Origin of the sequence: Sphingobacterium sp. IITKGP-BTPF85 (assembly GCF_001006065.1) — a bacterium.
In the GTDB taxonomy this organism is placed as follows: domain Bacteria; phylum Bacteroidota; class Bacteroidia; order Sphingobacteriales; family Sphingobacteriaceae; genus Sphingobacterium; species Sphingobacterium anhuiense.
The window spans coordinates 1-57,671 of the sequence record NZ_ASZT02000006.1; the positions used below are offsets into that span (position 1 = coordinate 1).

General features: G+C 35.3%; 59 protein-coding genes and 2 pseudogenes. 49 read left to right on the plus strand and 12 right to left on the minus strand.

Translation table 11 applies throughout. The annotated features are described in order from the left end of the window. Positions 1–209 precede the first annotated feature (209 nt). Entirely contained in the window at positions 210–1,505 is a 1,296-nt protein-coding gene (locus L950_RS01910) for a DUF389 domain-containing protein (RefSeq protein ID WP_021191169.1), read from the minus strand. A gap of 207 nt (positions 1,506–1,712) precedes the next feature. Between L950_RS01910 and L950_RS34825 the strand changes: the two genes are divergently transcribed. The 3 genes and pseudogenes from L950_RS34825 to L950_RS01920 all read left to right on the plus strand — a co-directional run bounded on the left by L950_RS34825 (position 1,713) and on the right by L950_RS01920 (position 3,795). Further along, positions 1,713–2,555: a potassium transporter TrkG gene (locus L950_RS34825; protein WP_197086171.1), complete on the plus strand. Its 843-nt coding sequence runs from the start codon at positions 1,713–1,715 to the stop codon at positions 2,553–2,555. A gap of 59 nt (positions 2,556–2,614) precedes the next feature. Next, a pseudogene (locus L950_RS34830) lies at positions 2,615–3,108 on the plus strand (potassium transporter TrkG). Between the two features lie 3 nt (positions 3,109–3,111). Beyond that, complete coding sequence (locus tag L950_RS01920; RefSeq protein WP_021191170.1) at positions 3,112–3,795, plus strand: potassium channel family protein; 684 nt, start codon at positions 3,112–3,114, stop codon at positions 3,793–3,795. Positions 3,796–3,863: 68 nt separating this feature from the next. Here L950_RS01920 and glmM read toward each other — a convergent pair whose 3' ends face one another. Beyond that, positions 3,864–5,246, minus strand: a complete 1,383-nt coding sequence (glmM, locus tag L950_RS01925; RefSeq protein ID WP_021191171.1) for a phosphoglucosamine mutase — start codon at positions 5,244–5,246, stop codon at positions 3,864–3,866. Positions 5,247–5,449: 203 nt separating this feature from the next. Between glmM and L950_RS01930 the strand changes: the two genes are divergently transcribed. Together L950_RS01930 and L950_RS01935 are read left to right on the plus strand one after the other, a co-directional pair. Continuing rightward, positions 5,450–6,034, plus strand: a complete 585-nt coding sequence (locus L950_RS01930; protein ID WP_021191172.1) for a phosphatase PAP2 family protein — start codon at positions 5,450–5,452, stop codon at positions 6,032–6,034. Then, a complete protein-coding gene (locus L950_RS01935; RefSeq protein ID WP_021191173.1) occupies positions 6,031–6,849 on the plus strand; it encodes a ZIP family metal transporter in 819 nt (272 codons plus the stop codon). Before L950_RS01930 ends, L950_RS01935 begins: the two co-directional genes overlap by 4 nt. Here L950_RS01935 and L950_RS01940 read toward each other — a convergent pair. Continuing rightward, a complete protein-coding gene (locus tag L950_RS01940) occupies positions 6,846–7,322 on the minus strand; it encodes a MarR family winged helix-turn-helix transcriptional regulator (RefSeq protein ID WP_021191174.1) in 477 nt (158 codons plus the stop codon). The genes L950_RS01935 and L950_RS01940 overlap by 4 nt on opposite strands. Positions 7,323–7,428: 106 nt before the next feature. On the opposite strand from L950_RS01940, the gene L950_RS01945 reads away from it, so the two are divergent. The 6 genes from L950_RS01945 (at position 7,429) to L950_RS37005 (ending at position 11,642) form a co-directional block, all read left to right on the plus strand. Continuing rightward, the gene (locus L950_RS01945; RefSeq protein ID WP_021191175.1) at positions 7,429–7,668 is read left to right on the plus strand and encodes a ferrous iron transport protein A; all 240 of its coding nucleotides are present in this window, start codon (positions 7,429–7,431) and stop codon (positions 7,666–7,668) included. Then, on the plus strand, positions 7,669–8,325 hold the full coding sequence (locus tag L950_RS31615; RefSeq protein WP_021191176.1) for a FeoB small GTPase domain-containing protein: 657 nt from the start codon (positions 7,669–7,671) through the stop codon (positions 8,323–8,325). Positions 8,326–8,381: 56 nt separating this feature from the next. Next, positions 8,382–9,767, plus strand: coding sequence for a ferrous iron transport protein B (gene feoB / locus L950_RS01950; RefSeq protein WP_231576789.1), 1,386 nt, complete (start codon positions 8,382–8,384; stop codon positions 9,765–9,767). A gap of 6 nt (positions 9,768–9,773) precedes the next feature. Next, positions 9,774–9,941: a FeoB-associated Cys-rich membrane protein gene (locus tag L950_RS27515; RefSeq protein ID WP_021191178.1), complete on the plus strand. Its 168-nt coding sequence runs from the start codon at positions 9,774–9,776 to the stop codon at positions 9,939–9,941. Between the two features lie 274 nt (positions 9,942–10,215). Beyond that, positions 10,216–10,869: an amino acid permease gene (locus L950_RS37000; RefSeq protein WP_410528077.1), complete on the plus strand. Its 654-nt coding sequence runs from the start codon at positions 10,216–10,218 to the stop codon at positions 10,867–10,869. Beyond that, positions 10,866–11,642: an amino acid permease gene (locus L950_RS37005; protein ID WP_410528078.1), complete on the plus strand. Its 777-nt coding sequence runs from the start codon at positions 10,866–10,868 to the stop codon at positions 11,640–11,642. The genes L950_RS37000 and L950_RS37005 overlap by 4 nt, the downstream gene beginning before the upstream one ends. Before the next feature lie 151 nt (positions 11,643–11,793). Here L950_RS37005 and L950_RS34835 read toward each other — a convergent pair whose 3' ends face one another. Genes L950_RS34835 through L950_RS01965 form a run of 3 tightly spaced genes read right to left on the minus strand, consistent with a single transcriptional unit; the run spans position 11,794 to position 13,716 of the window. Next, complete coding sequence (locus L950_RS34835; protein ID WP_262506944.1) at positions 11,794–12,252, minus strand: aminotransferase class IV; 459 nt, start codon at positions 12,250–12,252, stop codon at positions 11,794–11,796. A 14-nt stretch (positions 12,253–12,266) separates the two neighbouring features. Continuing rightward, positions 12,267–12,659: an aminotransferase class IV gene (locus L950_RS34840; RefSeq protein WP_262506945.1), complete on the minus strand. Its 393-nt coding sequence runs from the start codon at positions 12,657–12,659 to the stop codon at positions 12,267–12,269. 13 nt (positions 12,660–12,672) lie between these two features. Next, positions 12,673–13,716: an RluA family pseudouridine synthase gene (locus L950_RS01965; RefSeq protein ID WP_021191179.1), complete on the minus strand. Its 1,044-nt coding sequence runs from the start codon at positions 13,714–13,716 to the stop codon at positions 12,673–12,675. Between the two features lie 55 nt (positions 13,717–13,771). Here L950_RS01965 and L950_RS01970 point away from each other — a divergent pair, with 55 nt between their 5' ends. From L950_RS01970 to L950_RS29220, 11 genes are all read left to right on the plus strand, one after another. Then, the gene (locus L950_RS01970) at positions 13,772–14,677 is read left to right on the plus strand and encodes a 1-aminocyclopropane-1-carboxylate deaminase/D-cysteine desulfhydrase (protein WP_021191180.1); all 906 of its coding nucleotides are present in this window, start codon (positions 13,772–13,774) and stop codon (positions 14,675–14,677) included. Between the two features lie 89 nt (positions 14,678–14,766). Further along, positions 14,767–15,144: an NADPH-dependent FMN reductase gene (locus L950_RS01975; protein ID WP_231576782.1), complete on the plus strand. Its 378-nt coding sequence runs from the start codon at positions 14,767–14,769 to the stop codon at positions 15,142–15,144. 256 nt (positions 15,145–15,400) lie between these two features. After that, positions 15,401–15,979 (plus strand): DJ-1/PfpI family protein, encoded by a 579-nt coding sequence (locus L950_RS01980; protein WP_021191181.1) that lies wholly within the window; start codon positions 15,401–15,403, stop codon positions 15,977–15,979. Between the two features lie 153 nt (positions 15,980–16,132). After that, entirely contained in the window at positions 16,133–16,525 is a 393-nt protein-coding gene (locus L950_RS01985; protein ID WP_021191182.1) for a hypothetical protein, read from the plus strand. Positions 16,526–16,674: 149 nt separating this feature from the next. Further along, a complete protein-coding gene (locus L950_RS01990) occupies positions 16,675–16,911 on the plus strand; it encodes a hypothetical protein (RefSeq protein ID WP_156169483.1) in 237 nt (78 codons plus the stop codon). Between the two features lie 170 nt (positions 16,912–17,081). Next, on the plus strand, positions 17,082–17,306 hold the full coding sequence (locus tag L950_RS01995; RefSeq protein ID WP_021191184.1) for a hypothetical protein: 225 nt from the start codon (positions 17,082–17,084) through the stop codon (positions 17,304–17,306). Positions 17,307–17,335: 29 nt separating this feature from the next. Beyond that, entirely contained in the window at positions 17,336–17,842 is a 507-nt protein-coding gene (locus L950_RS02000; protein WP_021191185.1) for a hypothetical protein, read from the plus strand. Between the two features lie 14 nt (positions 17,843–17,856). Beyond that, on the plus strand, positions 17,857–19,920 hold the full coding sequence (locus L950_RS02005; protein WP_031289028.1) for an MG2 domain-containing protein: 2,064 nt from the start codon (positions 17,857–17,859) through the stop codon (positions 19,918–19,920). Then, positions 19,917–22,481 (plus strand): alpha-2-macroglobulin family protein, encoded by a 2,565-nt coding sequence (locus L950_RS02010; protein ID WP_031289030.1) that lies wholly within the window; start codon positions 19,917–19,919, stop codon positions 22,479–22,481. Before L950_RS02005 ends, L950_RS02010 begins: the two co-directional genes overlap by 4 nt. A 132-nt stretch (positions 22,482–22,613) precedes the next feature. Continuing rightward, on the plus strand, positions 22,614–24,080 hold the full coding sequence (locus tag L950_RS02015) for an RNA degradosome polyphosphate kinase (protein WP_197086172.1): 1,467 nt from the start codon (positions 22,614–22,616) through the stop codon (positions 24,078–24,080). A 52-nt stretch (positions 24,081–24,132) separates the two neighbouring features. Then, positions 24,133–24,681: a phospholipase D-like domain-containing protein gene (locus tag L950_RS29220; protein WP_262506948.1), complete on the plus strand. Its 549-nt coding sequence runs from the start codon at positions 24,133–24,135 to the stop codon at positions 24,679–24,681. Between the two features lie 37 nt (positions 24,682–24,718). Here L950_RS29220 and guaB read toward each other — a convergent pair whose 3' ends face one another. Further along, positions 24,719–26,194 (minus strand): IMP dehydrogenase, encoded by a 1,476-nt coding sequence (gene guaB, locus L950_RS02020; RefSeq protein ID WP_021191186.1) that lies wholly within the window; start codon positions 26,192–26,194, stop codon positions 24,719–24,721. A 239-nt stretch (positions 26,195–26,433) separates the two neighbouring features. Between guaB and L950_RS02025 the strand changes: the two genes are divergently transcribed. The 14 genes and pseudogenes from L950_RS02025 (at position 26,434) to rodA (ending at position 42,919) form a co-directional block, all read left to right on the plus strand. Next, positions 26,434–26,907 (plus strand): hypothetical protein, encoded by a 474-nt coding sequence (locus L950_RS02025; RefSeq protein WP_031289033.1) that lies wholly within the window; start codon positions 26,434–26,436, stop codon positions 26,905–26,907. Positions 26,908–27,146: 239 nt separating this feature from the next. After that, on the plus strand, positions 27,147–29,270 hold the full coding sequence (gene secD, locus L950_RS02030; protein ID WP_316930501.1) for a protein translocase subunit SecD: 2,124 nt from the start codon (positions 27,147–27,149) through the stop codon (positions 29,268–29,270). A gap of 50 nt (positions 29,271–29,320) precedes the next feature. Further along, on the plus strand, positions 29,321–30,112 hold the full coding sequence (gene secF / locus L950_RS36170) for a protein translocase subunit SecF (RefSeq protein ID WP_316930502.1): 792 nt from the start codon (positions 29,321–29,323) through the stop codon (positions 30,110–30,112). A 144-nt stretch (positions 30,113–30,256) separates the two neighbouring features. Continuing rightward, positions 30,257–30,607 (plus strand): MarR family winged helix-turn-helix transcriptional regulator, encoded by a 351-nt coding sequence (locus tag L950_RS02035; RefSeq protein WP_021191188.1) that lies wholly within the window; start codon positions 30,257–30,259, stop codon positions 30,605–30,607. Between the two features lie 91 nt (positions 30,608–30,698). Continuing rightward, positions 30,699–31,703 (plus strand): NAD(P)/FAD-dependent oxidoreductase, encoded by a 1,005-nt coding sequence (locus L950_RS02040; RefSeq protein ID WP_021191189.1) that lies wholly within the window; start codon positions 30,699–30,701, stop codon positions 31,701–31,703. Between the two features lie 3 nt (positions 31,704–31,706). Further along, positions 31,707–32,036: a 2Fe-2S iron-sulfur cluster-binding protein gene (locus L950_RS02045; protein ID WP_021191190.1), complete on the plus strand. Its 330-nt coding sequence runs from the start codon at positions 31,707–31,709 to the stop codon at positions 32,034–32,036. A gap of 264 nt (positions 32,037–32,300) precedes the next feature. Continuing rightward, positions 32,301–33,620 (plus strand): NAD(P)/FAD-dependent oxidoreductase, encoded by a 1,320-nt coding sequence (locus L950_RS02050; RefSeq protein WP_021191191.1) that lies wholly within the window; start codon positions 32,301–32,303, stop codon positions 33,618–33,620. Position 33,621: 1 nt separating this feature from the next. After that, positions 33,622–35,275, plus strand: a pseudogene (locus L950_RS02055) (helix-hairpin-helix domain-containing protein). Between the two features lie 1,059 nt (positions 35,276–36,334). Then, complete coding sequence (locus L950_RS31620; protein WP_231576783.1) at positions 36,335–37,012, plus strand: M1 family metallopeptidase; 678 nt, start codon at positions 36,335–36,337, stop codon at positions 37,010–37,012. A gap of 173 nt (positions 37,013–37,185) precedes the next feature. Continuing rightward, the gene (locus L950_RS02065; RefSeq protein ID WP_021191193.1) at positions 37,186–38,211 is read left to right on the plus strand and encodes a rod shape-determining protein; all 1,026 of its coding nucleotides are present in this window, start codon (positions 37,186–37,188) and stop codon (positions 38,209–38,211) included. 133 nt (positions 38,212–38,344) lie between these two features. Continuing rightward, positions 38,345–39,142 (plus strand): rod shape-determining protein MreC, encoded by a 798-nt coding sequence (mreC, locus tag L950_RS02070; protein WP_231576784.1) that lies wholly within the window; start codon positions 38,345–38,347, stop codon positions 39,140–39,142. After that, the gene (locus L950_RS02075; RefSeq protein ID WP_021191195.1) at positions 39,135–39,500 is read left to right on the plus strand and encodes a hypothetical protein; all 366 of its coding nucleotides are present in this window, start codon (positions 39,135–39,137) and stop codon (positions 39,498–39,500) included. Before mreC ends, L950_RS02075 begins: the two co-directional genes overlap by 8 nt. 184 nt (positions 39,501–39,684) lie before the next feature. Next, positions 39,685–41,661, plus strand: a complete 1,977-nt coding sequence (gene mrdA / locus L950_RS02080; RefSeq protein ID WP_021191196.1) for a penicillin-binding protein 2 — start codon at positions 39,685–39,687, stop codon at positions 41,659–41,661. Next, positions 41,654–42,919 carry a rod shape-determining protein RodA gene (rodA, locus tag L950_RS02085; RefSeq protein WP_021191197.1) on the plus strand — a complete coding sequence of 422 codons (1,266 nt, stop codon included), beginning with the start codon at positions 41,654–41,656 and terminating at the stop codon, positions 42,917–42,919. Before mrdA ends, rodA begins: the two co-directional genes overlap by 8 nt. A 20-nt stretch (positions 42,920–42,939) precedes the next feature. On the opposite strand, the gene L950_RS36180 is transcribed toward rodA, so the two are convergent. Genes L950_RS36180 through L950_RS02100 form a run of 4 tightly spaced genes read right to left on the minus strand, consistent with a single transcriptional unit; the run spans position 42,940 to position 45,267 of the window. Continuing rightward, the gene (locus L950_RS36180; protein WP_316930505.1) at positions 42,940–43,332 is read right to left on the minus strand and encodes a hypothetical protein; all 393 of its coding nucleotides are present in this window, start codon (positions 43,330–43,332) and stop codon (positions 42,940–42,942) included. A 41-nt stretch (positions 43,333–43,373) separates the two neighbouring features. Then, complete coding sequence (locus tag L950_RS36185) at positions 43,374–43,793, minus strand: hypothetical protein (RefSeq protein WP_316930506.1); 420 nt, start codon at positions 43,791–43,793, stop codon at positions 43,374–43,376. Continuing rightward, positions 43,790–44,407, minus strand: coding sequence for a YigZ family protein (locus L950_RS02095; protein WP_021191198.1), 618 nt, complete (start codon positions 44,405–44,407; stop codon positions 43,790–43,792). The genes L950_RS36185 and L950_RS02095 overlap by 4 nt, the downstream gene beginning before the upstream one ends. Further along, positions 44,404–45,267, minus strand: a complete 864-nt coding sequence (locus L950_RS02100) for a hypothetical protein (protein WP_021191199.1) — start codon at positions 45,265–45,267, stop codon at positions 44,404–44,406. Before L950_RS02100 ends, L950_RS02095 begins: the two co-directional genes overlap by 4 nt. A gap of 877 nt (positions 45,268–46,144) precedes the next feature. On the opposite strand from L950_RS02100, the gene L950_RS36190 reads away from it, so the two are divergent. The 7 genes from L950_RS36190 to L950_RS02125 all read left to right on the plus strand — a co-directional run bounded on the left by L950_RS36190 (position 46,145) and on the right by L950_RS02125 (position 51,476). Further along, on the plus strand, positions 46,145–46,675 hold the full coding sequence (locus L950_RS36190) for a prephenate dehydratase domain-containing protein (protein ID WP_316930507.1): 531 nt from the start codon (positions 46,145–46,147) through the stop codon (positions 46,673–46,675). After that, entirely contained in the window at positions 46,675–46,968 is a 294-nt protein-coding gene (locus L950_RS36195; RefSeq protein WP_316930508.1) for a hypothetical protein, read from the plus strand. The genes L950_RS36190 and L950_RS36195 overlap by 1 nt, the downstream gene beginning before the upstream one ends. 133 nt (positions 46,969–47,101) lie before the next feature. Continuing rightward, on the plus strand, positions 47,102–48,208 hold the full coding sequence (locus tag L950_RS02110) for a chorismate mutase (protein WP_021191200.1): 1,107 nt from the start codon (positions 47,102–47,104) through the stop codon (positions 48,206–48,208). Positions 48,209–48,219: 11 nt separating this feature from the next. Continuing rightward, complete coding sequence (locus tag L950_RS36200; protein ID WP_316930509.1) at positions 48,220–48,462, plus strand: hypothetical protein; 243 nt, start codon at positions 48,220–48,222, stop codon at positions 48,460–48,462. After that, a complete protein-coding gene (locus L950_RS02115; protein ID WP_316930510.1) occupies positions 48,450–49,454 on the plus strand; it encodes a 3-phosphoshikimate 1-carboxyvinyltransferase in 1,005 nt (334 codons plus the stop codon). Before L950_RS36200 ends, L950_RS02115 begins: the two co-directional genes overlap by 13 nt. A gap of 68 nt (positions 49,455–49,522) precedes the next feature. Further along, the gene (gene aroC, locus L950_RS02120) at positions 49,523–50,626 is read left to right on the plus strand and encodes a chorismate synthase (protein ID WP_021191201.1); all 1,104 of its coding nucleotides are present in this window, start codon (positions 49,523–49,525) and stop codon (positions 50,624–50,626) included. After that, on the plus strand, positions 50,616–51,476 hold the full coding sequence (locus L950_RS02125; protein ID WP_021191202.1) for an ROK family protein: 861 nt from the start codon (positions 50,616–50,618) through the stop codon (positions 51,474–51,476). The genes aroC and L950_RS02125 overlap by 11 nt, the downstream gene beginning before the upstream one ends. A 20-nt stretch (positions 51,477–51,496) precedes the next feature. On the opposite strand, the gene L950_RS02130 is transcribed toward L950_RS02125, so the two are convergent. Then, complete coding sequence (locus L950_RS02130; protein WP_021191203.1) at positions 51,497–53,911, minus strand: thiamine pyrophosphate-dependent enzyme; 2,415 nt, start codon at positions 53,909–53,911, stop codon at positions 51,497–51,499. Positions 53,912–54,122: 211 nt separating this feature from the next. Between L950_RS02130 and L950_RS25665 the strand changes: the two genes are divergently transcribed. The 6 genes from L950_RS25665 to L950_RS02150 are packed head-to-tail and all read left to right on the plus strand — an operon-like array spanning position 54,123 to position 57,396. Further along, complete coding sequence (locus tag L950_RS25665; protein WP_021191204.1) at positions 54,123–54,860, plus strand: DEAD/DEAH box helicase; 738 nt, start codon at positions 54,123–54,125, stop codon at positions 54,858–54,860. Next, positions 54,853–55,338: a helicase-related protein gene (locus L950_RS37010; protein ID WP_410528079.1), complete on the plus strand. Its 486-nt coding sequence runs from the start codon at positions 54,853–54,855 to the stop codon at positions 55,336–55,338. The genes L950_RS25665 and L950_RS37010 overlap by 8 nt, the downstream gene beginning before the upstream one ends. A 45-nt stretch (positions 55,339–55,383) precedes the next feature. Then, on the plus strand, positions 55,384–56,130 hold the full coding sequence (locus tag L950_RS02140; RefSeq protein ID WP_021191206.1) for a hypothetical protein: 747 nt from the start codon (positions 55,384–55,386) through the stop codon (positions 56,128–56,130). Continuing rightward, on the plus strand, positions 56,130–56,567 hold the full coding sequence (locus tag L950_RS37015) for a DUF1080 domain-containing protein (RefSeq protein WP_262506946.1): 438 nt from the start codon (positions 56,130–56,132) through the stop codon (positions 56,565–56,567). The genes L950_RS02140 and L950_RS37015 overlap by 1 nt, the downstream gene beginning before the upstream one ends. After that, positions 56,492–56,932: a DUF1080 domain-containing protein gene (locus L950_RS34850; RefSeq protein ID WP_262506947.1), complete on the plus strand. Its 441-nt coding sequence runs from the start codon at positions 56,492–56,494 to the stop codon at positions 56,930–56,932. Before L950_RS37015 ends, L950_RS34850 begins: the two co-directional genes overlap by 76 nt. An 11-nt stretch (positions 56,933–56,943) precedes the next feature. Beyond that, positions 56,944–57,396 carry an NUDIX domain-containing protein gene (locus L950_RS02150; protein ID WP_021191207.1) on the plus strand — a complete coding sequence of 151 codons (453 nt, stop codon included), beginning with the start codon at positions 56,944–56,946 and terminating at the stop codon, positions 57,394–57,396. Positions 57,397–57,671 lie beyond the last annotated feature (275 nt).

A 57,671-nucleotide genomic window follows, 5' to 3' on the forward strand; every position in this document is an offset into this window, starting at 1 on the left:
TGAGAAAAATGCGATATTCATTGGGAGTAATTTAAAAGATCAAGGTCAGTATGTATAATGTAAACTGATAAAAAATTAATGGATTTAGGAAATCCAACTATCGATTATTTTAATCCGAATGCTATTGATAGAAATGCTTCGAATTCAATTTTCTTATAGATAGCCAAGAAAAGGAATGGTTATTAATGACATTAAACCATTCCTTCTTGTTATTCCCCTTTTAAAATCTTGATATCAGATCCATCAAGCTTAATATTCAGCCAATCTCTCAGTTTAGAAAGTTCTTTGTTATCTAATTTTTCTTTCCCGCTGTAGAACAAAACCGTTTCCATCTTGGTACTATCAGCAGTATTTACCGTTAATTGCTTTCCAATAGAAAAAGGGGTTAAAGTTGGAAATAATGTTGTGATTTCTTTAATTAACTCCTGATCATCAAACTTATATGTTGTCAGCTCCTTTCTAAGATTTTGAATAGCAATATCTTTTTCAGACACATTTTCTGAACGTCTACTGATTTCTGCCAAGATATCCCGCTTTAAATCAGTACTATCCTGACGAATAAACAATTCTGTATTATCGATATTATATAGCAAGAGTTTACTTTTCAAATCAATCAACTCAGATTTTGAGAATTTCTTATCCAAAAATGCGAGTTCAATTTTTTTAGGTCGTTGGTTGAATTTAGTTTTTTCGTAAATCAGGGTATATCCTTTTTGCACAAGTTCATTTTGGATAAACGTATTCACTTGCTGCGTGAATTTTTTCTCTTGCAATAATGCATATGCTAAGTAAAAACTCGGCACAATCATGACTAGAATTAATAAAGTGATCGTTCTTGTAATGCGCTTTTTCTTTCCTTCATTTAAAAAGCTTACGCTCGGGTATTTCAGAAATTTGACAATAAGAAAAGTTGATATACAGATAAAGAAGCAATTGATCATATAGAGATACATGGCACCTCCGAAATAAGATAGGCTACCAATGGCTAGCCCATATCCTGCGGTACAGAGCGGCGGCATCAATGCCGTAGCAATAGCTACACCCGGGATGGGATTTCCCTTCTCCACTCGAGTGATGGCTATAACTCCAACCATACCTCCAAAAAATGCGATCAGTACGTCATATATATTTGGTGATGTTCGGGCTAATAATTCCGATTGCGCTTCTTTAAAAGGACTTAGTGAAAAATATAAAAAGGAAACGAATAAGCTTACGAGCGTAGCAATAACTAAATTTTTTAAAGATTTTTTTAATAATCCAAAATCGTAAGTTCCCAAAGCAAACCCGGCTCCGACTATAGGCCCCATAAGTGGCGATATTAACATAGCGCCTATAATAACAGCTGTAGAATTGACATTCAAGCCTACAGATGCAATGACAATAGCACAAGCTAATATCCATAAATTAGCACCGCGAAATGAAATATTAGCGATCACATTTTCTAATACTTTTTCCTTTTGATCTTCTCCCTGATGTAGATTTAAAAAATCTTTTAACTTGCTCACAGTATTCCCTTTTTATGTTTTACTTAAATTCTAAAATAGATCTAGGTGATGACAAGATACTATAATATCTAAACATTAGCGATATTTAAATTAACAATACAGTTTAATAAAAAAATTCTCAAGCGTGAATTTTTAATAAAACAGAAAACAATATGCATTTAGCCTAATTTTTTTAAATTTGCTAAGCATTTTCACCAAATTTATGAAATGAAGTATTTACAGTTTAATAGATCCTCAATAAGTCCAACACAACTATTTATTCTTAGTTTCATGTTATTAATATTGATAGGGACAATATTACTTCAACTCCCTATCTCTTTAAATAAAGACCTCTCCGTTGTTGATGCACTATTTACATCAACGAGTGCTGTATGCGTAACGGGTCTGGTTGTTGTAAACACAAATACTCATTTTACTTTATTTGGTCAGACGGTAATCATGATACTTATTCAAGCCGGCGGTCTTGGTATATTAACCTTTTCAAGTTACTTCAGCTATTTCTTCAAGGGGGGCTCCAGTTATGAACACCAGCTGGCAACTAAAGATTATATGAATGCGGAAAAAGTAGGTGAAGTTTTTATCATGTTAAAGCGCATTTTACTTATTACTTTGATCGTAGAAGCATTTGGTGCATTGTTGATCTACTTATCACTTAATGCTCAAGTAATCCCCAATTGGGAAGAACGAATATTTTTCGCAGTCTTTCATGCGATCTCTTCTTTTTGTAATGCTGGTTTTTCAACACTGCCAAATGGCCTGATGGAAGAAACGTATGTAAATAATTATAATTTACAGTTGATCATCATATTATTATTTGTTTTTGGAGGACTAGGGTTTCCGATAGTGATCAATGTGCTTAAATACTTTAAACATATAGCAAATAGATTGATGATGCGGCTGACAAAAAGAAAACAGGATAACTATAAAGCCCGAGTTCTCAATATCAATAGTAAAGTTAATCTGATCACCACATTTTCCCTTATTGTTATTGCAACAATTATACTTTTTTCAAGGAGTATCATAATACCCTTGCTTCACATGAAGGAATAGGCAAATTCATTACTGCTCTTTTTACGGCTACCACTCCACGAACGGCGGGATATAATTCTATTAATTTTCATGAATTGCACTTTTCTTCCACCATACTGATCATCTTATTAATGTGGATCGGAGCCTCACCAAATTCAACAGGTGGTGGTATCAAGACGAGCACTTTTTCATTGGCTATTTTTAACTTTATTTCACTTGCGAAAGGAAAAGAACATATAGAGGTTTTTAAACGCGAGATCTCTGAACGGACCATTCGAAGAGCGTTTGCTGCTATGACACTATCTTTATTGGTCATTGGCTTGGGCGTATTTTTAATAACAACTTTGACCCAAAAATGAGTTTACTTGATATTGCATTTGAATGTTTTTCTGCTTACAGCACAGTAGGTTTAACACTTGGTATTACTGAAGACTTAAGTACAGGGAGTAAATTGGTTATTATCATCATCATGTTTATTGGACGCGTAACAATGCTGTCCATATTGGTATCACTATTCAAAAAAATTAAATTTACTAATTACCGTTATCCAACGGAAGAAATGACTATAATATAAAATATGAAATTTATCGTAATAGGGCTAGGTAGTTTTGGGGCTTCCCTCGCTGAGAAATTAACAGCTCAAGGAAATGAAGTTATGGGCGTGGACAACCGTATGGAAAAAGTAAATATGCTCAAAGACAAGATTACGCATACCATATGTATCGATGCTACAGATGAGGCCGCATTTATGAGCCTTCCCCTGAAAAACACAGATACCGTTATTGTAGCAATAGGTGAAAATGAAGGGGCCAACATTATGGCTACTGCTTTATGTAAAAACCACTTTGTAAAACGGATAATCAGTAGGGCAATCAATTCGCTGCACGAAAAGGTGCTACTGGCTATTGGCGTAAACGAAATTGTACATCCGGAGCAAGAAACTGCTGAACGATGGTCAAAAAAACTTTGCCTGAATGGATTATTAGAATCTTTTGAACTGAATGACAATTATAGCATTATAGAGGCAGTTGTACCCAATAAATATGTTGGGAAAAATCTATTAGAAATTGGATTTAGAGAAAAGTTCAATATTTTAGTTCTTACCATTCTGAAGAAGACAGAACAAAGAAATATTTTCGGTACAAATAGAATGGTTGCCACTGTGCTTCAAGGAATACCGAACCCAAAAACAGTGATCCAAGAGGGCGACATATTAGCACTTTACGGCAGCAATTTAGATCTTAAAGATTTTTTGAAATAACAGATTCTATAAGTATTAACAAAAAAGAGAGCTTAAATATTTAGGCTCTCTTTAGTTTTTGCTAGTAATTACTTAATAATTTCTTCGATCTCAGCTATTATTTTTTGTGCAATTGCTTCTGCGGCTTCAGCTGTAGGACCTTCAGAATAGATACGAATAATCGGCTCTGTATTTGATTTGCGTAAGTGAACCCACTCATTTTCAAAATCAATCTTCAATCCATCAATAGTTGAATGCTCTTCATGCTTATATTTTGCTTCCATTTTTGCTAAAAGATCATCAATGTCCAATTCTGGAGTTAATGTGATTTTATTCTTAGACATAAAATATTGCGGCAATTCGGCTCTATATGCAGATACCTTTTTACCCAACTTTGCTAAATGTGTTAAAAATATTGCTACACCAACAAGTGAATCGCGACCGTAGTGTGATGCCGGGTAAATTACACCGCCATTACCCTCACCACCGATAACGGCATTAACTTCTTTCATTTTTGTCACTACATTCACTTCACCAACTGCGGCTGCAAAATATTGACCTCCATGTTTAACAGTTACATCGCGCAATGCTCTTGTTGAAGATAAATTAGAAACTGTATTTCCTTTTGTATGTTGCAAAATATAATCTGATACTGCTACCAAGGTATATTCTTCACCAAATAAATCACCATCTTCCATCATGAAAACCAAACGGTCAACATCTGGATCTACTGCAATACCTAAGTCAGCTCCATTTTCCAATACTGCCTTAGAAAGATCTGTAAGATTTTCTTTTAGCGGTTCAGGGTTATGTTGAAATTTACCATCAGGCTCACAATGAATTTTATAAATTGTTTCTACTCCTAGTGCTTCTAACAAAGCAGGAATGAACAAACCTCCTGTGCTATTAACGGCATCCACTGCAATTTTGAAATTTGCATTTTTAACAGCTTCTACATCTACCAGATCCAACGCTAAAACATCATCAATATGTTTCTGCATGTAGCTTGTGTCTTTATGAACTGTTCCCAAATCTTCGAATTCTGAAAAATCAAAATCTAAGCTTTCACCTAATGCCAGTACTTGCTTACCTTCGGCGTCATTGATAAATTCACCTTTAGCATTTAATAATTTTAAAGCATTCCATTGACCTGGATTATGAGATGCCGTTAGGATTATGCCGCCACCAGCATTTTCTTTAGGAACCGCAATCTCAACTGTAGGAGTTGTGGATAAGCCTAAATCAATCACATCTACACCAATACTCTGTAAAGTACCAATAACCAAATTACTGACCATTTCACCGGAAACTCGTGCATCACGACCAACAACAATCTTGTTAATTCCAGTCTGATTCACAATGATCTTACCATAAGCTGCCGTGAACTTCACGATATCGATAGGTGTCAACCCTTCTCCAGAACGACCACCAATGGTACCTCTAATACCAGATATTGATTTAATTAAAGTCATGTTAAATTACGTTTATTCCGTAAAAATAAAACAATAGTCCAAATATTTATAATAAAGCGTTTCCTTTTCTGAAATAATTAACATACTTTTGTTGCAACATTGTTTCTTTTACACATATATCCGCATCAAATTGAAATTATTTATACATTTGGATTCAGATCACGAAGAACTGTTATCAAATAATTTCACTTTAATACAGCAACATGATTGACCAAATAGTACATATTGATCAAGAAATTTTTTTAGCCATTAATCAGGGATTAAGTAATCCGGTATTTGACTGGCTACTTCCAATTTTAAGAAATCCATATACTTGGGCTCCTTTATACCTCTTTTTAGTTATTTTCTTTATTAAAACATATGGTAAAACGGGTATCCTGATTGTTGTTATGACATTAGCTACATTCGGAGCTTCTGATGCAGTCTCTTCTCACTTAATCAAGAAATCAGTTAAACGGGTTCGTCCTTGCAATGATATCGTATTTAAAGAAGAGGTCAATATCCGTGTGAGATGTGGTTCAGGATTTAGCTTTACCTCTTCTCATGCCACCAATCATTTTGCTTTAGCATTTTTCTGGATCGCATTATTCAGAAGAAAATGGAAGCATGCGATGTGGTTATGTATCACATGGGCAACATTAATTTCTGTTTCACAGATATACGTGGGTGTTCACTATCCGTTTGATATCTTATGTGGAGCAATTTTAGGGATACTGATCGGTATGGCAACCGGATATATCTTTAAGAAACTAAAACCAGAATTCTTTAATCCCGTTATAGCGAAATGAGCGCAATCATCTTAGTAAGTATTCTTTTTTTCTCTGCATTAGCAAGTGGTTTAGCAGTGTTCTTTGTAAAAAGAAACAATACGAATTTACTTAAATTAATTCTATCATTTAGCGGTGCCTATCTGTTTGCCATCACGGTACTGCATTTAATCCCGCACGTCTATCAGACACGAACTACAGATGCAGAAATTTTAGGAATATATGTATTAGGAGGATTCTTATTCCAACTCGTGCTAGAACAGTTCTCGCAAGGAATCGAACATGGACATCTTCATCATGAAGAAGGCCATCATCATGCTTTTCCTATGGGAATTATGATCAGTTTATGTTTACATGCATTTTTGGAAGGGATGCCTTTAGCTGCTACCCATCAAACAGAGCTGGTTTTTGGAATAGCAATCCACCATATACCGGCTGCATTTGCATTAGGAAGTTTATTGATCAGTACACATCTTTCTAAAAAGAGTATTACGACACTGTTAATTGTTTTTGCTGCGATGACACCTCTGGGATTTTCTTTCAGTAAAGCAATAAGTACCGGTGAAATTGGTAATATTCAACAGTATTTTGATAAAATAATGGCTGTTGTCATCGGTATATTCCTACACATATCGACAACAATATTATTTGAATCTGGCTCAGCAGATCATCATAAATTCAATAAAAAGAAAATGATAGCCGTATTTGTCGGTGTTGCAATTGCTTTGATGAATTTTTTATTTGACGGCCACGATCACAGCCATTCTTCTTCAGAGGATACGCAAGAAATCAATCATGATGGTCATGACCACAGCCATGACCATCATGATCACTAATTAGTTTTAGTTTCAGGTTCTAAACTTCCTCGAAATTTATCCAAGAGTTCATTTAATTGGGTACATTCAGCTTCCGATAGATGATTCGGGAGAATATCACTCAGAAGCATTTCTTGTTCTAGTTCTTCGAGGATTTTAAGCCCTAATTCTGTTATTAATAAGTTGACTGCACGTTTATCTTCATTTGACTTACAGCGATCGACTAGTCCTTTTAGAACCAATCGGTCTATCAACCTCGAAATATCAGGCGTATTCGTCAGCATTCTAGATTTTATCAAATTATTAGTAACCGGTTTCGGAAATTGTCCCCGCAATATCCGTAGCACATTGAATTGACGTAATGTAATTTGCTTTTGTTCTGCCCTCTTCTCCAAAACTGCAGTTACCCAATTACTTGTGTACAATAGGTTAACAGTGGCTCGTTGCCACTCCGTACTAAATTTTTTCACTTGTATGGCTTCATCAATTTTCATAATTTAAATATATCACATATTTATCATAAATGCATAAGAATTACATTAGAATCATTCTAAATCAGATAAAATTCATATATTTGAAAATTACATATTAAGAGAAATAATGCGCGATAAATCTAGTTTAGACAAGCTTAAAAAGGGACAAAAAGCTATAATAGTTGATTTGAATTCGAATGACATTCCCGCTAAATTTTATGAAATGGGATTCCTTCCCGGAACCGAAATTGAAGTCAAACATATTGCCCCTTTAAACGGTCCAATCTGTCTAAATATAATTGCTAGTAACTCATTGATTGCTATCAGAAAGTCTGAAGCCAAAGTAATCATTATCGATCCAAAATAAATGAACAATCCTATTATTGCACTTTTGGGGAATCCAAATGTGGGTAAAACATCGCTGTTTAATCGTATTACGAAACTCAATCAGAAAGTTGGAAATTATCCCGGTATCACCGTTGAGAAACGCGAAGGCTCGTTAACGGCAAACAATAAAACATATAAAATCATTGATTTACCCGGTACTTACACCTTATTTCCAAACTCTTTGGATGAAGAAGTTGTATTCAATATACTTGTCGATCAACAACACAAGCTTAAACCAAATTTAATTGTTGTTGTCGGTGAACCGTCCAACTTAAAGAGATCAATTATTCTCTATCAACAAGCACGAGAACTTGGATTACCTGCCATTTTTGTCATCAATATGATTGATGAAGCAACGACAAAAGGTATTCAAATTGATATTCCAAAATTGGAGTCCCTATTAAAGACTAAAGTTTTTTTAACAAATGCACGTAATGGTGAGGGAATTGACAAATTGATCAAAGCTTTTGATTCAATTCCGCCACTATATATTGGAAACTTTAGTATTCCCGCACAATATGTTACACCTGTTGAGGAAGCAAAAAAACTATTCCCTCTGGAACACGAGTACAATACATGGCAGTATTTAGCAAAAGGTAACGTAGAATTTCTATCGGAGGAAAAAATAATGCTCTAGAAAGTATTAGAAAACAGCATAATTTAACTCCACAGGTATTACAAAAAGAAGAATCCATTCAGCGTAATAAGAATTTAGAACATGCATTAAGTACAATCGTATCAAAAGATATCGATTCGAAAAGTGTTACGAATGGTATTGATAAAATCTTACTACACCCTATTTTAGGTTATCTGATTTTCTTTGGGGTTCTGTTTTTGATATTTCAGGGTATTTATAACTGGTCTGGACCAGCCATGGATTTCATTGATACGCAATTTGCCGATTTAGCGGCTTATGTGCAGAGTGTCTTACCTGCAGGACCACTTCCAGATCTATTATCCAATGGTATTATTAAGGGAATTGGCGGTATCGTTATTTTTGTTCCCCAAATTGTGATCTTATATATTTTTATATCATTGATGGAAGAAACAGGCTATATGAGCCGTGTAGTATTCTTAATGGACCGTTGGTTAAGACCTTTTGGACTTAATGGTAAATCAGTCATTCCATTGATCTCAGGTGTCGCTTGTGCTGTTCCTGCTGTAATGTCTGCACGAAACATTGAAAATAGTAAAGAACGTCTGGTAACGATGTTAGTAACACCGTTTATGACCTGTTCTGCACGATTACCAATTTACATTGTTATCATTGGTTTAGTCATTCCTGATACTAAATTTCTTGGGTTCAATATTCAGGGTATTATCTTATTTGCGCTTTATATTCTGGGCATTTTAGCGGCTCTTGGTTCAGCATGGTTATTGAATAAAATTATTAAGACAAAACATAAATCTTTCTTAATTTTCGAATTACCAACTTATAAATTCCCGGACTGGAAAAATTTATTTTTAAATGTTTGGGACAAATCATCCAGTTTCGTTTTTGGCGCAGGTAAAATCATCTTAGCCATATCTGTCATACTTTGGGCGCTTGGAAGTTTTGGTCCTGGTGATAAATTTAAAAATGCAGAAGAAATTGTAACGCAGAATAATCCGTCGCTATCGCAAGAAGATCTCGATCATGAAATATCTTCTTATAAGGTGGAACACTCCTATTTAGGATATCTGGGCATGGTAATTGAGCCTATTGTAGAACCATTGGGGTATGATTGGAAAATGGGAATTGGTTTGATATCATCATTTGCAGCGCGTGAGGTCTTTGTTGGAACAATGGCTACAGTTTATAGCATTGGTGATGATGCAGATATTGAAGATGATGCTTCTAAAAGAACAATCTTAAGTAAAATGAGAGCTGAGGTAAACAGAAATACAGGTTTACCTGCCTATAATCTTGCTTCAGGTGTTTCCCTTTTACTATTTTATGCTTTCGCAATGCAATGTATGAGTACAATAGCAATTGTAAAAAAAGAAACAGCATCTTGGAAATGGACTTTAATTCAAGTAGGATTTATGACAGGCTTAGCTTATATAGCAGCTTTAATCGCCTATCAGGCATTAAAATAAAATATTATGACGAATTTAACTATTCAATACATCATCGTTGGAGTAATCATTATCGCAGCGGTAATCTACTTTTCAAAAACGATGCGTGCTTCATTCAAAGGTAAAAAAAGTTGTGGTAAAGGTTGTGGCTGTGATATGACGCAACCGAAAGTTCAACAAAAAAATAATCTGTAATCACATTCAAATTAGAGATCATTCTTTAGTATACTGAGGATTAAAAATAAAAACCGTTGTCATGTTCGATGTCAACGGTTTTTGTATTCCATTCGGAGCTGAAATAGAAAAGTTATTTTTGTTGCTAAATAATAAAAAATTACCTTTCAGCTTTCATTACTTGCTATTAGCTCGTATTAACATCAATACAATGCCGAATTATTGATAGATAAAAACTATATTAGTCCTATCTAATGATATCAGCCCGTATATTAACTTTATAAAAAACAATTACGTGGATCAAAATCCAAAACAAAATAACGAATTAAAAAGAGGTCTACAGAATAGACACATTCAACTGATTGCTTTAGGCGGTGCTATTGGAACAGGCCTATTTTTAGGTATCGGTAAGGCTGCTATTTTAGCGGGCCCATCTGTGATATTGGGCTATGCTTTAGCAGGAATCATTGCTTTCTTTATCATGCGCCAATTGGGCGAAATGGTTGTAGAGGAACCCGTCTCTGGGAGCTTTAGCTTTTTTGCCAATAAATACTTAGGATCTTTTGCAGGTTATGCTTCAGGATGGAATTATTGGGTCTTGTACATATTGGTAAGCATGGCAGAGCTAACTGCTATCGGTGTTTATGTGCAGTTTTGGTGGCCTGAAATACCACTCTGGACTTCCAGTCTGTTTTTCTTTTTTATCATTAATGGGCTAAACCTAGCTTCTGTAAAAGTTTACGGAGAGGCCGAGTTCTGGTTTTCTATAGTAAAGGTAGCCGCGATTATAGCCATGATTTTGTTTGGTTCTTATTTGCTTATCAGTGGTACAGGCAGCCCACAATCTTCGATCAGTAATCTTTATAATGACGGGGGATTTTCCCAAAAGGCTGGCTATCCCAAAGCAGTAATGGTACGTACGAAGGTCTACTTGCCGCGATCGCTTTGATTATGTTTTCTTTTGGTGGCTTAGAATTAGTCGGCATCACCGCCGCAGAGGCCGAAAACCCTGAAAAAAATATACCCAAAGCGACAAATCAGGTGATCTATAGAATTCTTATTTTTTATGTTGGCGCCCTTATTGTTTTGTTCTCACTATCGCCTTGGCAACAGATTACGGCAGATACAAGTCCTTTTGTAACGGTGTTTGACTCTTTGAAAAGTTTTCAGTTTACCCTATTTGGTAAAACCATCTACGCAACAAGCTTAATTGCCAATGTCTTAAATCTCATCGTACTAACGGCAGCATTATCCGTTTATAACAGTAGTGTCTACAGCAATAGCCGTATGCTATATGGTTTAGCAAGTCAGGGCAATGCCCCGAAGTTTCTGAACAAATTAAGTAAGAACCATGTTCCTGTCAATGCCATCTTAGTTTCTGCATTATTTGCAGCTATCTGTGTTGTTATTAATAAAATTATGCCCCAGGATGCATTAGAAATATTAATGTCGTTAGTTGTTTCTTCGCTCATTATTAATTGGGTCATGATCACCGTGACACACTTCTACTTTAAAAAGGATAAAGTCCGTAGGGATATAAAAACAAAATTTCCATCTTTTCTCTTTCCGATCAGTAATTACATCTGTATTTTATTTTTAGTAACCGTATTGGTTATCATGTGGATAACAGGAATGAAAGTACCTGTTGAACTAATTCCGATATGGATGGTCCTTCTTTATTTATCTTATCTTTTAGTGAAAAGAAACAAATCCAAACAATAAAAATATAGCGTTCATACTTTTGAATGCTTTACTTGTTTAAAATGTATAGGAATGATTCCCAAATTGATCACCACTCTTTTCAATTGTAATCATCACATAAATAAAAAAGCTTCTAAACAGTAGAACCGTTTAGAAGCTTTTTATTGAATTTCTACTTTAATTTATTCAGGATCATTATAATTCCAGTTTTGCAATTTATTCTGCAATATTCTGGAAATTTTATTGAAATATCTTTTTTGTTTATACCCCATGACCACTGTACCCCTTGAACAGCGTTCGTGAGAAATATTTCTTCTGCTTCTTTCATGATCTGTGGGCTTATCTGAGCTTCTACTACTTTTATTCCTTCATCAATGGCCATATCGATCACAACACGTCTCATAACACCTTCAATACAGCCTTCTGAAAGAGCAGGTGTATATAACGTTTTCTCGTAATGAACAAATATATTTGAACTCAATGCTTCGCATAAAAATCCTTCTTGATTCAATAATAAAACATCATCAAAACCCATCTTTTTCTTGTGAATTCCAGCTAAAACATAAATTTGAGAATTTAGTGATTTAATTTTTGATAAATCACTAAATGGTTTTTTATACTCGGTATACAAATCAACAATTAAACCTACTTTTTATCCTTCAGATTAGGTTCAGGTTTCGCAACCTGAAACACGTACGAAGGTTTATTTGAATGTGGACTGTACAAACCGCCCCCATTTCTAAAAACAGTTAAGCGTATCCGGACAAGCTGACCGACCATATTATTTTTCCGTATCAGTTCCTCTACTTTAGAACGAAAGAAAAATTCATCATAAAGATTTGTATCTTCCAAATGTAAAGCGAGCATCCCTTTTTGCAACCTTTCCATATGGAAAGCTAGGAATCTGATCTCACCATCTTTAAACAGCATCGTTTCAAACAAGCCGTCGCCATAACGTACTGCCCTATTCTCAATAGAGAATATCTCTTGTTCTTCAGGTAAAATATTACCGTTAAAATTGATATATGTTGTTGGCATTTAAGTATAAATATTATTCTTCAGTTGGTTTTGATAAAGCAGCATAATTACGCCATTTCTCCAATCCTAAACGAAAATCTTCTGGTAATGGTACTTCAAATTTAATATTTTCTTTTGATGTTGGATGTACAAAACCAATTACTTCTGCATGAAGAGCTTGTCTAGGTAATATTTTAAAACAATTTTCTACAAATTGTTTATATTTTGTAAATACGGTACCTTTTATAATCTTGTCTCCACCATACATGGCATCATTAAATAATGGATGACCAATAGATTGCATGTGTGCACGAATCTGATGTGTTCTTCCAGTTTCCAACTGACATTCAATTAAAGTCACATAACCTAAACGTTCTATAACCCGGTAATGGGTAACAGACCAGCGCCCATTTGCTTCACTGTCGTACATAGCCATAATACGTCTATCTTTCTGATGACGCCCTATATAACCTGTAATGGTACCATCTTCTTTAATATCACCCCATACCAGCGCAATGTATTTTCTTGTGATACTGTGATCAAAAAATTGCTTCGCCAAGTGAGTCATCGACTTTTCATTCTTGGCAATAACAAGTAATCCAGACGTATCTTTATCAATACGGTGCACTAAACCTGGACGATCAGAGTTTCCGGGTAACTGTGGCAACTGCTGAATATGATGCGTTAAAGCATTTACCAATGTTCCATTATAGTTATTAAAACCAGGATGGACAACCATTCCAGATTCTTTGTTGACGATCAATACATCATTATCTTCATAAATGATATCCAAAGGAATATCTTCGGGATATACTTCGGTATCTCTTGGGGGATCGGGCAAGACAACAGTGATAACATCAAATGGTCTCACTTTGTAGCTTGCCTTTACAGGCTTTTCGTTCACTAATACGGACTCCGCTTCAATAGCTGCCTGAATTTTATTTCGAGATGCATTCTCTACTCTATTCATCAGAAACTTATCGATGCGCAGTAACGCTTGTCCTTTATCTACCTCTATACGCAAATGTTCAAATAACTCTTGATCATCTTGCTCTTGTAACTCTAAATTTTCAGCCATCGTACAAAAATAACCTAATTCATACAAATTCTACTAACTTTGTACATTAAAGTGTATGATATCTTTTAATTTTTATAGTCCCGAACAAAAAATTAGTTTTCCAGACTGGGGAAAAAAAACTATTTATGTCTCTATAAAGCGTGATGACATGATCCATCCGTTTATTTCAGGTAATAAATGGCGGAAATTAAAATTTAATTTGGAGCGTGCATTAGCAGAAAATAAAAACCATTTGGTCACTTTTGGCGGTGCATGGTCTAACCACATTTTGGCAACAGCTTGCGCCGGTGCTACCTTTGGTCTAAAAACAACAGCCTTTTTACGGAGTGACCCTGGAATAAATAATCCGCTCATCGCCATGTGTCGATTATTTGGGATGGAAATTATCTATACTGATCGTACCGAATTTAAAAATAAGCAAGTTCTGTTTGATAAACATTTCAGTAATAACTCAAATGCTTATTTTATAGATGAGGGAGGTCATGGACCGCTTGGTTCTAAAGGATGCGAAGAAATTATAGCATCACTACAGGAATCTTACGATCATATTTTTTGCGCCTGCGGTACTGGGACTACCCTCGCAGGATTACAACACGGTGTGGCGGCATCTGGATTACAAACTGTTGTCCATGGTGTACCTGTCTTAAAAGGAGGAGATTTTATTCATGATGAAGTGCACAAAATATATCCTAGCGATCCTGTTGCAACCCTTCATACTGGATATCATTTTGGAGGATACGCGAAAACTAAACCCGAACTTTTACGGTTCATTGAAAAATTTGTTTCCAATACAGGAATCATGATCGAACCAACTTATACAGGTAAACTCTTTTTTGCGGTTAATGATTTGATTTCTCAAGATTACTTTAAACCTGATGCACGCATTTTGGTTATTCATACCGGAGGGTTAACTGGCTTTCTGGGCATGTATGAACGTTTTAATCTTGATCTAGGTCAATAAATAACTATTTTGGAACCTTTCAAACATTATTTTGACATTTTCATAAAATTAATATTGTACGTTTGAACATCAAATAATAAAAGCTCAAAATGAAAATATTAGCATTTGCTGCTAGTAACAGCAGAAATTCAATTAACAAAACTTTCGTTACTTCAGTTTCTAAATATTATAAAGAAGTAGACGATGTAATCGATATATTAGATTTGAATGATTACGAAATGCCCTTGTATTCTATTGATAGAGAAATAGAGTCTGGCATTCCACAATTAGCATTAGATTTCGCGTCAAAAATTGATGAATCCGATTTTTTATTGATATCGATTGCAGAATACAATGGTTCTTACAATGTTGGTTACAAAAACATCATCGATTGGGTATCCAGAATTGCAGGTCGTAAAACGTTCAATGGAAAACCTGTTTTTCTATTAGCTACTAGCCCAGGACCTATGGTGGATCTACTGTTTTAAATACAGCCGTAAATAGAATCACTTGGGATGGGGCAGAAGTTTTGGACTCATTCTCCTTACCTGAATTTGGAAATAATTTCGAAAGCGGAAAAGGAGTTACAAATATTCAACATAGAAGTAAGTTAGAAGCTAAAGTACGAGCAACTAAACGTGCTTTAAAAGAGAGAACGGCAAAGCTAGTTTAACCATAACTTAACAGAAAAAGTCATAGTCGTCTCTGACTTTTTTGTATCTTGGAGAGATAAAAAACAAATTTATGGCAAAGAAAATATTATTACTTGTTGGCGATTTCGTAGAAGACTACGAAGCAATGGTTCCTTTTCAGGCTATGGGTTCTCTAGGTATTGATGTTGATGCTGTAGCACCAGATCGCAAAAAAGGTGATGTAGTACCTACTGCAGTTCATGATTTCACAGGTGACCAAACCTATAAGGAATTACGTGGACACAATTTTGGAATCAATAAAGATTTTGATACCATTAATGTAGAAGAGTATGATGGTCTGTATATAGCGGGAGGCCGGTCTGCAGAGTATATCCGACTGAACAAACGTGTATTAGAAATAACAAAGTATTTTTTTGACAACAATAAGCCCGTTGCGGCGATCTGTCATGGCATACAAGTTTTAACAGCAGCAAAAGTACTCCAAGGACGTACATTAACGGCGTATGTAGCTGTAGGACCAGACATCGAACTTGCTGGCGGAACATGGAAAAACATCCCCGCAGATCAAGCGATTGTAGATGGAAATTTAGTAACATCACCTGCTTGGCCAGGTCATCAAGCTATTCTTAAGGAGTTTTACAAACTATTAGGAATTACAATAGCAATTTAATTACAATACGTTTAAGGAAGCTATCAAGATCGTGAAATAAGTAAGGATATAAATTTTTTGCTCATGATAGCTTCATTACCATTACAAAAACAACTCGAGTACGCTGAGCTTACTGATACAAATGGAAGCTTACACTCATAATGAATAAGTTTAATGAAAAAAAATAAACGGGTATGGTTAATTATCATACCTATTCTAGCAATTCTAGCCTTCATGTTAAAGGATTCTTTAACACAAAAAAGCATTGAAGATCTACCTGGCGAATTTAAAGAGGTTGCATTTGTAAGAAATGAGCAAAATAAAGGCGGTATCATACGCATATATGCAATTTCTGTTGGCAAACCTGATGAAGCAGATTATAAGGCCTGCATAGATTTACTACCGGTAAATGATTATGGAAGCTCAACTACGGCTTACTTTTTTGATAAAAATACGCCCTATCCTACTTCACTAACTATAGAAGCTCCCCACTATGATGGAAGAAGTTTCAAGCGATTCAAATTTCAAAAAAATCGGGTATGGATAAAAAATAAAAAGGAACAATAAATTCTTTATATTTAAAGAGAATACGCATTGTATTCTCTTTTTTTATTTTCTATAGGTTTTATCATGAAAAAATACTCCTTTTCATATACTCATTATTGTGCTTATCGCATTCATATGCACAAAAGAAAAACAATCTTGCTCCCTTATGGATGCAGATTGACAGTCTGGCTGATAATCAATTTTGGAAAGAGATCTCTCCTATTCTTGCTAAGGTAGAAGCCGAAGCAGTAAAAAGAAATTGGTATGATGAACAGGTCAAAGCTTTTCTATATCGCCAAAAGATAAACATGCAGACTTCAGATGATTCGGATATAAAATTAAAAGTCATTCAAGAATTGATATCAAAATTAAACAGCTCGAGAATAAAACCGCGAAAGCCATTTTAACCATTCAACAGGCCCGTAATTATAACGATTATTTCATCAGTAATTATTACAGCATTAATCAGCGTACTGAAGTACAAAACGATGTTAATAACGATTTTACTTTCTGGACAAGTAAACAATTTGAAGATAAAATCAAATCCTTATATCAAAATGCCTTAATAGAAAAAGACATGCTCTTGCATGAACCAAAAGAAAAATGGAGTAAACTCATTGAATCACCACAGCAGTCCTATCTGCCAACGCTATACGATATTGCAGTTTATGATTATATCGATCTCCTTCAACAAAATCAGCCCTACCAGATCTCTTCAGCTAGAAATCAAAAAGATAGTAATACCAAAATTGTCGATAGCTTATACCACGATCTTATAAAAATCCATGAGGCAAAAATATAGATGCCTATTTATTTAATCAATACCAATTATTGCGTAGCAAAAATAATCCAGATTCTTCCAGATTACAAATTCTTGAAAATTGGATCGCAAAATATAAGCAGTCCCCACTCAAAGAAATTATGATTGTAGATTATATCAACATCTACAAAAACAAGGCAAATATTGTCGCGGTAAATCAACAAGAACAAATAAATATCTTACTAAGAAAAATAGAAACGTATTTACCGCTTGCGGACAGTGCTCATACAAAAACCTATCTATCAACAGTCCGTCAAAATATATTAAAACCAGAAATTCTTCTTGAATCGAAGGAATTTAATACCGCGAATAAAGAGGCATTAATGAAAGTGACACACCGAAATGTCAGTAAGATATTCTATAAAATAATACGTCCAAGAAATATCTTAGATCGTTTTCAATCCGAAATTAACAACGCTAATGATAGTACATTATGGAACATAATCCACACTTTCACCAAAAATAACAACGTTGTAAAGGAAGGCTTTTTGATCTTAAAGATTTTAAAGATCAAGTAAGTCACGAGACAACTTTGCTAATCCCTGCACTTGATGCAGGTTCTTATACCATCGTATATGCTTCCTCTCCATTTGAAAACGAATACAATGAAAAAAACTGCTATGGCTATCTAAAATTAAATTTTAGCAAATACGCAATGTTGCAAGATGATCAAGTTGTACTGATCGTAAACCGGGAAACAGGTGCACAACAATCCAATGCCTCATTGAAATTTTACAACTTACGTCAAGATAAGTTTGAACTACAATCAACTGAAGCGACAAATAAGAATGGTGTTTTTAACAATAAAAATCAAAATAGAAATCTTTTTTTAAGGATTAATGATGAACCTGTATTCATCCCCTTCAATTCATACTATTATCCTCAAGTTGATCATAAAGAAGACGCACATTACGATGCAAAAATATTTACGGATAGATCGATCTATAGACCGGGCCAGATTGTCTATTTCAAAGCAATCGTATATAAGAATTACGAAAAGATTAAATACGCAACTATGGCTGATAAACGCATCGTTGTGGGATTATACGATACAAATAATCAACGTGTTGATGAAAAAACATTGGTCACCAATGATTTTGGATCAATAGCAGGATCATTTATCTTAAATACAGGTAATGTAACAGGTCAGTATTATATACAGATTACTGGTGATGGCATAAACCAAAATTACAGCTTCAGTGTAGAAGAATATAAACGTCCAAAATTTGAAGTTACTTTTGACGAATTTAAAGATAAGAAATCATTAGGTGACTCCATTTCTATAACAGGAAAAGCTATATCTTTTAGCGGTGTTCCTATAGCTAATGCCACGGTGGCATATTCGGTCAACAAAGTTGAAAATAGAATAAGACCTTTCGATGTATATGATAGAATTATCGATCGCACATTTAGCGAGACAATCAAAATAGATACCATACGAACTGATAACGAGGGAAATTTTATCATTAGTTTCAAAAGTGAAATACCACAAGATTTTAACAGCAAGTGGCGAGTTACCCAATCATTCAACATCGATGCCTCAGTAATGGATGCTACTGGTGAAACCAATGAAAGTACCACCCGTTTAACTATCGGAAATATTCCCTTTACTTTACAGATAGATGCACCAGAACAAATTGATGCAAATGATCTGGATTCGATTACAATAAGTGCACAAAACCTATCTGGACAAAAAGTACCTGCAAAAGGTAAATTTATACTAAAAAAACGAATAGAAAATAAACGTCTTATTGTCTCCCCGTCATTCTATATTGCACATGACTTTAGTTATTACAATAGCATTCCTAAGGATGAATTTTTACAGAAGTTCCCCTATGAACCTTACGGAATTGAATATAAAAAAGAAGAGGATTTTACGGTGGCTTACGAGGCAGATTTTGATCTTTCCCAATCAAATAAAATAAAACTTCCAAACAGCAGTAGTTTTGCAGGAAAATATAAATTGGAAGCAATTTCAATTGTTGCGGAAGATACTATTCGTAGTGAGCGGATGATTGAAATCAACAATTCACGGCTACAATCAGATGAAAAATCACCTTTGACCGTTACTGCTGACAAAGCTAATTATCAACTAGCTGACAAGGCTAAAATAAGTCTGGAAACGGATTTTGATTCTCTTCATCTCAACATGACTTCTTCCGAAGATGAAAAAATAGATTTTAAAGTCGTTTCAAAAATGAAAACAACAATTCAAGTTGAAATTCCTAAAACCATCAAGAATAGTTTGGTATTGAATTTCACTGGTGTTAAAAATGGACAGCTTTTCACTAAAACTTTGGTATTGCCAATACAACAATATAGCCCATCGCTAACAATAGAAACAAAAACTTTCAGAAATAAACTGTATCCTGGACAAAAAGAAACTTGGGAATTGGTCATTAAAGGAAAAAAAGGGGAGCAGATAGCATCAGAGCTTTTGGTGAATATGTATGACGCATCTTTAGACAAACTTAAAAATGTGACCAGCAATGATTTTTCATTTCCTCTAAATCCTTATTCATATCCTTCTTATAGAGCCTGGTATTATACCAATAATCTCAGCAGAAGTACTTTCATCCAAATTTTAGCGAATTGAATTTTAACACGGCACTAAATTACGATCGATTTAAGAATTTTGGATTCAATATCAATAATTATGATTTTGGCCGTACCAGAAGAATGTCCCCTACTGGATCACTTAGAATCCGAGGTGCAGTAGCAAAACAGGCGGCTGGAGCAGCCCAAGAAGATCTTATGCTCGCAGATGCAGCATCTCCTGTAATGGAAGAGGTAGTCGTAGTCTCCAGTCAAGCAGAAATCGACAAAAATAAAGGCGAGAATCCAATTCAGATTCGGAAAAATCTACAGGAAACAGCTTTCTTCTTACCTCAACTACGAACAGATAAAGATGGTCATGCGGTGTTCAGCTTTGATTCTCCAGAAAGTTTAACCCGCTGGAAGTTTATGGCAATCGCGCATAGTAAAGAATTAGCTATAGGTACCTACACTAATTTTGTTGAAACACAAAAAGATCTGATGATTGTACCCAATATGCCACGTTTCTTTAGAGAAGCAGATCAAATAACAATCAAAGCAAAGGTCAATAACTTGTCTGCAAATGATTTAAAAACCTCTGTTTCGCTAGAAATGTTTGATGCAATTACCATGGCGCCCCTAGCTCTTAACATTCCAATAAAACAAATTACGGTAATTGCTAAAGGCAGTGAAAATACGAGCTGGGAAATTACGATCCCTAAAAATATTGAAGCAATCACATACCGTATCGTGGCAAAAGGAGGTAACTTCTCTGACGGTGAAGAATCCACTATTCCTGTTCTAAAAAACAGTATGTTAGTCACAGAAACTTTACCTATTGCTGTAAGAGAAGGTCAGTCGAAATCTTTTGAAATGAAAAGTTTACAACAGGGCTCGTCTACTTCCGAACCATACCGCTATACAGTAGAATTAACAAGCAATCCGATCTATCATGCCTTATTTGCGCTACCCTATGTCAATGAGTATCCATATGAATCATCAGAATCAATTTTCAGTAAATTCTATCTAAATTCATTTTCTGCACATCTGGTCAATCAGCACCCAAAAATAAAGCCTGTATTTGAACAATGGAAAGGTAAACAGCAACTTCAATCAAATTTACGTATCAATGAGGAATTGAAAACAATTATGATACAGGAAACACCTTGGTTAAAAGATGCAATTAATGAGGAAGAAACAATGAAGAACATTGCACATCTATTTGATCAGAATACGCTTAAAAATACATTAAAAACAGACGTCGCGAAACTTGCTGCTTTGCAATCATCCGGTGGAGGGTTTTCATGGTATCCTGGAGGTAATGAGAATTTCCAGGTCTCCACCTATATACTTGAGGGCATCAATAAATTAAATGCGAAAGGCATCATTGCTGAATTTGATTTGACAAATATGGTTAAACCGATCATCACGAAAGGCTTCGCATTTTTAGACAATGAGATTTTACATAATTGGTCCCGTTTTCAGCAAGACAATAAGATGAAACCTAATATTGATCAAGGAATCGAATATCTCTTCGTAAGAAGCAGTTATTCGCCTGAAGATAAAAATACGCAACTGGAACCAGCTATTGCATATTTTCTAAAAGAGATAGATAAAAATAAACTAACATATAGTATTAGCACCCAAGCCAAAGTAGCCCTTATTTTAAATCGCTACAACTTAAAGGAAGCTGCTGCACTAGTCATCAAACAATTACAACAAAAATCTATTGAATCTGTTGAAAAAGGTATGTACTGGAATCAAAATCAACCTGGCTGGTCTTGGTACGAAGCACCAATTGAGACACAAGCCCAACTGATAAGAGCATTTGACGAAGTAAGTCAAGATAAAAAAGCAATTGAAAATATGAAGATCTGGTTGATCAAAAATAAACAAGTACGACACTGGAATTCAACTAAAGCGACCGTCGCTGCTGTTGATGCCTTGATCAACTATGGCGAAAACTGGCTAGATGCTCCAGAAGGTCTTACCATAAAAGTCGCTGGTAAACCATTAGATGAAACACAAATATCGAAACAAATCGGTTCTGGTTACAGGAAAGAAAGTTGGATGAAAAAAGAAATTAAACCTGCATTAGGGAAAGTTGAGATCTCAAAAGCAAGTCCTGGCATAGCATTAGGAGGTTTGTATTACCAGTATTTTGAACAATTAGATCAGATACGGTCCGCCTCATCAACCATTAGCTTACAAAAAGAGCTTTATCTCAAGAAAATTGAACAGTTGAAAGAAGTACTAGTCCCTATAACAGCAACAACACCTATTCAACTTGGAGATATTGTGAAAGTACGGATTTTGATAAAAAGTGATAGAAATCTATCATTCGTACACCTCAAAGATATGCGAGCATCTGGGTTTGAGCCAACAAATGTAACATCAACCTATAAATACAAACAAGGTTTTGGTTATTATGAAAGCACCAAAGACGCTGCAACGAATTTTTTTATCGATTATTTACCACAAGGAAGCTACGTATTTGAATATGAGTTAAGAGCAAATAATGCGGGTATATTTTCAAATGGAATAACAACTATTCAAAATCTATATGCGCCAGAAATGTCATCACATTCGACAGGTATTCAGATCAAAATAACGGATAACTAGATCACTTAATAGTATTAAAGAGGTGTTACTACATATATATTTAACAATAATTTAATACTATTAAAATACTACATTAATTAAGTAAATTTACATTTGAGGCTAATCGCATAAATAAGAAGTATTAAAAAAAATATGGCACGAAAATTCATTCCTAGAGATGTCAGCTGGTTAAGTTTTAATAGCAGAGTTCTACAGGAAGCGGCTGATGAAACAGTACCTCTTCCTTCTAAAATAAAATTCTTAGGCATATTTTCTAATAACCTAGACGAATTTTTTAGAGTACGCATACCGGGGCTAAAACGCGCAATAGATATTAAAGACAAAGAGGCTAATACATCCTTTTTTGAAGACCCGCAAATTATACTGGATGAAGTCAATACGATTGTTATAAAACAGCAAAAAAAGTTTGATAATTTTTGGGCGCTTATACAAAAAGAGATGGCGCAACAGCATGTATATATCAAAGATGCAAGTCAGCTCAACCTTAAACAAGAAGAATTTGTTCGCAATTTCTATTCAGAAGATGTCGAGTCTAACGTCATTCCATTATTGCTCGATGATAGTCGCCCTATGCCCTATCTTCGCGATAAAAGTCTTTACTTAGGAATTTCCATGCGCAAACAGGAATGGGAATATGAAACAAAATTTGCCATAATCGAAATTCCAACTACGCTAAATGGTCGTTTTGTAATCTTACCCGCCTCAGCGAAGGAAAAACATATTATTTTACTAGAAGACATCATTAAATTCAATCTTCCTTATATCTTTTCTTATTTTGGATTCGACGAATTTCATGCGCATGTCTTCAAAATAACTAAAGATGCAGAATTTGATATTGATAATGATATCAATACCACATTAGCAGAGAAAATATCAAAAGGGATAAAAAACAGAAGAAAAGGTAAAACAACACGCTTTATCTTTGATAAAGAAATGGACCCTAGGCTAGTCGAATTTTTAATCAAAAAATTACAATTAACGAAAAAAGATAATATCATACCCGGGCAGAAAATCCATAATTTCAAACATTTTATGGACTTCCCTAATGTATTTAAGCAACCAAACCTGCCTATTACAAACCCAGCATTTACACATCCTCAACTGAACAAAACACAAAGGATTACCGATATCATTATCAAAAAAGATATCTTGCTATCATTTCCTTATCACACTTTCCGTCCAGTAATCGATCTGCTCCGCGAAGCGGCAATGGATCCAGATGTTAAGACTATTCAAATCACAGCATATCGCCTCGCATCAAATAGTAAAATCGTCAATGCGTTGATTAATGCGGCACGAAATGGAAAAGATGTAACAGTAATGCTTGAACTACAGGCTCGATTTGATGAAGAGAATAATCTATTTTGGAAAGAGAAACTTGAACTTGAGGGTATTCGGGTTTTAACTGGTGTTCCTAATAAAAAGGTACATGCAAAACTCTGCATCATTAAAAAAAGAGTTGGTGCCAAAACCATTCAATATGGTTTTGTAAGTACAGGGAACATCAATGAAAAAACAGCAAAACTATATGGAGATTACTGTTTATTGACCAGCAATAGAAGTGTCATGGCAGATATAAACAAGTCTTTCATTTCCTAAAAAGCCAAAAAGCAATCCAGCTGAAGTCATTAAAAACTGCAATAGCCTACTCATCTGCCCTACAGATATGCGTAATGGAATTATTCATTATATCGATAAAGAAATTGAGGAGGTTAAAGCTGGAAGAAAAGCGCGTATCATCTTAAAGGTGAACTCGCTCAGTGATCGGATACTGATTAAGAAATTATATGATGCCGCCGAAGCGGGTGTACAGCTTGATCTCATTGTAAGAGGTATCTATTGCGCCACGAATCAAACAAAATTTAAAAAAGCAATCAATGCTATCAGCATCGTTGACGAATTTTTGGAACATGCCCGTGTGATGTATTTTTATGCTGCTGGAAAAGAAGTGACCTATATCTCTTCAGCAGATTGGATGACGAGAAACTTGGATCACCGTATAGAGGCTGCTGTAAAAATTAACAGTAAGAAAATAAGGGATGAAATCAAAGATATGTTGCAGATCCAGCTACGCGATAATGTAAAAGCCCGTATTTTGAACAATGAACTCAATAACCGGTACGTTGAAAATGACAAGGAGTCTTGTCGCTCACAAATTGAAATCTATAATTATCTCAGGAAAAAAACAGACGAGGTATAAAAAAAAGGTCAGCGATTGAATCGCTGACCTTTTTTTATTAACCTCTACTATTGTAGTTAGGAGCTTCTTTTGTAATCGAAATATTATGTGGATGAGATTCACGTAATCCAGCACCTGTAATACGTACAAATTGTGCTTCTTGTAGCTTTTCAATTGTAGCAGCTCCACAATAGCCCATTGATGCCTTCAATCCGCCCATGTATTGATATACAACCTCAGCTAACGTCCCTTTATATGGAACGCGACCAACAATACCCTCAGGAACTAATTTCTTAATATCATCTTCAACGTCTTGGAAGTAACGATCTTTAGATCCTTTTTCCATCGCTTCGATAGATCCCATTCCGCGGTATGATTTAAATTTACGTCCTTCGTAAATGATCGTTTCTCCCGGAGCTTCTTCAACACCTGCAAATAATGATCCGGCCATAATGGTATAAGCACCAGCTGCAATTGCTTTTGCGATATCACCTGTTTGTTTTATACCACCATCAGCGATCAATGGAACACCAGTGCCTTTTAATGCCTTTGCTACTTCATAGATGGCGTACAACTGAGGCACTCCAACACCAGCAATAATACGTGTTGTACAGATTGAACCTGGTCCGATACCTACTTTTACAGCGTCAGCACCGGCTTCTGCTAATGCTTTTGCAGCTGCACCTGTAGCGATATTACCAACAATAACCTGTAAGTCAGGGAATGTTGCTTTCACCAATTTCAATTTATCAATTACACCTTTTGAATGACCGTGCGCAGTATCAATAGTAATCACATCAACACCAGCTTTTACTAAAGCTTCTACACGATCTAAAGTATCTGGAGTGACACCAACTGCACCACCAACCAATAAACGACCGTGCGTATCTTTAGCTGCATTTGGATAATGTTTGTATTTTTGAATATCTTTAAAAGTAATAAGACCTTTTAATATACCTTCATTATCAACAACTGGAAGTTTTTCAATCTTATGATCTTGTAAAATTTCTTCTGCTCGTACTAAATCTGTCCCTTCTGGTGCAGTAACAAGATTGTCTTTCGTCATTAACGAAGAGATCGGTTGACTCATGACTTTTTGGAAACGTAAATCACGGTTCGTTACAATACCAACTAACTTGCCTTTTTCATCTATTACAGGAATGCCGCCAATCTTATGATCTTTCATAATTTTAAAAGCATCTCCTACTGTTGCAGTTTGCAATAAAGTTACAGGATCTTGAATCATACCGCTTTCTGAACGCTTTACTTTACGTACTTCAGCAGCCTGCTCTGCAATCGTCATGTTCTTATGCAACATACCAATACCGCCGGCTTGTGCGATAGCAATAGCTAAATCAGCACCCGTCACCGTGTCCATAGCCGCAGATACTAATGGAATATTTAATTTGATTTTTTTTGTCAGAAAAGTACTTGTATCGACATCACGTGGTAAAACTTCAGAATAAGCTGGAATTAATAATACGTCGTCGTAGGTAAGTCCTTCTGCTACGAATTTTTGTGGATCTAATTGCATGGCAAATATGTATTGGGTTCTCTATTTGCCAGGCAAAATTAAGTATTTTCAGCGAAATATAAAAATTAATTTCACTAATTACATTTAAATGATTATCCTAACATGCAGTTAACAGCTCATTCTCATTAGCTTAATCATGCAACCTTATCAAACAGCCAACATTCCGGCATCGTGCGTAACAACTTTTGGCAGGTTATTTGCATAAGATGTCTAAATTGAATTTATATAAAACACATATTATGAAAAAAGTATTACTATCGGTAGCAGCTGTTGCCATATTAGCTCTAGGAGCACAGGAGGCAAAAGCACAATCACCACAACGCGCTGCAATTGGTGTTGTATTTGACGGTACAGCTGGTGATTTATGGGGTGTTCAGTACAAACAGTCTATGGGAGGTGCAAACAACGGACAGGCACAAATTATGTTCGATGACAATGTGGTTGCTGTAGGAGCAGATTACCAATATGCAAGACCATTTTCTGGTGCTAAAGGATTAGGATGGTATGCAGGTGTTGGTGCACAGTTATCTTTTGTTGACGCAGGTGACAATATTACTCTTGTAGCACTTCGTCCTCAATTAGGTCTAGAATTTAAAATTCCGGCTGCACCTATCGGTTTTCACGCAGATTGGAAACCAGATTGGAGATTAAACCACAATAGTGACTTTGATGCATCTACTTTTTCTTTCGGTATCAAATACACGTTGAGATAAATAAAACAGTACATTTTATAGAAAAAGCCTCCCAAACGGGAGGCTTTTTCTATTAGATTGCATAGCAATATCGTATTCATTGCAATTTAATCGCTTTTTATCATAAGCTTAATCAAATAAAGCTTTTCATTTTACAAAATTTTTATACCTTTGGCATTCTTGGAGAATTGTAATTTTCATACAAGAATGAGTTATCAATTATATCATATAATATCAAACTAATACACTAAAAACAGACGATGCAAGGTAAAGGGCTGATTAAATTTTTGGTGATAGCGGTATCTATAGCATGTCTATACGCCCTATCATTCACTTTTGTAACCCGCAAAGTTGAGCGTGATGCTGAGAATTATGCACAAGGAGATATGGCACGTGAAAAATCGTACCTAGACTCTATCGCTGGCGAGGTTGTTTACAATTTAGGTTTTGCAAAATACACCTATAGAGAAGCTAAAGCACAAGAACTTGCTTTAGGACTTGATCTAAAAGGGGGTATGAACGTTACGATGGAAATCTCAATCGATGAGTTGATTCGTAACTTAGCAGATAATCCTAAAGATGAGAAATTCAATGCTGCACTTACAGCTGCTATTTCGAAAAGTAAAACAAGTCAAAAATCTCTAGTTAATTTATTCATTGAAGAATATAAAGCTGCAGGTAGTACGACTCCACTTTCAACTTATTTCGCGACTAAAGATAATGCATCTTTAATCAAAGCGGGGGACTCTGATGCACAATTGGAATCTTTTTTACAAAAAGAAGCTGATAATGCTATCCAAAACTCATACAAAGTACTTCGTACACGTATTGATAAATTTGGAGTTGCTTCTCCTAACATCCAGATTCAACAAGGTACAAATCGTATTTTGATCGAACTTCCAGGTGTTAACGATGAACAACGCGTCCGTAAATTATTACAAGGATCAGCTAAATTAGAGTTTTACGAAACTCATGCTAATCAAGAAGTGTATCCTTTATTGGAAAACATCAATAAAACTTTGTCTGCAACTTTAAAAGTTGCTTCGACAGATGATAAAGCAACAACAGATTCGACTAAAAAGTCTGATGACTTATTAGCGAACCTTGGTGCTAATAAAAACACAAAAGATAGCGCTGCTGCTAAATTGTCGCAAGAAAATCCATTATTTGATGTTTTGAGACCTGCTGTTTACATGGGTGAGAATCAACAGATGGCCTTAATGCCTGGCGCAATGGTAGGTAGTGCAGAACTTAAAGATACTGCCAAAGTAAATGCTTTTTTAAACAGACCTGAGGTTAAATCTATTATCCCTGGAAATCTAAAATTGTTATGGTCAGTAAAACCAGAAGCTAAAACACCAAATATCCTTTCTTTATATGCAATCAGACCTGCAGGGGTTGATAATGGCCCAGTATTAACTGGTGATGTTATTACCAATGCGCGTGATGAGTTTAATGAGAGAAATGAACCCGTTGTTTCCATGCAGATGAACAGCGACGGTGCTCGTGAGTGGAAAAAAATTACAGCTAAAGCAGCACAAGGTCACCAATCGATCGCTATCGTTCTTGACAATGTAGTCTATTCTGCACCTGGCGTTAATGAAGAAATCGCTGGTGGTAATTCATCTATCTCTGGTTCTTTCACAGTGGAAGATACAAAGGATTTAGCGAACGTACTAAAAGCTGGTCGCTTACCAACTACCGCTAAAATCGTTGAAGAAGCGATCGTAGGTCCTACTTTAGGACAATCGGCTATTGATTCTGGTGTGAATTCAGCAGTTATCGGTATTGTGCTTGTTCTTGTATTCATGATTGCATACTATAACACTGCAGGTTTAGTAGCAAACATTGCTGTTCTAATAAACGTATTCTTTATCATGGGGGTATTGGCATCGCTGAATGCAGTATTAACACTCCCAGGTATCGCGGGTATCGTATTAACGATGGGTACTGCGGTGGATGCCAACGTCCTAATTTACGAACGTATACGTGAAGAATTAGCCGGTGGAAAATCAATCCGTCAAGCGGTTGCAGATGGTTACAAACACGCATTACCTTCGATCTTAGATTCACAGATTACAACATTCTTAGTTGGGTTGGTATTATTCTTCTTCGGAACAGGTCCAATTTTAGGATTTGCTACTACATTAATGGTGGGTATTATCACTTCATTATTCACAGGTATATTCCTTACTCGCATTATTTTTGAGTGGATGTTAGAACGTGATATGAAAATTAAAGTTTCTTTCCCTTGGTCTGCGAAAACATTGCAAAATGCAAATTTCCAATTCATCAAGAAAAGAAAAGGCCTTTACATCGTTTCTATTGTAATTGTTATCGCTTGTTTTGCATCAATCTTTATTAAAGGCTTTAGCAAGGTGTAGATTTTCAAGGTGGACGTACTTATACCATCCGCTATGATAAACCAGTTGATTTGGAAGCTGTGCGTCAAAACTTAGATGATGCTTTCCAGAAAACAACTGAAGTTAAAGTCTTTGGTGCTGCAAATCAAGTACGTGTAACAACAACTTACCATGTAGAAGAGACTTCTGATGAAGCAGATAAAGAAGTCTTAACTAAATTGAATGACGGATTATCGAAGGTAGATGCAAGCAACAAATATGAGATTCTTTCTTCTCAGAAAGTTGGTCCTAGTATCGCGACAGATATGAAAGCAAGATCAATTTATGCAACTATCTTTGCGTTATTAATCATTGCGGTTTATATCCTAGTGCGTTTCCGTAAATGGCAATATTCAGCAGGTGCGGCAATCGCAACTGTACATGATGCCATCATTGTATTAGGTTTGTTCTCTATTTTAGATGGTATTGTTCCATTCTCATTAGATATTGATCAGCATTTTATTGCCGCTATTCTAACGGTATTAGGTTATTCAGTGAATGATACTGTAGTGGTATTTGACCGTATCCGTGAAGATGTAAACAAACCAAATGCTTTAAATAAAGATTTTGGTGAAACGATCAACCACGCCATAAATACGACATTAAGTAGAACGGTTATTACATCATTGACGATTGTATTCGTATTAGCAGTATTATTTATTTTCGGTGGTGAAGTTATCAGAGGTTTCTCTTTCGCGATCTTAATTGGTATTATTGTAGGTACTTATTCATCTATATTCTTAGCTGCACTAGCAGTATATGATTTAAGTAAAGGAAAACACTTCGAAGAAGCTCCTAAAAAGGCAGAACCGGTAACTCCTTAGTAAAAAATCAAAACGTTTAAAAAAGGCTTTCAGATAAAACTGAAAGCCTTTTTTATTTTACAATAAATCAACCAAATACTTGTTGCACTAAGTATTAAATGATTATATTTGTTGTACTAAATATTAGCAATACAAATATTTTAAATGCAAGACGAAAAATTCAATCGATACTCTTTCATATTAGAAAGAACAGCAAAAAAAGTAAAACAATTTGCACAAAATTCTTTTACAGATAATGATTTTGATATCACCGTAGATCAGTGGACCATCATGAAGACACTTTATGAGAATGATAATCTATTGCAAAAAGAACTTGCTGAAAAATGTTGCAAAGATCAACCTACCCTCACCCGAATTGTTGATCTGTTAATAAAAAAAGGATTAACAGAACGAGTGATCCATCCCTCTGACAGGCGAAGTATCCACTTGCACCTAACAGAGGAAGGTCGAAAGAAAGTAGAAAACTACTCTCCATCGTTTCCAGCATTCGCATGAAAGCTTGGGAAAATCTCACAGACGAGGACTTTAGTTCCTTCACACGTATTCTAGACAAAATTTATAATAACTTAAGTAATTAACATTTGATATGATAACAACAGACATATGTATTATAGGAGCCGGACCAGTGGGTCTATTTGCTGTATTTGAAGCAGGTTTGTTAAAGATGAGATGTCACCTCATTGATGTTTTACCTCAAGTTGGAGGTCAGTTGTCTGAAATATATCCGCATAAGCCGATATATGATATACCGGGCTACCCGACTATCCGTGCTCAAGAGTTGATTGACAATCAGATGAAACAGATCGAACCATTCAATCCCACTTTTACACTCGGCGAGCGTGTTGAAGGCTTAGAAAGGCAGGAAGATGGTTCATATGTGGTCGTTAGTTCAGAAGGAACACGTATACACTGCCAAGTTGTTGTTATAGCAGGGGGTTTAGGATGCTTTGAGCCCCGAAAACCTGAACTTGCTAATTTAGTTAAGTATGAAAGAAAAGGTGTTGATTACATGGTCAGAAATCCAGAAACGTATCGTGACAAGAAGATCATCATCGCGGGTGGTGGCGACTCTGCTCTAGACTGGACGATTTACTTAGCCGATATTGCAAAGGAAGTTACTTTAATTCATAGAAGTGACTCTTTCAGAGGAGCACCAGATTCTGCAGAAAAGGTCTATCATCTTGCTCAAAAAGGAGCTATCAATCTTTTGTTATCTCACAACCTGGCAGATGTGCATGGCTCAGATAGCTTATCGCACGTCATTGCAGTCAATAAACAAAAAGAAGAAGTCAAAATGGAGGCGGACTATTTTATACCGCTATTTGGTCTAACTCCCAAACTAGGACCTATTGCGGACTGGGGTCTAAATATTGACAAGAGTGCTATCGTAGTTAACACTGTTGATTATTCGACAAATGTAGAACGTATTTACGCTATCGGAGATATCAATACCTATCCAGGTAAATTAAAGTTAATTTTATGTGGATATCATGAAGCGGCATTAATGGCTCAAAGTGCTTTTAAATATGTGTATCCAGATCAAAAACTAAGCTTCAAATATACAACTGTTAATGGCATCAATACTTTTTAAATTATGGACAATATTATTGAAATAGAAATTGAAGATCGGGATGGAACTGTTCAAACAATCGAAGTCCCTACGGATGTCAACTTATCCCTAATGGAATTGCTAAAAGCATGCGATTATGAGGTCTTAGCTACCTGTGGAGGCATGGCACTTTGTGCAACTTGTCATGTTGAAATCAAATCTGGAGGTGAAAACTTGTCCGAACCTCAAGACCAAGAGCTCGATATGCTCGATACTTTACCCGATGCTAATGATGATAGCCGACTAGCATGCCAGCTGCGGTTAACAAATGAAAATAACGACCTAAGTATTAAAATAAGAGGAGCATTACAGTAATAAATTATCAAAGTGTACTTTCTACACACTTTTTTCATTTTTTGAGACAAGCCGTATTAATAAACCATGCAATTAATACCGTTTACAAAACACTGATTAACAAGGAGTAATAAAACAAGAGATATATTAAAAGAGTGAGTTATCAATAAATATGACAATAAAAAGCAAGTATATATAAAGATATTTTAGTTTTTTGAGTGAAAAATTAAGATATTTGCAGAAGGATTACAATTTTCCGAATATTTTATATAAATTTCAAATAATATGCTAAGCAATCGTTCAGATAGAAAATTCCCAAAAGTGGTCATTATTGGTGCTGGATTTGGTGGAATTGAAGTTGCTAAAAAGTTAAAAAATAAGGAAGTAGAAGTACTATTATTAGACAGAAATAATTTTCATACCTTCCAACCTTTAATGTATCAGGTAGCTACAGGTACATTATCTGCAGATTCGATCTCTTTCCCTATCCGTAAGATGTTCAAATCTCAGGAGAATTTTAGTTTCAGAATTGCAGAAGTTAATCATATTGACTCGTCCAACAAGACTGTTCAAACGAATATCGGTGATTTTGAATATGATTACTTAGTGGTTGCTACTGGAGCAACAACAAATTTCTTTGGAAATCAGCAAATTGCAAAATATGCGTTACCAATGAAAAGTATTCAAGAAGCTTTAAACATTCGGAGCTATGTGCTACAAAATCTTGAAAAAGCTGTACAAATTGCAAATCCGGAAGATCGCAAATCATTTTTAAACTTTGTAATTGTAGGCGGTGGCCCAACTGGTGTTGAGCTTTCTGGAGCAATTGCTGAGATCAGAAATAATATTCTGGAAAAAGATTATCCAGAATTACGCAAGGAAGAAATGAATGTTTACTTAGTCGAAGGACAAAGTAAAGTATTAGCAAACTTGTCAGAAAAATCTTCTGAAGACTCTGAAAAATATTTAAAAGCATTAGGTGTTAAAATATTACTAAATGTTTCTGTAACGGGCTTTGATGGTACTGCAATCTCTTTTGGTGATGGTAGTGCAATCGAAACAAAAACAGTTATCTGGGGCGCAGGTGTTGCAGGACAATTTCCTGAAGGTTTCAAAAAAGAAAATATTCAACGCGGTAACCGCATTCAAACAGATGATCAATGTCGTGTGTTAGATATGGAAAATGTATACGCAATTGGTGACGTTTCAGCATTTATCACAGATGATTTACCACGTGGATTACCTGGTGTGGCACCTGTAGCACAACAACAAGGTAAATATGTTGCCAAGCACATTAGCAATGTGATGGATAACCGTTCAAATGAAAAATTCTCTTACTTTGATAAGGGCTCAATGGCGACAATTGGCCGTGCGAAAGCTGTAGTCGATATGGGTAAAATCCATTTTAATGGATTCTTTGGCTGGATTGTTTGGATGTTTGTTCACTTAATGTCTATTTTTGGTTTTAGAAACAAAGTAATTACCTTTATCAACTGGACAGTGAAATTTTTCACAAAGAACTCGGGTGTTCGATTAATTTTCTATAAATTCAATCAACCGGCGCCAGAGGTAAAACAACAAGATCAAGTATTAGAAAATAACTAAAATGGATAATAAGACAATTGCTAAAAAATTCAAGTTATGTAGCCAACTGATGGAATTACATAATGAAAACCCATTCAGAACAAAAGCAATTGCCAGTGCATCCTTTAAGTTAGATAAAATACCTTTTCTGCTGGAAACAGCTTCTTTAGAAGAAATAAGCAGTCAGCCGGTATCGGGAAAAGCACTGCAGAGAAGGTGAAAAAATTAGCCGAAACTGGCTCATTCGATGAGCTAGACGCGATGTTAAGCATTACTCCAGAAGGAATTTGGAAATGCTTAACATAAAAGGCTTAGGTCCAAAAAAGATACAAATTATCTGGACTGAGCTCCAGATTGAAAGTGTTGGTGAGTTATTGTATGCGTGCAACGAAAACAGGCTCATTGAGGCAAAAGGTTTTGGCCTAAAAACACAAGAGGATATTAAAAAATCCATCGAATTCTCCATATCCAATCAAGGTTGGTTTTTATATGCAAGGGTATTATCCAATGCAAACAACTTACTAGCTTCATTACAAAAGAACTTATCTCCTACCCTGATTTCATTTACTGGAGATTTTAGAAGAAAATGCGAAGTACTTAGCGCTGTTGATATCTTATTGGATACGGATAAACAAACTACTTTAGCTTATCTAAATGCCAATTATGCTGACAGTCTAAAGGAAGAACTTGAATACATTTCATTTCGAGATGAATTAGGATTTTCCTTTCATATATATCTATCAGCAACAGCAGAATTTTACCAAAACTTAATATTAACCACCGGTTCTAAAAACCACTTAGAATTACTCGATCTAACTTTGGTTACAGCTTTAGGTTCTGAAGAAGAAATCTATGCTAAACAAGGCTTAGACTATATTGAACCTGAACTTCGAGAAGGGCTGGATGAAGTATTTTTGGCGAAAAATCATCAATTACCCAAATTGATCAATTTTGATGATCTTAAAGGAACTTTACATAATCACTCGACTTATAGTGACGGTGTGCATACCTTAGCTGAAATGGCAAGATATACAAAGGAAGAATTAGGACTAAGTTATTTCGGAATTTGTGATCACTCCAAAACTGCTGTATATGCCAATGGCCTCCCTATTGAGCGGGTGCAAAAACAGTGGGAAGAAATCGATCAGCTTAATCAACAACTTGCTCCCTTTAAAATATTCAAAGGTATTGAGTCTGATATTTTATCCGATGGTTCGTTAGATTATCCAGATGAAATTCTTGCAGGTTTTGATTTTGTAGTTGCATCCGTTCATTCTAATTTAAAAATGGATGAAGAGAAAGCAACTGCTAGACTGTTAAAAGCAATAGAAAATCCATACACGACGATATTAGGACATCCAACAGGCCGCCTCTTATTAAGTAGATCCGGTTATCCACTGGATTATAAAAAAATAATTGATACTTGTGCGGCTAACAACGTTGTGATTGAAATTAATGCCAACCCGTTAAGGCTTGATTTAGATTGGAGATGGCATCGTTATGCCTTAGAAAAGGGCGTGCTTTTATCAATTAATCCAGATGCTCACCGCACGGAAGGCTTACTTGATATGCATTACGGGATATTTGTCGCAAGAAAAGGAGGATTAAGTGCTAAAAATTGCCTTAATAGCTTTTCACTAACAGAAATTGAAAGCTTTTTTAATAAAAAAAGCTAATAGATCAATTTCTTAGCAAAGATCCCATTTTTTAAATAGGCAAATTATCTTATATTTAACACTTATATTAAAATTATAAGCGTTGAAAAATCTATCCTATTTAATTCTATTTCTTTTATTATCTCCCTTCCTTGTAAATGGGCAATTATTATCAGACAAAAATGAATTTTCCCGCAAAGATTCTTTAAGAGGTCAACTGACTCCCTTAAGAACCTGTTACGATGTCACCTATTATCACTTAGATGTTGATATTAATATTCCAAAACGTAGCATTGCAGGAAGCAATCTCATTAAATTTAAAACTATTCAAGATTTCAATCGCATCCAGATTGATCTTTTTGATAATATGGCAATTGATAAAATTCTTTACAGGGGTAAACAGCTAAAGTATACAAGAGAATTAATGCGGTTTTATAGATTTCCAACACAGATTAAAGCAAACACACTGGATTCTATTTTAGTGTATTTTTCAGGTACACCACATCAAGCCAACAGAGCTCCCTGGGATGGCGGATTTGATTGGAAAAAAGACAGCAATAACAAACCTTGGGTAGCGAGTGCAAATCAGGGTATTGGAGCAAGCTTATGGTGGCCCAATAAAGATCATCAGTCAGACGAACCCGATAGCGTCTTAATCTCTGTAACAGTGCCTAAAGAACTTATGAATGTTTCTAATGGTCGTCTCCGTAATGTAGAAAACATTGGTAAGAAGAAAACTAAATTCAACTGGTTTGTTTCCAATCCCATTAACAATTATAACATTGCAATCAATATTGGTGATTACGTACATTTTCAAGATAGCTTTAATGGTGAAAAAGGAAAGCTAGATATTGACTACTACGTACTACGTGAAAATATAGAGCGGGCAAAACCGCATTTCGAGGCAAATGTAAAACCGATGCTAAAAGCATTTGAATATTGGTTTGGCCCCTACCCTTTTTATGAAGACAGTTTCAAACTAATTGAAACATCTCATTTAGGGATGGAACATCAAAGTGGTATTGCGTATGGCAATCGTTTTTTAAATGGCTATCTGGGAAGAGATGGTTCTGGAACAGGATGGGGATTAAGTGGGACTTTATCATCATACATGAAGCCGGACATGAATGGTTTGGAAATAATATCACAGCATCGGATATTGCCGACATGTGGATTCATGAAAGTTTCACCAATTATTCAGAAGCACTTTATATCGATTACTATTTTGGTAAAAAAGCTGGGCAAGAATACATACATGGCAATCGAAGAGCGATTCAAAACAAAACACCGATTCAAGGACAATATCATGTTAATAATGAAGGGTCCGGAGACATGTATAATAAAGGTGGTGTACTGCATAACATGATTAGAACAATTATAGCAGACGATGATAAATGGCGATCTATTTTGAGAGGATTAAACGCTAAGTTTTACCATCAGCAGGTTGATTATGATGACATTGTCAATTTCATCAATCAAGAATCTGGTTTAAACTTCAACTCCATATTTGAGCAATATGTGAAGACAACTTTGATTCCTGTGTTATGTATTTCAGAGACAAAAGATGGAAAAGTTCAAGCGAAGTGGAAAAATACAGTCGAAAATTTTGAAATGCCGGTCTATATTGGTACCGCAGATAATAATTTAAAAGCAATTAATATCACGAACAACGACCAAACATTAAATATTCACAATCTAACCAAAGAAAATATAAAGATTGACACTTTTAATTACTACATTGACATACAGAAAAATTAATTTCTGCAGTAAAAACATAAGAAAATGCTTTAATTAACGTTTACTTGTTATCATCCTTAAAGCTCCGCAAAAGAGTTCTAAATTATCAATAAAAAAAATCAAGACTTACCTACAAAAACTAATAATTTTTAGTAGGTTTGCATATTCATAAAAAGTAGCTTAAAATACAGCAAATGGGTTTATTTAACTGGTTTACACAAGAAGTTGCCATCGATTTAGGTACCGCAAATACCTTAATTATCTATAATGACAAAGTAGTAGTTGATGAACCTTCTATTGTAGCCTTTGATCGTACGACAAACAAAGTAATTGCAATCGGACGTCAGGCAATGCAAATGGAAGGTAAGACACACGATAATATAAAAACAGTACGTCCTCTCCGTGATGGAGTTATTGCAGATTTTACTGCCGCAGAACATTTGATTCGTGGTATGGTAAAATTAGTAAATAATGGTAAAAGTTGGTTTTTCCCTTCTTTAAGAATGGTGGTTTGTATCCCTTCAGGAATCACTGAAGTAGAGAAGCGTGCCGTACGCGATTCTGCAGAAATTGCAGGAGCAAAAGAAGTGTATTTAATTCATGAGCCAATGGCTGCCGCAGTAGGTATCGGAATTGATGTCGAAGAACCAATGGGTAACATGATTATTGATATCGGTGGTGGAACAACAGAGATTGCAGTAATTGCACTTTCGGGTATTGTTTGCGACCAATCAATCCGTGTTGCAGGTGATAACTTCGACTCCGATATTGTACAGTATATCCGTAGACAGCACAACATCATGATCGGTGAGCGTACAGCTGAGAAAATTAAGATTGAAGTTGGTGCAGCTCTTCCAGAATTACAGGATCCACCTGAGGATTTCGCCGTTCAAGGCCGTGACCTCATGACAGGTATCCCAAAACAGATCACCGTTTCATATACAGAAATTGCACATTGTTTAGATAAATCGATTTCTAAAATTGAAGAAGCAATATTGAAAGCTTTAGAAATTACGCCTCCAGAGTTGTCTGCTGATATTTACCAAACTGGTATCTACTTAACAGGTGGTGGTGCTCTACTTAGAGGATTAGATCGCAGAATTCAAGCTAAAACTAAATTACCGGTACACATTGCAGAAGATCCTCTTCGTGCAGTAGTGCGCGGTACAGGCATAGCATTAAAGAATATTGGCAGATTTAAGTTCTTAATGCAATCATAATTGCCACAACTTAAAATTTTATATGCGATATAGTTGATTTTTCACTATATCGCTTCTTTATTAAATAGCAAAGTAATAATTATTAAACAATGAGAAACCTTTGGTTATTCCTTAGACGTTATAACGCTTTCTTTTGGTTTATCCTTTTTTTGGATTTTCTATGTTTCTGGTTGTTACTAACAATACCTTTCAGCGTGCTAGTGCATTAAACTCTTCCAACACGATAATTGGCAATATTTACCAAAAAGTGAATTCATGGAAAAGCTACCTGTCACTAACAGAAACAAATGATCAACTTGTAAAAGAAAATGCAAGTTTGAGAACGCAGTTAGAAAACTATTTGACGACCGATACAGTCGCCATGGCTAAAAGACCGGTTATTGATAGTAGTGAATTTGGACGTTATGAGTTTATTATTGCAAGCGTTACAAATAATAGCATTCACCAAAAAAGTAATTATCTCACCCTAAATAAAGGTTCTTTAGCTGGTATTGAAAAAGGAATGGGCGTAATTGCTCCAAATGGTGTGGTCGGTATTGTGCTCAACGTAACACCGCACTTTTCGACAGTTCAGTCTCTACTTCATCCCGACACAAAAATATCAGTAACATTAGCTAATACTGATGTATTTGGTTCTTTAGTTTGGGGCAGCAACGTAGACTACCGTTTTGCAATGGTCAAAGAAATCCCGAATCACGTAAAAGTTAAGACTGCGGAAAAAGTATTCACTTCAGGCTACTCTGGCCACTTTCCAAAAGGTATACTGGTAGGCGCAGTTGTGGAAACGGGAATATCTTCCGGAGACTCTTTTTTAGATTTAAGAATTCTCTTGAGTACTAATTTTTCAAACCTCCACCACGTATATGTTGTGAAAGACTTATTGGCAAAAGAATTAAAACAATTAGAAGAAACGAATCAGGATAATGGCTAGAATATTACTCTTTAATATCATTCGGTTTTTGGTACTTATTGCCATGCAGGTATTCTTGTTTAAAAATATCGGCTATTACAATCTAGCAAGTCCTTTTCCATACATTCTATTTATCTTTTTGCTTCCTACCGGAATGCCGAACTTTGTATTATTTACAGTTGGATTTTTAACCGGACTTTCGGTAGATGTATTTTATGATACACTTGGAGTCAATGCCGCTGCGTGTGTTGCATTAGCCGCCTATCGTGTATTTTTTATGAAAATTACAATTGAAAATGATATGGATACATTCATTACTCCAATTTTAGGTGAAATGAATTTTAAATGGTTCTTTTCATATACTTTTTCGGAACATTGATTCATCACTTTGTTCTTGTCACATTAGAAACATTCAGTTTCAAACAGTTTCAGTACACATTAGCGACTATTGGTTTAAGTTGTATCTTTACAATGGTTATCCTACTCATTTTTAGTTTTCTTTTCTATAAAAGAAAGAGTAGAATTTAGTAATTCCATCGCTTAAAAAGAGGATAAAAGAATTTATGAATAGTTTTTTTGCACGTAAATTTGTCATTCAAGGCATTATTATTAGTATTGCGTTATTAATAATAGCAAGACTATTTTATCTTCAGATTATAGATGACTCCTATATACATTCTGCAAACAGCAATGTCATGCGGAAAGTTATTGTATATCCCGCACGTGGTGTTATTTTAGATCGTACAGGTCAGGTATTAGTACAAAATGAACCTGTATATGACCTCATGGTTACGCCAAGAGAAGCAAAAGATATCGATACGGCTCTATTATGTCAATTGATTGAAATTGACAAAGAAGGTTTCATTAAACGCATGGATAAAGCCCGTGCACATTCCCCTTACCGTGCCTCCATCTTTGAAAAACAACTATCATCTCGAACGTATGCCCATTTACAAGAGTATTTGTATCGATTCAGAGGTTTCTATGTTCAAAATAGAACTGTACGAAATTATCCGGATAGTATCGCAGCACAGTTTCTGGGCTATGTAAATGAAGTTACAGAAAAAGATGTGGAGAAGTCGAACGGCTTTTATCGTCCAGGAGATTATATCGGACGAAGTGGTGTTGAGCGCTCTTATGAAGATCTATTAAGAGGAAAAAGAGGGGTTAAAAACCTCATGGTCGATGCCCTAAATAGACCTAAAGGTGTATTTATGGAAGGACGCTATGATACCTTGGCTGTTTCTGGGGAAGGTCTAGTATCTTCTTTAGACAAAGAACTTCAGATCTTGGGTGAAAAACTGATGAAAAACAAACTGGGATCTATTGTTGCCATTGAACCTTCCACAGGAGAAGTGCTTGCTTATGTAAGTAGCCCCAGTTATAATCCAAATGACATGGTCGGTCGTGAAACAGGTAATAATTATATGAAATTATTAAATGATGAGACCAAACCCTTATTTAATCGTCCAATTCAAGCATCTTATCCCCCTGGCTCTGTATTTAAGGTAGTTGCAGCCTTAACTGCTCAACAAGCTGGCGTTATTGATGAGAACACCTCTTTCTTTTGTCCACATGGTTATAGCTATGGTGGCGGAAGAGGTTTTATGCGATGTACCCATTACCATGGAGCAACATCTTTGATCAGATCCATTCAAGTCTCTTGTAATACCTATTATGGGTATACTTATGCCAAAATGATTGATTCAAGAGGCCTATCAGGACCGAAAGCGTACGATCTATGGTACGATGCAATTTCCAAATTTGGTATTGGTCATCGATTAGGAATTGATTTGCCTGGTGAAAATGCAGGCTTATTATATAAATCAGAACATTTCACTAAAAGTTACAGAAACGACAAATGGCGTTCATCTTTTAATATTTCATTATCCATTGGCCAGGGAGAAATGGGCGTTACTCCACTGCAGATGGCAAATATTATGGCCATTGTAGCAAATAGAGGTTTTTATTACCGTCCTCACCTTATTAAAGGTATCGGAGATAAAAAGATTGTGAAGAAAGAGTTTACCGAAAAAATATCAGCAGGGGTAGACGCTAAATATTATACTCCGGTAATAGAAGGATTAAGCAGAGCAGTAAATATGGGCGAAGGAACAGCCTTCGCAAATAGAATTGCTGGTATTGAAATGTGTGGAAAAACAGGAACAGCACAAAACCCACATGGTAAAGATCATGCTGTATTCTTTGCATTCGCTCCTAGGGATAATCCTAAAATTGCCATTGCCGTTTTTGTTGAAAATGCCGGTTATGGTGGTGTATGGGCTGGTCCCATTGCCAGTATGATGGTTGAAAAATATATCAAGGATACAATCACAATGCCGAAGCATATTCAAGATCGTATTTACAATGCTAATTTTATGCCTGCTCCAAAAGCAGACCCAAAGAAAGCAGATTTGAAGAAAACAACGGATTCAACTAAATCTAAAAAAGATACAACAAAAAACGTTAACCGTATTGCTGTAGTAATGCCAAAGGAAACAATTGTCCACCATAGTGCTGTAAGGAGAAATCATGAATAACCAAAAAAATAGTTTTTTCGGAAAGATAGACTGGTTAACCATTTCTTTATGGTTGGCTTTATGTTTGATCGGTTGGTTTAATATACATGCAGCTGTCTATGATCCAGAAAATCCTGGATTATTTAATATGGCAACAAATTATGGTAAACAGTCCATGTACATTGCTTCTGCATTAATTATAGGTATTACTATCTTAATTATAGACGCTAAGTTTTTCAGTTCCGCATCTCCCGTTATCTATGCTGTAGTTGTGCTATTATTAATAGCGGTCTTGGTTATTGGTCGAAATGTTGGTGGAAATCAGGCATGGATTCCTATTGGAAGTTTCAGGCTTCAACCATCTGAATTTGGAAAACTGGCAACCTGTCTCCTCTTGGCCAACTACCTCAGCTCTCAAAGCAACAAAAACCCAAATATGCATACTTTAGCCATCGGTGCTGGTATAGTATTATTCCCCGTATTCCTCGTAATGCTTCAGCCTGACACCGGTTCTGCTCTAGCTTTCTTTTCCCTCATCTTTGTATTCTATCGAGAAGGATATGTCAATAACAGCTTACTTATTTTCGGAGGACTCTGTATTGTCTTATTTGTTATGGCACTACTCGTAAATGCATGGATATTAATTGGCATACTCGCTTTAATTGCGGGCTTTTTCATGTGGACGTTTAGAAAAAAGCGGAAAAATTTAATTAATATAGGAATTCTTTTTGCCGCTTCGTCTGTATTCATATTATGTGTGGATCTTGTCTACAATCATGTTTTACAATCTCATCAAAGAAATCGTATTGATATCATCCTTGGGAAAATGGACGATCCACGAGGACAGGGTTACAATTTAAATCAATCTAAGATAGCAATTGGTTCTGGACAATTTTGGGGTAAAGGCTATCTTCAAGGTACACAGACCAAATACAATTTTGTTCCCGAGCAAAGTACAGATTTTATTTTCTGTACAGTGGGTGAAGAATGGGGATTTGTCGGCTCTACATTTTTAATAGCGATATACTTAACATTATTGCTCCGCATCATTCATATAGCAGAACGACAGCGATCTGCTTTTGCAAGAATTTATGCTTATGGAGTGGCTTCCATCCTATTTTTTCACTTCTTTATTAATATAGGAATGACAATAGGAATTGTACCTGTCATTGGTATTCCATTACCATTCATAAGTTATGGAGGATCTTCGTTATGGAGTTTCACCATTTTACTCTTCATCATGCTAAAATTTGATTCAAATAGAAAAGGAGTTGTTTAATACAACTCCTTTTCTATTTTTTAAAAACGTTCTAAAATCATTTTTATAGCACGATCTACGACTTTATCTGGCTCTGAACTAAAATGTCCCGCTACACGGCTGGCTAAAATAGCATTAATAGATAGCGCTTGATGACCAAACATACGGGATAAAGCATATATTCCAGCAGTCTCCATTTCTAAATTTGTTATTCTTAAACCATCTGATTTGAAGCTATTCGCCAATTGGATCAAATTAGGAAACGTATTTTCAGAACGCACATTCCTACCTTGAGGTGCATAAAAACCAGGGGCAGTCATCGTCACTCCTTTTGGCAAATCGTAAGCATATTGTGCTAATAAATTTTTACTGGCCTCCGCAACATAAGGCTTTAGATATAAATTCGGAAAAGCATCCCATACTGCTCTTTCCAAAGTTTTCTCATAAGCTGAATAGGGTTTTACATAATATTGCATCAGGCATCAAAGCCTACTCCAAATGAAGAAGCCAAAATCGTTCCCATTTCAATATCCGATTGAACAGCACCAGAAGTTCCGATTCGAATGATATTTAAACTTGTTAGCTTTGACTTTAATGCTTTTGATTCAAAATCAATATTCACGAGCGCATCCAATTCATTAAAGACAATATCAATATTATCCGTTCCAATGCCTGTTGATATAACAGAAATACGTTTATTACCAATATATCCTGTGTGTGTAATAAACTCCCTTTTTCCCTTCTGAAGTTCAATACGGTCAAAATACTGAGATACCTTTACTACACGGTCAGGATCCCCTACTGTGATAATGGTATCTGCAATATCTTCTGGCATTAAATTCAGATGATAAATACTCCCATCTTTATTCAATATTAATTCTGAATCATTTATCATATTGTCCGCAAATAAGAAAGTTTACAATTATCAATTTTATCAAAACGTGTAATGACCGAATTGACCTGCATTTTTCGTACTTCAATTTCCATATAGCATGTATTATCAAAAACTTGTTTACTGACAGTTATATTCTCTTCTTTAACCACGCGCATCACGTCGTTCATAGCTAAGTAATCAAATTCAATTTTATAGATATCATTGACAGTTTTCTCTACAATCTCTACGGCAGATAAAACCTCTTGAGTCGCCGTTTTATAAGCATTAATCAGACCTGGGACGCCTAATAAAGTTCCTCCAAAATAACGAACTACAACCACAATAATATTTGTTACATCTTGTGATAGTAATACATTTAAAATAGGCCGACCGGCCGTCCCCGAAGGCTCTCCATCATCATTCAGCCGATATACTGTTCGATCCGGACCAATTCGATATGCCCAGCAATGGTGTCTCGCTTTAGGATGTAGGGTTTTTAGATCTGCTATGATTTCCTTCAACTGATCTTCCGTAGTGAATGGGTAGGCATAGGAAATAAATTTACTTCCTTTATCACGAAATATTCCCTCTGCACTTTTTTCAATTGTACGATAAGTATCTTCAAATAAACTCACAAATATGTTATAATTAAAACTGATATAATAGAAAGTGCTAGCCCTAATTTATTGATAGCACTTAATTTTTCTTTAAATAATAAAACACCGACCAGAGCCCCTATTGAAATTACACCAATATTCATCCCTGTGAAAACAATAGAAGGATTATCTGGAATTGCTCGATGAGCTTTCATATAAAACAATATATTCCCAAAATTGAAAAAGCCCAATACAATGCCAAATCCGAAAGATTTAAAAGAAAATGACTGCTTTTCAATTGCTAAGAAATAAATCATAAATAGAAACGCCACAGCTATGGCCAATAAAAAAACAACAAACATAGCTGTAATATAAGGAACAGATTGATGAAGCGCTATTTGTTTAAAAAGAATGTCAATAACACCCATTCCAATAAAAACAATTAAAGGATACAGCAGGCTACCAATCTTATTGTTATTTTTAACATTCCCCTTTTGCCAACCAATGGAACAAATGATAGCAACTAAACCGACTAGAATACCAATTCCTTTATTCCAGGTAATGACTTCCGAAAAAAGTACAAAGGATGCCATTAAAGGAATAAACAGAGACAATCTTTGTGCAATCTCCGTTTTAACCAAACCTGTGTATTGAATTGTCAATGCAATAAAAATAAAAAGTGTTGGAAGTAAAATTGCCAAAGGAATATACAATTCCCAAGGCATTTGTCCAATCTGTATATCTCCGAGGTCTGGCTCTAAAACAAAATAAGTTAGTACTGCTGCTACAGGATAATTCCAGACAATAATTTGTTTGGTGCTTACCTGCTGTAGTTTTGCATACTTTAATAGCACTGCGACCGTAACACTACATAGAACACTTAATAAAACAAAAATCATAAACTTAAATAATTTCGAAAACCGTTTAAAGCTATTAAGGCCTTCTCCTTCAATTTTACGAAATATTCCCCGTATTTCACATTTAGAAGACCTAAAACTGATAAAAGCCAGTTGCTATCTTCAGATAGGAATTAGTGAATGGTATCAAAATTAGCTAGCAATTTTCCAGCGATACAGCTTACTCACTATCCAGCCTTAGTCATTGATGTAGTTTTTATGTTCCGTCATATGAGAAATATCTCCGATAACATAGACTTCTATTTATGCATAACTTAAATAGTGATCGTATGGCAAGCAACACACCTTGATATACCTAATCAACTCATTGCGGAGACTAAATGTTGAAAATTTTCAGCTTAATTTTCGATATATTCTAAACAAAAACACAAATAAACAACCAAATTAATGACATAAAATAGTGTTTTTAAAACAAAAATATAACATAAATAAACTTAAAAAAAACACAAAAATAAACTTAAAAAATAGACAAAATAAACTGATTTTTTTCATAAAAAAATAATCTATATTATAATTTATATGTATTTAAACAAAATAAACAAGGATATCGAATACAAAAAGTACATAAAAAATTACATAAAAAACAGCTAAAAAATAGCTATTTTCTTCATTAAAAAACACATAAAATTACGGCTAAAAAAATATTTAATTTTTATCTTGCATTTATAAAAAACATCTGTATATTTGAAATATCGAAACGAACAAATAATGAAAACGACGACTACATATTTTTTCAATTACTTTTATTTTAGACAATAAGAGCAGGGACGAATTTGTAATTATCACAAGATATTAAAAAGCAAAAGTTCCGATCAACAATCGGAACTTTTGCTTTTTCTAAGAACATATAAAACAAACAATGGGTTTAAAAATTGCAATACAGGGAGTAAAAGCTTCCTTTCATGAAGAAGCATCATTTAAGTACTTCGGTGAAGACATCGAAACGATAGAATGCGATACTTTTAAAAAAACCTGCGAATTATTAAAGCAGAAAAAAGTTGATTATGTTGTAATGGCTATTGAAAACTCAATTGCGGGAAGTATCTTACCCAATTATAATCTTTTGAGAGATTATAAATTCAACATTGTAGGTGAAATTGCCTTAAGCATTCATCAAAATTTATTGGCTTTACCAGGAGTTAAACTTGCTGATATAAAATTCATAGAATCGCATCAAATGGCCATTCGCCAATGCGAAGAGTTCTTGCAGGAATTACCAGATGTTAAAATATCAGAAAGTTCAGATACAGCGGCTTCAGCAGCAAAAGTGGCAAATCAAAAATTAACTGACACTGCTGCTATTGCAGGTACACTTGCTGCAAAAACGTATGGTCTCAATATATTAGAAGCAAAGATTGAAACTAACAAAAAAATAGTACGAGATTCTTAGTGTTATCCAATGATGTCGAAGAACAAGCAAGTGCAAATAAAGCTTCTTTATCCTTTCAAACAGGAAACTCGGTAGGTTCTTTAGCTTCGATTTTACAATGCTTTGCTGATCAAAATATTAACCTAAGTAAAATCCAATCTATGCCTGTCATAGGAAAAAGAAATGAATATGATTTTTTCGTTGATGTGGAATGGAAAAAGCAATCAGATTATGACGCTGCTATTCGTAAAGTATTAAAACACAGCATCAATTTTAATATTATGGGTGAATATGTAAAAAATGACCGCATATAAGTTCTAATAAATAAAAAGTAAAAAATAAAACTCACAATAGATATTGAAATCATCATGGCCTAAAGCGCTCGAAAAGTAACGAAAAATGATCATGATAACTTCATAACCACTAAAAAAATAAAATTACATAATAATGAAAAACACATTAGATATCGTCCCTTTAAAATCTTGGTTAGATACAGGAGACAAGCCTTTAATTATAGCAGGACCTTGTAGTGCTGAAACAGAAGATCAATTGGTTTCAACAGCGCATTTATTAGCAAATACTGGTAAAGTAAACATCTTACGTGCAGGTATATGGAAACCACGTACTCGTCCAGGAGAATTTGAAGGTATTGGTTCTATTGGTTTAGAATGGTTGAAAAGAGCAAAAGCAGAGACAGGATTATTGACAGCGACAGAGGTTGCAACAGCGAAGCATGTTGAAGAAGCATTAGCTGCTGGCGTAGATGTGTTATGGATTGGAGCGCGCTCTACTGCAAACCCATTTACTGTGCAAGAAATTGCTGATGCATTAGTTGGAGTAGATATCCCTGTATTCGTTAAAAACCCGGTAAACCCTGATTTATCATTATGGTTTGGTGCTTTAGAGCGTATTAACCGTGCGGGAATCAAAAGATTAGGAGCTATTCATAGAGGTTTCTCTTCTTACGAAAAATCAGCTTTCCGTAACGAACCAATGTGGGATCTTGCGATTCAATTAAAATCATTATGTCCTGATTTGCCAATTATCAACGATCCAAGCCATATCTGTGGTAACCGTGAATTGTTGCCGTACATTTCTCAAAAAGCAATGGATATGGATTTACAAGGATTGATCATTGAATCACATATTGACCCTTCAGTTGCTTGGACTGATGCAAAACAACAAGTTACTCCAGCGGCTTTGGCTGATTTAATTGATCACTTAAACTTACGTAAAGCAGACTCAGATAATCAAGCTTTTGAAGATAAATTAGCAGAATTACGTACAAGCATCGATAAATTAGATGATCTAATTATTCAAAAAATTGGTGAACGTATGAAAATTGCTGAAAAAATTGGCGAATACAAGCGTGATAATAGTGTCACAATCTTACAAGTTAACCGTTGGGACGAAATCGTTCAAAAACGCACGCAGCTCGCTGAAGCATTAACTTTGAGCAATGATTTTGCAGTTAAATTCTTAGAATTAATTCATAATGAATCAATTCGTAAACAGAATGCAATCATGAATACTCAACCTACTGCGGAGGCATAATGAGTCAACAGGTGATTACACTTACTCACCCATCTAAAAGTATTAATGGTACGGTTCAACTTACTGGTTCAAAATCAGAAAGCAACCGTGCCCTTATTATTCAAGCATTGGGAAAAGAGAAAGTACAAATAGAAAATCTTTCGCAAGCTTTTGATACAGTTACACTAAAGAAGGCTCTTCTGCTAGCTACCAATACGCAATCTGAACTAACCAAAATTGATATTGGACCGCAGGGACCGCAATGCGTTTTTTAACAGCCTATCTTAATCTGATTAAAGGAAATTTCATTCTAACCGGTTCAGAACGTATGCAACAAAGACCTATCGGTATTTTAGTTGACGCGCTCAAGACTATCGGAGCTGATATTCATTACGAAGCAAAATCTGGCTTCCCACCTCTTCATATAGAAGGTGGCATGATTCAGAGTAAGGATAAAATTTCAATTAAGGGAAATATTAGCAGTCAATATATTTCAGCTCTATTGCTCATTGCGGCATCCTTAAAAAAAGGTTTAACACTTGAAATTGAAGGCGAACTTACTTCACGACCTTATGTCACCATGACGTTGAATATGTTGAAAGAAGTTGGTATTCAATACGAATGGTTGCATAATACCATTCATATTCCAAATCAAGAAACAAAGGAAGCAACGATTTATGTCGAACCTGATTGGAGCGCGGCGTCTTATTGGTATGCCATAGTAGCACTTTCTAATTCAGGATCGATCATACTTCCCGGATTGAAAAAAAGTAGTCTACAAGGTGATATAGCAATTGTTGAAATTATGAGCCACTTTGGTGTTGCCTCAGCTTTTGAACAAGATGGTTTACACCTTACAAAAATAAGTGAGCCTTCTGGGAAAACATTTTTTGACATGAAAGAATGCCCAGATTTAGCACAGACAGTAGTAGTTATAGCGGCTGCATTAAGACGCGATATATCACTTACAGGTTTAGAAACATTGAAAATTAAAGAAACAGATCGAATTTTAGCTTTAAAAACAGAAATTGCTAAATTCGGAGCAAAATTGATCGAAGATGGAACCACTTATCATATCAAAACTGATGAAGTCTTCGAACCAACAGCTGTTTCTTTCGCCACATATGAAGATCATAGAATGGCAATGGCATTTGCCCCACTTGCATTAATATTCAAAAGTATTAATATTGAGGAACCACAGGTTGTCGAAAAATCTTATCCAGACTTCTGGAAACATTTAGCTGAGCACAAATTTATTATTACTTAGCAAAAAATACCGCAATAATGCTCCTATTATTGCGGTTTTACCTATATTTATAGAAATTATATTAAATCATGGCAGGAAATTCATTTGGCGATTTATTTAGAATTAGCACTTTTGGGGAATCTCACGGAAAAGCGATTGGTGTTATTTTAGATGGCTGTCCTCCAAATATAGCTATTGATGAGGACTTTATCCAATCAGAACTTGATAAACGTAAGCCCGGTCAATCAAAAATAACCACACAACGCAAAGAAAGTGATACAGCACAAATTCTTTCTGGCGTATTTGAGGGCAAGTCTACAGGAACACCTATTGCCATACTTATCCCAAACGAAGATCAAAGATCGAAAGATTACTCACATATAAAAGATATCTTTAGACCATCACACGCAGACTATACATATCATATGAAATATGGTCATCGTGATTATCGAGGTGGAGGTCGCTCATCGGCTAGAGAAACTGCAGCTAGAGTTGCCGCAGGAGCAATTGCCAAATCCTTTTTAAAACAACATGGAATAGAAATATTTGCGCACGTATCAGGTGTTGGCAAAATTGAATCTCCAAATTTAGATACAAAAGATTTAGAAGCATTGTTAGATTTGAGAGAATCTAATATTGCACGATGTGCTGATCCTGCTACAGCGAATGAAATGATTGAATTCATTGATGCTGTTCGTAAATCAGGTGATACTGTAGGAGGACGCATTTCAACTATTATTAGAAATGTACCAGTCGGATTGGGTGAACCTGTTTTTGACAAATTACATGCGGATCTAGCTAAGGCAATGATGAGCATCAATGCCGTACACGGTTTCGAATATGGATCAGGATTTGCTGGCTCTGAATTACTAGGTTCACAGCATAACGATCTTTTTGTATCTGAAGAACATGATATCCATCGTACTAAAACCCATACCAATTTCTCTGGAGGAATACAAGGTGGTATTTCAAATGGTATGGACATCACATTTAAAACAGCTTTCAAGCCTGTTGCTACTATTATGAGAGATCAACAGACAATTGATTCAAATGGTAATGAAGCTACAGTTCAAGGAAAAGGAAGACATGATCCTTGTGTAGTTTCCCGAGCTGTTATTATTGTTGAGGCAATGGCTGCATTAGTTATTGCTGATCATTTATTAAAACAATCTAGTTACAAAAATGTCAGATAAAAGTGAATTCATTTTAGGAGTGGATATCGGCGGCACACATATTAGCGCCGCTATAGTAAATAAATTAGATTGGAAAATTATTCCGAATAACGTGGTGAGAAACCACGTTTTTTCGCAAGAAAATGCTAAATCGATTTTCCTTACTTGGGCAAACACAATTAACAGTTGCGTAGAAGCTGCTGGATCTATGGTAAAACACATTGGAATAGCAATGCCTGGCCCTTTCGATTATGAAAATGGTGTGTCTATGATGACTGGACAAAGCAAATATGATGACCTATATAAAATGAATGTCAAAACCCCGTTGGCAACATTAATAGGAATTCCAGAACAAAATATTCATTTCATTAACGATGCCGCGGCTTTTTTGCAAGGAGAGGTTTTTGCTCAACATCTGAATACAAAAGAAAGAATTTTAGGAATCACTTTAGGTACAGGTCTCGGTTCAGCAGTCTGGAACAAAGGAGAAAAATCTTTCGATGCCGATCTTTGGAACACACCATATAAAGATTTAATTTTTGAAGAGTTTTTAGTAACCAGATGGTTTATAAAACGGTTTAAGGAACTTACAGATATTGAAGTAACGGGACTTAAACAAATTATCAATGAGCATCAACAAAACCCTGCCTTTAGCATATTATGTGAGGAATATAGCATCCATTTATTGGATTTTCTTGATTTCTTCAGTAAAAAATATAATTGTATAGACTTTGTAATCGGAGGAAATATTGCAAAAGCACTACCTATACTATTGGGTCAAAAGAAAAATCAAGTAGAAGCATATAATATAAAAACTGCAATTCTAGGAGAAGAGGCGGCAATTATTGGTGCTGCCGCTCAATTCTCATAAAAGTATCTATCCCTCACTGACTAAAATAGTGAGGGATATTTATCCGGATTACCTTCGTTCATCATTTCAAAGACAGTTTCCACAATATCATCGCTCGAAGGTTTTGTGAAATAATCACCATCAGAGCCATAAGGAGGCCTATGTGCTTTAGCACTCAACGTTCTAGGCTGACTATCTAATAAATAATAACCATTTTGATCCTCTAATATTTGCTGCATTATAAATGCCGATGCACCACCAGGGACATCCTCATCCACAACCAATAATTTATTCGTCTTTTTTAACGATTCAGCACATAAATGAGCTTTATCAAAAGGCTGTAAAGTTTGAGCATCAATAATTTCAACACTGATGCCCAATCGATCCAGTTCCATCGCAGCCTCTTCGACCACACGTAAAGTAGAACCATATGAAACAACAGTAATATCAGCACCTACTCTAATGCACTCAGCATAACCAATCGGGATCGTAAAGTCACCAATATTATCTGGTAAACGTTCTTTTAAACGATAACCATTTAAACACTCGATCACAAGAGCAGGCTCATCGGATCTAAACAAAGTATTATACATTCCAGCAGCTTGAGTCATATTACGAGGAACACAAATATGCAGCCCCCTTAAAGTCCCCAAGATCATAGACATTGGGGAACCCGAATGCCAGATACCCTCTAAACGATGACCACGAGTACGAATAATAACAGGCGCTTTCTGTCCCCCAAACGTACGATAACTCAAACTCGCCAAGTCATCACTCGCCACCGTAATACCATAAAGAAGATAATCTAAATATTGAATTTCAGCAATAGGCTTAAGTCCCCTAATAGCCAATCCAATTCCTTTCCCTATAATAGAATTCTCTCTAATTCCAGTATCAAATACTCTATGTTCTCCAAACTTCTCTTGTAGACCAGCAAACCCTTGATTTACATCACCAATTTTACCAACATCCTCACCAAATGCTAACAAGCGCTCATCTCGACGGAAATTCTCTTCGAAGCATAAGTTAAGAACTTCCCGGCCGTCAATAAATTTAGCATCATCAGAATATTGAGGGGCGATAACTTGGACATTTTCCGGACCATCAACTCCTGTGGTAAATAATTTCGAATTATATCGGGATTCATTTACCCCTTGTTGAAGTTTATACCAAGCCAATAAAGCACCTTTACCTTCAATATCCTTCCCTTTCAGTTCACGAATAATCTTGCGGACAGTACTATAAACCTCCTTCAAAGAAGGTTCAGTTAAAGATTGCAATTGTTTTAAAGGTAATTCGACCAGTTCGTCATCAATTTGACTTAAAAGTCCAATAGCCTGTGAAGCATCAACAGCTAAAGCTTTATTATAATCAGACCAGGCACGTCTCTGCTCCTTCCTCACGAAATCCTTCGCTTCTTCATCAATTAAATTCAACTGCTCAGCAGTTGCAATATCCGAATCAATCAACCATTGATGCATTTTAGCAATACAATCATGCTCAAGCTCCCAGTTTAAACGCTCTTTCGACTTATAACGTTCATGAGAACCAGAAGAAGAATGCCCCTGTGGTTGAGTCAACTCGATAACATGAACAATACAAGGCGTATGGTGCTCCCTAGCATATTTTGCAGCTCGCTCATAAGCCTGACAAAGTCCTGGGTAATCCCAGCCTTTTACTTTAAATATCTCAAAACCGTTAGATCCATCTTCCTTCTGAAATCCTTTCAAAACTTCGGAGATATCCCCTTTAGTCGTTTGCACCTCATTCGGAACCGAGATTCCATAACCGTCATCCCATATCGAAATAACAACAGGAATCTGTTTAACACCTACAGCATTGACAACTTCGAAAAATACTCCCTCTGAAGTTGACGCATTACCTACAGAACAAAAGACAACCTCATTACCCCCATTAGAAAAATACTTTAAATAAGATAAATTCGGATTCTCACGATACAGTTTTGAAGCTAGGCCAAGACCTAAGATACGAGCCATTTGCCCGCCAGTAGTCGAAATATCTGAGAAAGTATTCTTTTGCTTCGTTTGGTCCAACCAATTACCTTCCTCATCAATAACACGGACTGAAAAATGACAATTCATTTGACGCCCCGCAGAAGAAGGATCATACTCAACATCAGGATGAGCATATAATTGCGAAAAAAAATGATAAATTGAGGTCATTCCACTTGCAAAGGCCAAGGTTTGGTCCCTATAATATCCGGAACGCCAATCACCCTTTTGAAATACTTTAGACACTGCAATCTGCGCCAGTTCCTTCCCATCTCCAAAAATTCCAAATTTTGCTTTTCCTGTTAAGACTTCCTTACGTCCCAATAGACTAACATATCTGCTCTCTACTGCAACCCTATAATCTTCAACAATGATCTTTCTAAAGTCATCAAAACTTAATTTCGAATTTAAATCACTGCCTTGGTCTAATGTGGTTTCCAACATATTATATTTTCAGTTTCCAACAAATTTAATAAAAATAATATTCTAAAATAATCATTATTAACATTTATAAATAATTGGAGATAGCTATTTAAACAATATAAATAATTGCTTAACGGAATTAGCACTTACAATTAGCTTATAGCTACTCTACTAAAGAATATTATCAATTAGTCACTAAATCTTATCTTTGGTAAAATAAAACATCAAAACTTTGAAATTTCAAGATCTTAATATTCATTCAAGTCTTTTATCCATCTTAGAGCAATCAGGATTCACAATCCTGACATCCGTTCAAGAACTTGTGATTCCTCATATACTAAATAAAAAAGATCTTATTGCGATTGCTCCTACAGGAACAGGAAAAACCGAAGCGTTTACAATACCCATCTTACATCGCTATTTCACACAAGAAATTACATTACAGGAGCAGACACTTATATTAAATCCTACAAGAGAATTAGCGTTGCAAACACAAAGCCGTATAAATAAGCTCATTCAAAGCTACCCCGTTACAACCATCACACTTGTTGGAGGACAGGCTTATGATATGCAGCTAGCAGGACTATTGCAAAGTCCTACTATACTTATAGCGACCCCTGGCCGTATCTTAGATCTTATTGACCAAGGGAAAATTACATGTAATACTATTAAAACGCTGGTTATAGATGAGTTTGATCAGTTATTACAGCTAGGTTTTATTAAAGAAGTAAATCAAATTTTAAAGCATTTACCAAATAAAAAACAAAGCCTTTACTTTTCAGCTACACTTCCTAAAGATATTTTGAAAATTGTGAATAAAACGTTGAAAAATCCAATTAAAATTGAAATAGAAAAGGAAGTGAAGAAATGCACGATCGAAGAAAGTGTATTTTATGTAGACAGAACCAATAAAAAATCTGATCAAGTACTTAATCGAGTTAAACCCGGAAGAACAGATACTGATCTTTAGCAGAACAACACATGCAGTAGATCGTATCGTAGCGGATTTAAAAAAAGAAGGAATTGTCGCCGAAGGGCTTTACGCAGATAAAGCGCAGAAAAATAGAACGCAACTATTAACGGCTTTTAAATCAAAAGAAATTCAGATACTTGTTGCCACAGACCTACTGGCTAGAGGAGTAGATATCGAAAACCTTCCCATAGTAATAAATTACGAAGTCCCGGATAGTGATTCCTTATACACGCATAGAATTGGGAGAACAGGAAGAAGTATGACAACAGGTAAAGCTTATACCTTTTGCGACGCACAAGACAATAACAAGTGGATCCAATTACAATTATCATTAAATAGACAAATAAAAATAAACGACCAGCACCCTTATATATTAACCTGGGAACAAATGATTTCCACAAGTCAAGTCAAAACAGCTAAGAAGAAAAAAAATAAGGAATCGAAATTGTTGCACATCCTTATATCCCATTCCTAATAAAATGTCTATTTTTACTAATTATCATAATGATCGAAATTTAATATGAGTACGGTACATTTATTTAACGACAGTGAAAACTCAAATGAAAATCTGCTAGGGGATCTTTCAAAAACTATCAATATTAATTCTTTACTGGAGATTCCGTTTAAAGAACGTGATGAAAAATGGGTAGCAGAATTTTTAGACAACATAGGTGAGTCAACCTTCCAGCTGGCAGCATCAGAACTAATCATAGGTCCTGATGGATATCCTTATTTTCAATTAGAAAATGCACCGAAAGATCAAAATTTTCAAGCTTTTGTGATCAAACATAAATTGAAATCATTCCTTCTCAAAAAAGGTATGGGGCTTGCTATTAATACGCATCAAGAGCAACCAGACTGGATCTTCTCATATGGTGACCTAGTCAACTATTCCTTAAATAATGAATTCTATTCTGATGATTCTATTTTTTCAAAAAAAACGGAAGAGGCTCACATTGATAAAGATGAAAAAATCTTAGTGGGACAACCTTCAGAAACAATTCTACCAAAAGACTTACGCCATAATTTGAGAGAATACTTAGTAAACATGGGGATCAAAGAACCCAAAATTATGTTGATAGCAAGAAATTATGATGATGAAACTTTGGTAAGTCAGGATTTAGTTTTTAATATTACACCAGCTATGTTTCAGACTGAGCAAGATTTTAAACAAATTATGGCATCTATATCTTGGTTTTTACCGAGGCATTATTCCTACATGGGTATAGACGAGCAAACAGTTGAAAATGGTTTTATGCCTTTATAATGATGAAAATCAAATATATATTGCCGATCGGCTTATTAGCACTGTCTGCTGCCTGTGCTACACAGCATCATTCAAAAAATCAAAATAAGAACGAGTGGATCAGTCTGTTCAACGGAAGAAATCTTGATAATTGGATTGTGAAAATACACCATCATGATGTTGATGTAAACTTTGCCAATACCTTCCGCGTAAAAGACGGTGTAATACAAGTCAATTACGATGGCTATGGTGATTTTAATGAGCAATATGGACATCTTTATTATAAAACGCCCTATTCAGATTATCACGTTAAGCTAGAATATCGATTCTATGGAGATTTACAAAGGGTGCACCATCCTATACCTTACGGAACAGCGGACTTATGTTTCATTCACAAGATCCAAGAACGATGCCTAAAGAGCAGGATTGGCCAATCTCAGTTGAAATGCAATTTTTAGGAGGGTTAAGCGATGGAAACCCGAGACCAACCGGCAATATGTGTTCTCCAGGAACAGATATCGTCTATAAAGGAAAAAAATTGGAATCACATTGTCTAGAATCAACCTCTAAAACATATGATGGAGATCAATGGGTCAAAGCAGAATTGATCGTACATGGTGATTCATTGATAACACATATCATTAATGGGGATACTGTCCTTCAATATAGCCAGCCAACGATAGGTGGCGGAGTGGCAAATAGGTATGACCCAAGAATAAAAATTGATGGCAAAAAGCTAAAACAAGGATTTATAGCCTTGCAAAGTGAAGGTCAGCCTGTGGAATTCAAAAATATTTATCTTAAAGATTTATCAAAAAAATAAAATAATAGCACATGTTTCCTTTTAATGTAAGAGTATATGGAATTTTGATTAATGATGATAATGAAGTACTCATCAGCGATGAGAAAACTGAAAATGTATCGTTCACCAAATTTCCTGGAGGTGGTTTAGAATACGGAGAAGGACTTATTGATGCCCTAAAAAGAGAATATCAAGAAGAATGCAACTTTGATATTGAAATCTTATCACACATCTATACAACTGATTTTTATGAAAAATCAAGCTTTAATGACAGTCAGATTATTTCAATATATTATTTAATCAAAAACAGCACCCCCATTCAGATCCGAACCACAAAAAAAGAATTTGACTTTGAAGGCCAGGAATATGAAGATGGTAAAGCGCAATCTTTTAGATGGGTAAAAATAGAAAACTTGAAAGAAATTAATCTAACATTCAAAACCGACCAAATGGCATGGAATATTTTTTATAAGGATATAAAATAAATTTGTATTTATAAAAAAAACATTAAATTTACGTATACCAATAAAAAAATTACCTTTTATAGAAGGAACCTAATAAGTTATTTTGTTAAGACTATTCCAGATTTAAAAAAGTAAAACTTTGGTATACTGAATTTTGCAAATTCCTAGTTCTATAGGTATTTTAATAGTTAGTGTGATTTTATGGCGATACTCCCGGTATCGCCTATTTTGTTTTAATAAAAGTCCAGACACTTAAGTGCAGGAACTTACATTGCTTCAAAAATTATATTGAAAAT

Bases quoted from the DNA above. Each gene is read 5' to 3' on its own strand.
- L950_RS34825 (WP_197086171.1), top strand. From the start codon at position 1,713: ATGAAGTATTTACAGTTTAATAGATCCTCAATAAGTCCAACACAACTA.
- L950_RS01920 (WP_021191170.1), top strand. From the start codon at position 3,112: ATGAAATTTATCGTAATAGGGCTAGGTAGTTTTGGGGCTTCCCTCGCT.
- glmM (WP_021191171.1), bottom strand. From the start codon at position 5,246: ATGACTTTAATTAAATCAATATCTGGTATTAGAGGTACCATTGGTGGT.
- L950_RS01930 (WP_021191172.1), top strand. From the start codon at position 5,450: ATGATTGACCAAATAGTACATATTGATCAAGAAATTTTTTTAGCCATT.
- L950_RS01935 (WP_021191173.1), top strand. From the start codon at position 6,031: ATGAGCGCAATCATCTTAGTAAGTATTCTTTTTTTCTCTGCATTAGCA.
- L950_RS01940 (WP_021191174.1), bottom strand. From the start codon at position 7,322: ATGAAAATTGATGAAGCCATACAAGTGAAAAAATTTAGTACGGAGTGG.
- L950_RS01945 (WP_021191175.1), top strand. From the start codon at position 7,429: ATGCGCGATAAATCTAGTTTAGACAAGCTTAAAAAGGGACAAAAAGCT.
- L950_RS31615 (WP_021191176.1), top strand. From the start codon at position 7,669: ATGAACAATCCTATTATTGCACTTTTGGGGAATCCAAATGTGGGTAAA.
- L950_RS27515 (WP_021191178.1), top strand. From the start codon at position 9,774: ATGACGAATTTAACTATTCAATACATCATCGTTGGAGTAATCATTATC.
- L950_RS34840 (WP_262506945.1), bottom strand. From the start codon at position 12,659: ATGCCAACAACATATATCAATTTTAACGGTAATATTTTACCTGAAGAA.
- L950_RS01965 (WP_021191179.1), bottom strand. From the start codon at position 13,716: ATGGCTGAAAATTTAGAGTTACAAGAGCAAGATGATCAAGAGTTATTT.
- L950_RS01970 (WP_021191180.1), top strand. From the start codon at position 13,772: ATGATATCTTTTAATTTTTATAGTCCCGAACAAAAAATTAGTTTTCCA.
- L950_RS01975 (WP_231576782.1), top strand. From the start codon at position 14,767: ATGAAAATATTAGCATTTGCTGCTAGTAACAGCAGAAATTCAATTAAC.
- L950_RS01980 (WP_021191181.1), top strand. From the start codon at position 15,401: ATGGCAAAGAAAATATTATTACTTGTTGGCGATTTCGTAGAAGACTAC.
- L950_RS01985 (WP_021191182.1), top strand. From the start codon at position 16,133: ATGAAAAAAAATAAACGGGTATGGTTAATTATCATACCTATTCTAGCA.
- L950_RS01990 (WP_156169483.1), top strand. From the start codon at position 16,675: ATGCAGATTGACAGTCTGGCTGATAATCAATTTTGGAAAGAGATCTCT.
- L950_RS01995 (WP_021191184.1), top strand. From the start codon at position 17,082: ATGCTCTTGCATGAACCAAAAGAAAAATGGAGTAAACTCATTGAATCA.
- L950_RS02015 (WP_197086172.1), top strand. From the start codon at position 22,614: ATGGCACGAAAATTCATTCCTAGAGATGTCAGCTGGTTAAGTTTTAAT.
- guaB (WP_021191186.1), bottom strand. From the start codon at position 26,194: ATGCAATTAGATCCACAAAAATTCGTAGCAGAAGGACTTACCTACGAC.
- L950_RS02025 (WP_031289033.1), top strand. From the start codon at position 26,434: ATGAAAAAAGTATTACTATCGGTAGCAGCTGTTGCCATATTAGCTCTA.
- secD (WP_316930501.1), top strand. From the start codon at position 27,147: ATGCAAGGTAAAGGGCTGATTAAATTTTTGGTGATAGCGGTATCTATA.
- L950_RS02035 (WP_021191188.1), top strand. From the start codon at position 30,257: ATGCAAGACGAAAAATTCAATCGATACTCTTTCATATTAGAAAGAACA.
- L950_RS02040 (WP_021191189.1), top strand. From the start codon at position 30,699: ATGATAACAACAGACATATGTATTATAGGAGCCGGACCAGTGGGTCTA.
- L950_RS02045 (WP_021191190.1), top strand. From the start codon at position 31,707: ATGGACAATATTATTGAAATAGAAATTGAAGATCGGGATGGAACTGTT.
- L950_RS02050 (WP_021191191.1), top strand. From the start codon at position 32,301: ATGCTAAGCAATCGTTCAGATAGAAAATTCCCAAAAGTGGTCATTATT.
- L950_RS31620 (WP_231576783.1), top strand. From the start codon at position 36,335: ATGGGGATTAAGTGGGACTTTATCATCATACATGAAGCCGGACATGAA.
- L950_RS02065 (WP_021191193.1), top strand. From the start codon at position 37,186: ATGGGTTTATTTAACTGGTTTACACAAGAAGTTGCCATCGATTTAGGT.
- L950_RS02075 (WP_021191195.1), top strand. From the start codon at position 39,135: ATGGCTAGAATATTACTCTTTAATATCATTCGGTTTTTGGTACTTATT.
- mrdA (WP_021191196.1), top strand. From the start codon at position 39,685: ATGAATAGTTTTTTTGCACGTAAATTTGTCATTCAAGGCATTATTATT.
- rodA (WP_021191197.1), top strand. From the start codon at position 41,654: ATGAATAACCAAAAAAATAGTTTTTTCGGAAAGATAGACTGGTTAACC.
- L950_RS36185 (WP_316930506.1), bottom strand. From the start codon at position 43,793: ATGATAAATGATTCAGAATTAATATTGAATAAAGATGGGAGTATTTAT.
- L950_RS02100 (WP_021191199.1), bottom strand. From the start codon at position 45,267: ATGATTTTTGTTTTATTAAGTGTTCTATGTAGTGTTACGGTCGCAGTG.
- L950_RS36190 (WP_316930507.1), top strand. From the start codon at position 46,145: ATGGGTTTAAAAATTGCAATACAGGGAGTAAAAGCTTCCTTTCATGAA.
- L950_RS02110 (WP_021191200.1), top strand. From the start codon at position 47,102: ATGAAAAACACATTAGATATCGTCCCTTTAAAATCTTGGTTAGATACA.
- L950_RS02115 (WP_316930510.1), top strand. From the start codon at position 48,450: ATGCGTTTTTTAACAGCCTATCTTAATCTGATTAAAGGAAATTTCATT.
- aroC (WP_021191201.1), top strand. From the start codon at position 49,523: ATGGCAGGAAATTCATTTGGCGATTTATTTAGAATTAGCACTTTTGGG.
- L950_RS02125 (WP_021191202.1), top strand. From the start codon at position 50,616: ATGTCAGATAAAAGTGAATTCATTTTAGGAGTGGATATCGGCGGCACA.
- L950_RS02130 (WP_021191203.1), bottom strand. From the start codon at position 53,911: ATGTTGGAAACCACATTAGACCAAGGCAGTGATTTAAATTCGAAATTA.
- L950_RS02140 (WP_021191206.1), top strand. From the start codon at position 55,384: ATGAGTACGGTACATTTATTTAACGACAGTGAAAACTCAAATGAAAAT.
- L950_RS37015 (WP_262506946.1), top strand. From the start codon at position 56,130: ATGATGAAAATCAAATATATATTGCCGATCGGCTTATTAGCACTGTCT.
- L950_RS34850 (WP_262506947.1), top strand. From the start codon at position 56,492: ATGTTTCATTCACAAGATCCAAGAACGATGCCTAAAGAGCAGGATTGG.
- L950_RS02150 (WP_021191207.1), top strand. From the start codon at position 56,944: ATGTTTCCTTTTAATGTAAGAGTATATGGAATTTTGATTAATGATGAT.